The sequence below is a fragment of the Tardiphaga sp. 172_B4_N1_3 genome (assembly GCF_052076035.1).
GTDB lineage: Bacteria > Pseudomonadota > Alphaproteobacteria > Rhizobiales > Xanthobacteraceae > Tardiphaga > Tardiphaga robiniae.
In genome coordinates this window covers 57005-113454 of sequence record NZ_CP197238.1, presented here as the reverse complement: position 1 = coordinate 113454, position 56450 = coordinate 57005, and the positions used below count along the sequence as shown (strand labels likewise).

At 61.3% G+C, this 56450-nt stretch carries 57 protein-coding genes and 1 pseudogene (2 of these 58 running past the window's edge); 32 read left to right on the top strand and 26 right to left on the bottom strand.

What is annotated here, in order from left to right:
* The 4 genes from AB7783_RS00550 to AB7783_RS00535 form a co-directional block, all read left to right on the top strand.
* On the top strand, positions 1–598 hold the 3' portion of the coding sequence (locus tag AB7783_RS00550; RefSeq protein ID WP_089261600.1) for a branched-chain amino acid ABC transporter permease. Its footprint begins 281 nt before the window's first position; only the last 598 of its 879 coding nucleotides appear in the window; its start codon lies off the left edge, out of view; it ends in the stop codon at positions 596–598.
* 2 nt (positions 599–600) lie between these two features.
* On the top strand, positions 601–1629 hold the full coding sequence (locus AB7783_RS00545) for a branched-chain amino acid ABC transporter permease (RefSeq protein ID WP_093759247.1): 1029 nt from the start codon (positions 601–603) through the stop codon (positions 1627–1629).
* 6 nt (positions 1630–1635) lie between these two features.
* Positions 1636–2865, top strand: a complete 1230-nt coding sequence (locus AB7783_RS00540) for an ABC transporter substrate-binding protein (protein WP_441276489.1) — start codon at positions 1636–1638, stop codon at positions 2863–2865.
* A 315-nt stretch (positions 2866–3180) separates the two neighbouring features.
* Positions 3181–4386: an ABC transporter substrate-binding protein gene (locus AB7783_RS00535; protein WP_231081190.1), complete on the top strand. Its 1206-nt coding sequence runs from the start codon at positions 3181–3183 to the stop codon at positions 4384–4386.
* Between the two features lie 59 nt (positions 4387–4445).
* Here the strand turns inward: AB7783_RS00535 and AB7783_RS00530 are convergent, their stop codons facing one another.
* The 8 genes from AB7783_RS00530 to AB7783_RS00495 all read right to left on the bottom strand — a co-directional run bounded on the left by AB7783_RS00530 (position 4446) and on the right by AB7783_RS00495 (position 14767).
* Positions 4446–4814 carry a hypothetical protein gene (locus AB7783_RS00530; RefSeq protein ID WP_441276488.1) on the bottom strand — a complete coding sequence of 123 codons (369 nt, stop codon included), beginning with the start codon at positions 4812–4814 and terminating at the stop codon, positions 4446–4448.
* A 239-nt stretch (positions 4815–5053) separates the two neighbouring features.
* Positions 5054–5371, bottom strand: coding sequence for a hypothetical protein (locus tag AB7783_RS00525; protein ID WP_441276487.1), 318 nt, complete (start codon positions 5369–5371; stop codon positions 5054–5056).
* A gap of 619 nt (positions 5372–5990) precedes the next feature.
* Positions 5991–6989, bottom strand: a complete 999-nt coding sequence (locus AB7783_RS00520; RefSeq protein ID WP_120288674.1) for a M23 family metallopeptidase — start codon at positions 6987–6989, stop codon at positions 5991–5993.
* 37 nt (positions 6990–7026) lie between these two features.
* A complete protein-coding gene (locus AB7783_RS00515) occupies positions 7027–8172 on the bottom strand; it encodes a helix-turn-helix transcriptional regulator (protein WP_441276486.1) in 1146 nt (381 codons plus the stop codon).
* A gap of 45 nt (positions 8173–8217) precedes the next feature.
* Positions 8218–9564, bottom strand: coding sequence for an HlyD family type I secretion periplasmic adaptor subunit (locus tag AB7783_RS00510; protein WP_231077868.1), 1347 nt, complete (start codon positions 9562–9564; stop codon positions 8218–8220).
* Between the two features lie 11 nt (positions 9565–9575).
* A complete protein-coding gene (locus tag AB7783_RS00505) occupies positions 9576–11246 on the bottom strand; it encodes a type I secretion system permease/ATPase (protein WP_199712027.1) in 1671 nt (556 codons plus the stop codon).
* Positions 11247–11374: 128 nt separating this feature from the next.
* Entirely contained in the window at positions 11375–12784 is a 1410-nt protein-coding gene (locus tag AB7783_RS00500) for a calcium-binding protein (RefSeq protein ID WP_120288671.1), read from the bottom strand.
* Between the two features lie 921 nt (positions 12785–13705).
* Positions 13706–14767, bottom strand: a complete 1062-nt coding sequence (locus AB7783_RS00495; protein WP_116663750.1) for a class I SAM-dependent methyltransferase — start codon at positions 14765–14767, stop codon at positions 13706–13708.
* 213 nt (positions 14768–14980) lie between these two features.
* Between AB7783_RS00495 and AB7783_RS00490 the strand changes: the two genes are divergently transcribed.
* Positions 14981–15898: an alpha/beta hydrolase gene (locus AB7783_RS00490; RefSeq protein WP_120288670.1), complete on the top strand. Its 918-nt coding sequence runs from the start codon at positions 14981–14983 to the stop codon at positions 15896–15898.
* Positions 15899–16017: 119 nt separating this feature from the next.
* Here the strand turns inward: AB7783_RS00490 and AB7783_RS00485 are convergent, their stop codons facing one another.
* A complete protein-coding gene (locus AB7783_RS00485) occupies positions 16018–16203 on the bottom strand; it encodes a hypothetical protein (protein WP_170849737.1) in 186 nt (61 codons plus the stop codon).
* A 296-nt stretch (positions 16204–16499) separates the two neighbouring features.
* On the opposite strand from AB7783_RS00485, the gene AB7783_RS00480 reads away from it, so the two are divergent.
* The 8 genes from AB7783_RS00480 (at position 16500) to AB7783_RS00445 (ending at position 22443) form a co-directional block, all read left to right on the top strand.
* Entirely contained in the window at positions 16500–17297 is a 798-nt protein-coding gene (locus AB7783_RS00480; RefSeq protein ID WP_441276485.1) for a FadR/GntR family transcriptional regulator, read from the top strand.
* A complete protein-coding gene (locus tag AB7783_RS00475) occupies positions 17287–17784 on the top strand; it encodes a 2,4'-dihydroxyacetophenone dioxygenase family protein (protein ID WP_231077871.1) in 498 nt (165 codons plus the stop codon). The genes AB7783_RS00480 and AB7783_RS00475 overlap by 11 nt, the downstream gene beginning before the upstream one ends.
* A gap of 17 nt (positions 17785–17801) precedes the next feature.
* Entirely contained in the window at positions 17802–18560 is a 759-nt protein-coding gene (locus tag AB7783_RS00470) for an SDR family NAD(P)-dependent oxidoreductase (protein ID WP_441276484.1), read from the top strand.
* A gap of 116 nt (positions 18561–18676) precedes the next feature.
* Positions 18677–19498 (top strand): ABC transporter permease, encoded by an 822-nt coding sequence (locus tag AB7783_RS00465; RefSeq protein WP_244528345.1) that lies wholly within the window; start codon positions 18677–18679, stop codon positions 19496–19498.
* Positions 19495–20301: an ABC transporter permease gene (locus AB7783_RS00460; RefSeq protein ID WP_441276483.1), complete on the top strand. Its 807-nt coding sequence runs from the start codon at positions 19495–19497 to the stop codon at positions 20299–20301. Before AB7783_RS00465 ends, AB7783_RS00460 begins: the two co-directional genes overlap by 4 nt.
* A complete protein-coding gene (locus AB7783_RS00455) occupies positions 20298–21056 on the top strand; it encodes an ABC transporter ATP-binding protein (protein WP_092138834.1) in 759 nt (252 codons plus the stop codon). Before AB7783_RS00460 ends, AB7783_RS00455 begins: the two co-directional genes overlap by 4 nt.
* On the top strand, positions 21053–21385 hold the full coding sequence (locus AB7783_RS00450; RefSeq protein ID WP_092138836.1) for a hypothetical protein: 333 nt from the start codon (positions 21053–21055) through the stop codon (positions 21383–21385). The genes AB7783_RS00455 and AB7783_RS00450 overlap by 4 nt, the downstream gene beginning before the upstream one ends.
* 2 nt (positions 21386–21387) lie before the next feature.
* Complete coding sequence (locus AB7783_RS00445) at positions 21388–22443, top strand: ABC transporter substrate-binding protein (RefSeq protein WP_093759258.1); 1056 nt, start codon at positions 21388–21390, stop codon at positions 22441–22443.
* Positions 22444–22567: 124 nt separating this feature from the next.
* Here AB7783_RS00445 and AB7783_RS00440 read toward each other — a convergent pair whose 3' ends face one another.
* The 5 genes from AB7783_RS00440 to AB7783_RS00420 form a co-directional block, all read right to left on the bottom strand.
* On the bottom strand, positions 22568–23314 hold the full coding sequence (locus tag AB7783_RS00440; RefSeq protein WP_441276482.1) for an SDR family NAD(P)-dependent oxidoreductase: 747 nt from the start codon (positions 23312–23314) through the stop codon (positions 22568–22570).
* Between the two features lie 136 nt (positions 23315–23450).
* A complete protein-coding gene (locus AB7783_RS00435; protein ID WP_441279620.1) occupies positions 23451–24368 on the bottom strand; it encodes an MBL fold metallo-hydrolase in 918 nt (305 codons plus the stop codon).
* 142 nt (positions 24369–24510) lie between these two features.
* A complete protein-coding gene (locus AB7783_RS00430; RefSeq protein ID WP_439079617.1) occupies positions 24511–25716 on the bottom strand; it encodes an NAD(P)/FAD-dependent oxidoreductase in 1206 nt (401 codons plus the stop codon).
* 122 nt (positions 25717–25838) lie between these two features.
* Complete coding sequence (locus AB7783_RS00425) at positions 25839–26168, bottom strand: hypothetical protein (RefSeq protein ID WP_441276481.1); 330 nt, start codon at positions 26166–26168, stop codon at positions 25839–25841.
* 101 nt (positions 26169–26269) lie between these two features.
* On the bottom strand, positions 26270–27214 hold the full coding sequence (locus AB7783_RS00420) for a helix-turn-helix domain-containing protein (protein ID WP_093759263.1): 945 nt from the start codon (positions 27212–27214) through the stop codon (positions 26270–26272).
* A 479-nt stretch (positions 27215–27693) separates the two neighbouring features.
* On the opposite strand from AB7783_RS00420, the gene AB7783_RS00415 reads away from it, so the two are divergent.
* Positions 27694–28539 (top strand): tetratricopeptide repeat protein, encoded by an 846-nt coding sequence (locus AB7783_RS00415; RefSeq protein ID WP_441276480.1) that lies wholly within the window; start codon positions 27694–27696, stop codon positions 28537–28539.
* An 85-nt stretch (positions 28540–28624) separates the two neighbouring features.
* Positions 28625–29056: a hypothetical protein gene (locus tag AB7783_RS00410; protein WP_184513928.1), complete on the top strand. Its 432-nt coding sequence runs from the start codon at positions 28625–28627 to the stop codon at positions 29054–29056.
* 116 nt (positions 29057–29172) lie between these two features.
* Here AB7783_RS00410 and AB7783_RS00405 read toward each other — a convergent pair whose 3' ends face one another.
* On the bottom strand, positions 29173–29547 hold the full coding sequence (locus AB7783_RS00405) for an Imm63 family immunity protein (protein ID WP_309947340.1): 375 nt from the start codon (positions 29545–29547) through the stop codon (positions 29173–29175).
* Between the two features lie 186 nt (positions 29548–29733).
* Between AB7783_RS00405 and AB7783_RS00400 the strand changes: the two genes are divergently transcribed.
* Positions 29734–29967 carry a hypothetical protein gene (locus AB7783_RS00400; RefSeq protein WP_441276479.1) on the top strand — a complete coding sequence of 78 codons (234 nt, stop codon included), beginning with the start codon at positions 29734–29736 and terminating at the stop codon, positions 29965–29967.
* Here AB7783_RS00400 and AB7783_RS00395 read toward each other — a convergent pair.
* Positions 29964–30431 carry an arsenate reductase/protein-tyrosine-phosphatase family protein gene (locus tag AB7783_RS00395; RefSeq protein WP_441276478.1) on the bottom strand — a complete coding sequence of 156 codons (468 nt, stop codon included), beginning with the start codon at positions 30429–30431 and terminating at the stop codon, positions 29964–29966. The two genes, AB7783_RS00400 and AB7783_RS00395, sit on opposite strands and share 4 nt — an antisense overlap.
* A 140-nt stretch (positions 30432–30571) precedes the next feature.
* On the opposite strand from AB7783_RS00395, the gene AB7783_RS00390 reads away from it, so the two are divergent.
* The 3 genes from AB7783_RS00390 (at position 30572) to AB7783_RS00380 (ending at position 31927) form a co-directional block, all read left to right on the top strand.
* The gene (locus AB7783_RS00390; protein WP_068731288.1) at positions 30572–31009 is read left to right on the top strand and encodes a hypothetical protein; all 438 of its coding nucleotides are present in this window, start codon (positions 30572–30574) and stop codon (positions 31007–31009) included.
* 388 nt (positions 31010–31397) lie between these two features.
* Positions 31398–31616, top strand: a complete 219-nt coding sequence (locus AB7783_RS00385; protein WP_068731389.1) for a hypothetical protein — start codon at positions 31398–31400, stop codon at positions 31614–31616.
* A 122-nt stretch (positions 31617–31738) separates the two neighbouring features.
* Entirely contained in the window at positions 31739–31927 is a 189-nt protein-coding gene (locus tag AB7783_RS00380) for a hypothetical protein (RefSeq protein ID WP_068731284.1), read from the top strand.
* A 72-nt stretch (positions 31928–31999) separates the two neighbouring features.
* On the opposite strand, the gene AB7783_RS00375 is transcribed toward AB7783_RS00380, so the two are convergent.
* Positions 32000–32974 carry a VOC family protein gene (locus AB7783_RS00375; protein ID WP_441276477.1) on the bottom strand — a complete coding sequence of 325 codons (975 nt, stop codon included), beginning with the start codon at positions 32972–32974 and terminating at the stop codon, positions 32000–32002.
* 196 nt (positions 32975–33170) lie between these two features.
* Here AB7783_RS00375 and AB7783_RS00370 point away from each other — a divergent pair, with 196 nt between their 5' ends.
* On the top strand, positions 33171–35033 hold the full coding sequence (locus AB7783_RS00370) for a tannase/feruloyl esterase family alpha/beta hydrolase (RefSeq protein ID WP_441276476.1): 1863 nt from the start codon (positions 33171–33173) through the stop codon (positions 35031–35033).
* Between the two features lie 243 nt (positions 35034–35276).
* The gene (locus AB7783_RS00365) at positions 35277–37496 is read left to right on the top strand and encodes a TonB-dependent siderophore receptor (protein ID WP_441276475.1); all 2220 of its coding nucleotides are present in this window, start codon (positions 35277–35279) and stop codon (positions 37494–37496) included.
* Between the two features lie 281 nt (positions 37497–37777).
* On the opposite strand, the gene AB7783_RS00360 is transcribed toward AB7783_RS00365, so the two are convergent.
* Together AB7783_RS00360 and AB7783_RS00355 are read right to left on the bottom strand one after the other, a co-directional pair.
* A complete protein-coding gene (locus AB7783_RS00360) occupies positions 37778–39397 on the bottom strand; it encodes a hypothetical protein (protein WP_441276474.1) in 1620 nt (539 codons plus the stop codon).
* Between the two features lie 53 nt (positions 39398–39450).
* Complete coding sequence (locus AB7783_RS00355) at positions 39451–40743, bottom strand: adenylosuccinate synthase (RefSeq protein ID WP_089261652.1); 1293 nt, start codon at positions 40741–40743, stop codon at positions 39451–39453.
* Positions 40744–41216: 473 nt separating this feature from the next.
* On the opposite strand from AB7783_RS00355, the gene AB7783_RS00350 reads away from it, so the two are divergent.
* From AB7783_RS00350 to AB7783_RS00335, 4 genes are all read left to right on the top strand, one after another.
* Positions 41217–41738 (top strand): FecR domain-containing protein, encoded by a 522-nt coding sequence (locus AB7783_RS00350; protein WP_441276473.1) that lies wholly within the window; start codon positions 41217–41219, stop codon positions 41736–41738.
* 18 nt (positions 41739–41756) lie between these two features.
* Positions 41757–43646 (top strand): CHASE2 domain-containing protein, encoded by a 1890-nt coding sequence (locus AB7783_RS00345; RefSeq protein WP_441276472.1) that lies wholly within the window; start codon positions 41757–41759, stop codon positions 43644–43646.
* A gap of 201 nt (positions 43647–43847) precedes the next feature.
* Positions 43848–45200 carry a sensor histidine kinase gene (locus AB7783_RS00340; protein ID WP_441276471.1) on the top strand — a complete coding sequence of 451 codons (1353 nt, stop codon included), beginning with the start codon at positions 43848–43850 and terminating at the stop codon, positions 45198–45200.
* A 44-nt stretch (positions 45201–45244) separates the two neighbouring features.
* Entirely contained in the window at positions 45245–45604 is a 360-nt protein-coding gene (locus tag AB7783_RS00335) for a response regulator (protein ID WP_089263577.1), read from the top strand.
* A gap of 8 nt (positions 45605–45612) precedes the next feature.
* Here AB7783_RS00335 and AB7783_RS00330 read toward each other — a convergent pair whose 3' ends face one another.
* The gene (locus tag AB7783_RS00330) at positions 45613–45804 is read right to left on the bottom strand and encodes a hypothetical protein (protein ID WP_315840903.1); all 192 of its coding nucleotides are present in this window, start codon (positions 45802–45804) and stop codon (positions 45613–45615) included.
* Between the two features lie 174 nt (positions 45805–45978).
* Positions 45979–46188, bottom strand: a complete 210-nt coding sequence (locus AB7783_RS00325; protein WP_068731259.1) for a cold-shock protein — start codon at positions 46186–46188, stop codon at positions 45979–45981.
* A 268-nt stretch (positions 46189–46456) separates the two neighbouring features.
* Between AB7783_RS00325 and AB7783_RS00320 the strand changes: the two genes are divergently transcribed.
* Complete coding sequence (locus AB7783_RS00320) at positions 46457–47158, top strand: class I SAM-dependent methyltransferase (RefSeq protein WP_441276470.1); 702 nt, start codon at positions 46457–46459, stop codon at positions 47156–47158.
* 28 nt (positions 47159–47186) lie between these two features.
* Positions 47187–47588, top strand: coding sequence for a hypothetical protein (locus tag AB7783_RS00315; protein ID WP_210269199.1), 402 nt, complete (start codon positions 47187–47189; stop codon positions 47586–47588).
* 11 nt (positions 47589–47599) lie between these two features.
* Here AB7783_RS00315 and AB7783_RS00310 read toward each other — a convergent pair whose 3' ends face one another.
* Complete coding sequence (locus tag AB7783_RS00310; protein ID WP_441276469.1) at positions 47600–48511, bottom strand: PhzF family phenazine biosynthesis protein; 912 nt, start codon at positions 48509–48511, stop codon at positions 47600–47602.
* Between the two features lie 288 nt (positions 48512–48799).
* Here AB7783_RS00310 and AB7783_RS00305 point away from each other — a divergent pair, with 288 nt between their 5' ends.
* Together AB7783_RS00305 and AB7783_RS00300 are read left to right on the top strand one after the other, a co-directional pair.
* Entirely contained in the window at positions 48800–49561 is a 762-nt protein-coding gene (locus AB7783_RS00305; RefSeq protein WP_439062716.1) for an alpha/beta fold hydrolase, read from the top strand.
* 109 nt (positions 49562–49670) lie between these two features.
* Positions 49671–50918 carry a cupin domain-containing protein gene (locus AB7783_RS00300; protein WP_441276468.1) on the top strand — a complete coding sequence of 416 codons (1248 nt, stop codon included), beginning with the start codon at positions 49671–49673 and terminating at the stop codon, positions 50916–50918.
* Positions 50919–50968: 50 nt separating this feature from the next.
* On the opposite strand, the gene AB7783_RS00295 is transcribed toward AB7783_RS00300, so the two are convergent.
* Complete coding sequence (locus AB7783_RS00295) at positions 50969–52531, bottom strand: serine hydrolase domain-containing protein (protein WP_441276467.1); 1563 nt, start codon at positions 52529–52531, stop codon at positions 50969–50971.
* A 111-nt stretch (positions 52532–52642) separates the two neighbouring features.
* Positions 52643–53764 (bottom strand): annotated as a pseudogene (locus tag AB7783_RS00290) (HPP family protein).
* Positions 53765–53967: 203 nt separating this feature from the next.
* Here AB7783_RS00290 and AB7783_RS00285 point away from each other — a divergent pair.
* From AB7783_RS00285 to AB7783_RS00275, 3 genes are all read left to right on the top strand, one after another.
* A complete protein-coding gene (locus tag AB7783_RS00285; RefSeq protein WP_441276466.1) occupies positions 53968–54492 on the top strand; it encodes a carboxymuconolactone decarboxylase family protein in 525 nt (174 codons plus the stop codon).
* 42 nt (positions 54493–54534) lie between these two features.
* Positions 54535–55008 carry a Cys-tRNA(Pro) deacylase gene (gene ybaK / locus AB7783_RS00280; protein ID WP_441276465.1) on the top strand — a complete coding sequence of 158 codons (474 nt, stop codon included), beginning with the start codon at positions 54535–54537 and terminating at the stop codon, positions 55006–55008.
* 118 nt (positions 55009–55126) lie between these two features.
* Entirely contained in the window at positions 55127–55429 is a 303-nt protein-coding gene (locus AB7783_RS00275) for a DUF3551 domain-containing protein (RefSeq protein ID WP_184513891.1), read from the top strand.
* 104 nt (positions 55430–55533) lie between these two features.
* On the opposite strand, the gene AB7783_RS00270 is transcribed toward AB7783_RS00275, so the two are convergent.
* Positions 55534–55719: a hypothetical protein gene (locus AB7783_RS00270; protein ID WP_441228797.1), complete on the bottom strand. Its 186-nt coding sequence runs from the start codon at positions 55717–55719 to the stop codon at positions 55534–55536.
* On the bottom strand, positions 55716–56450 hold the 3' portion of the coding sequence (locus tag AB7783_RS00265) for a PepSY-associated TM helix domain-containing protein (RefSeq protein ID WP_441279619.1). 378 nt of this gene lie beyond the right edge of the window; the window shows 735 of its 1113 coding nt (coding positions 379–1113); the start codon falls outside the window, past its right edge — the gene reads right to left on this strand; its stop codon occupies positions 55716–55718. Before AB7783_RS00265 ends, AB7783_RS00270 begins: the two co-directional genes overlap by 4 nt.

The following is a 56450-nucleotide window of genomic DNA, read 5'->3' as shown; positions in this document are numbered from 1 at the left end:
CGTCGCCGGTTTCATCGCGCTGTTCGCCATCATCAACAGCGTCGCGGGCCTGACCTGGGACTTCACCATCAAGCAGTTTCCCTCGCCGTTCGGCTCGTCGCCCTTCCTGGGCAGCCAGCTGATCTCGACGCATCAGGCCGGCATGATCGGCGTGACGATCATCCTGCTCGTCCTGCTGTTCATCTTCTTCCGCTACACCCGCGTGGGCCTTGCGATGCGGGCAGCGGCGTCGATGCCTGAATCGGCGCGGCTGGTCGGCATCAACACGTCATGGATGATTGCACTCGGCTGGGGCATGGCGGCCGCGATCGGTTCGATCGCCGGCATGCTGATTGCCCCCGTCGTGTTCCTCGAGCCCAACATGATGGGCGGCGTGCTGATCTACGGATTTGCCGCGGCCGTCGTCGGCGGGCTCACGAGCCCACTGGGTGCTGTCATTGGCGGGTTCCTTGTCGGCGTCTTCGAGAACCTCGTCGGCACCTATATCCCGGGTGTCGGCAATGAGCTGAAACTGCCCATCGCCCTGGCGCTGATCATCACCGTGCTGGTCGTCAAACCCAATGGCCTGTTCGGCCGTGCCATCGTGAAGCGAGTTTGATCATGAGCACCGTTCAAGACGTCTCCGCCGCTCCCGCGGTCGCTGCCGTTCCCAAAAAGGCAATGGCGCTCGGCCCGCTGGCATCGCTGATCATCCTGGCGCTGCTCATCGTCACACCACTGTTCGTGAAGAACTTCATCATCTTCCAGATGACGATGTGGCTGATCTACGCCATCGCGGTTCTCGCACTGAACATCCTGACCGGCGCCAGCGGCCAGTTCTCGCTCGGCCAGAGCGCGTTCTACGCCCTCGGCGCCTATACGTCGGCAATCCTCATGGAACATGTCGGCGTCAACTACGCGCTGACGCTTCCTGTGGCTGGCCTGGTCTGCTTCATCGCCGGCTTCCTGTTCGGCCTGCCGGCGCTTCGGCTCTCCGGCATCTACCTCGCGCTGGCGACCTTCGCCCTCGCGGTGGCGATGCCGCAGCTCCTGAAGCTCGGCGTGTTCGAACACTGGACCGGCGGCGTGCAGGGCCTTGTCGTCACCAAGCCTGATGCACCGGAAATCCTGGCCTCGCTGGGTCTGAAAGTGTCGCAGGACATGTGGCTGTACTTCTTCACCCTCGCGGTCACGATCCTGATCTACATCCTCTCGGTCAACCTGCTGAAGTCGCGGTCGGGCCGAGCCATGATGGCGATCCGTGACAACGAAATCGCCGCCTCGGCGATGGGCGTGGACGTCTCGCTCTACAAGACGCTGGCTTTCGGCGTCAGCGCCGGCATCACCGGCGTTGCTGGCGGTCTCGGTGCCATCGCCGTGCAGTTCGTCGCGCCGGATGGCTACACCATCCAGCTCGCTATTGCGCTGTTCCTGGGCATGGTCGTCGGCGGCGTCGGCTGGCTTCCCGGCTCGCTCGCCGGTGCGGCATTCATCGTCTTCGTTCCGAATATTGCGGAACACGTCTCGAAGGGTCTGTCTGGCGCCGTGTTCGGCGTCATCCTGATCATCATCATCTTCCTGCTCCCGAATGGGGCCAGGCAACTCGCCTATTTGGCACAGGGCTTGATAGGCAAACTACGTAAACACTGAGGACCTATGAACTGCAGAAACTTTCTGCGCACCGCCGCGCTTTCGAGCGCGGCGTTTGCGTTTCTCGCCTTCTCAACTTCCGCGAATGCCCAGAAGAAATACGATACCGGGGCGAGCGATACCGAGATCAAGATCGGCAACATCATTCCCTATAGCGGCCCGGCTTCGGCCTACGGCATCATCGGGAAGATGGAAGAAGCCTACTTCAAGATGATCAACGATCAGGGCGGCATCAACGGCCGCAAGATCACCTTCGTCAGCTATGACGATGCCTACAGCCCGGCCAAGGCCGTGGAACAGACCCGCAAGCTGGTCGAATCCGACGAAGTTCTGTTCGTGTTCGGTCCGCTCGGCACGCCGTCGAACACCGCGATCCTGAAATACCTGAACGCCAAGAAGATCCCGCAGCTGTTCGTCGCCACCGGCGCGACCAAGTTCGGCGAATACAAGACCGCGCCATGGACGATGGGCTGGCAGCCGGCCTATCAGAGCGAAGGCCGCATCTTCGCGCAATACGCGATCACCGAGAAGCCGAACGGCAAGATCGCCGTGTTCTACCAGAACGACGACCTCGGCAAGGACATGCTGAAGGGCCTCAAGGACGGTCTCGGCGAGAAGGCCTCGATGATCGTGGCTGAAGACAGCTATGAAGTGTCCGAGCCGACCATCGACTCGCACATCGTCAAGATGAAGGCCTCGGGCGCCGACATCTTCGTCTCGATCTCGACGCCGAAATTCGCCGCGCAGGCGATCAAGAAGGTGGCCGAAATCGGCTGGAAGCCGATGTTCTTCCAGAGCAATGTCGGCTCCTCGGTCGGCGCAGTGATGCGTCCGGCGGGTATCGACAACGCGCAGGGCGTGCTGTCGCTGGCCTATGCCAAGGATGCCATCGACCCGCAGTGGAAGGACGATGAGGGCATGAAGAAGTATCTCGACTTCCTCGCAAAATACGCCCCCTTCGCCAATCCGGCCGAAAGCTCGGCTGCTTATGGATACGGCCAGGCACAGACCGTGGTTCAAGTTCTGAAGCAGGCCGGCGACGATCTGACCCGCGCCAATATCATGAAACAGGCCGCCAGCCTGAAGGACTTCGCACCCGACACGCTGCTGCCGGGCGTCAAGATCAACACCTCGGCGACCGACTTCTACCCGATCGAGCAGCTGCGCATGATGCGCTTCACCGGCGAGAAGTGGGACGTGTTCGGCCCGCCGATCGACAGCAAGCTCGGCGGGTAAACTCAACCGTCATTCCGGGATGCCCGAAAGGCGACGAAGTCGACTGAAGGGTAGACCCGGAATCTCGACATGAGTGATGAACAATACGAGGTTCCGGGTTCGCACGCGCGAAGGCGCGCGTACGCCCCGGAACGACAGCGATAATGCCCAATAAAACAGCCCCTTACGACGAAAGTCGTGAGGGGCTTTTTCTTGCTAGTTGCAGCGGAAAAGTATTCAATCCGACGCGCCGCAGCATTCAACAAAAACAAGAATACGCGCGGTTTTATCCAGAGATCAGGGAGATCAGAAATGCCTTCGTTCAGCTCGCGTGCAATGACGTTCACGGTTGCCGCAGCCCTCAGTGCGGCCCTTGGCGGTACTGCCTTCGCCCAGAAAAAATACGACACCGGCGCCAGCGATACCGAGATCAAGATCGGCAACATCATGCCCTATAGCGGGCCCGCATCCGCCTATGGCGTGATCGGCAAGATGGAAGAAGCCTATTTCAAGATGATCAACGATCAGGGTGGCATCAACGGCCGCAAGATCAATTACATCACCTATGACGACGGCTACTCGCCGCCGAAGGCCGTTGAGCAGGCCCGCAAGCTCGTCGAGTCGGACGAAGTATTGTTCATCGCCAGCTCGCTCGGCACCCCGTCGAATTCCGCGATTCAGAAATACATGAATGCCAAGAAAGTGCCACAGCTGTTCGTGGCCACCGGCGCCACCAAGTTCGGCGACTACAAGGACTTCCCCTGGACCATGGGCTGGCAGCCTGCCTATCAGAGCGAGTCCAGGATCTATGCGGCCTATCTGCTGAGGGAAAAGCCCGACGCCAAGATCGCGGTCATGTACCAGAACGACGATTTCGGCAAAGACATGCTGAAGGGTCTGAAGGATGGTCTCGGCGCCAAGGCGGCATCGATGATTGTCGCCGAGGAAAGCTATGAAGTGTCGGAGCCGACCATCGAGTCCCACATCGTCAAGCTGAAGTCGACCAATGCCGACACCTTCGTCAGCTTCACCACGCCGAAATTCGCTGCGCAGGCGATCAAGAAAGTGGCGGAGCTCAGCTGGAAACCAACCTTCATCCAGAGCAATGTCGGCTCCTCGGTCGGCGGCGTGATGAAGCCGGCGGGTTATGAGATCGCCCAGGGCATCCTGTCGGCGAACTACGCCAAGGACGGCGCCGATTCCAGCTGGGACAATGACGAGGGCATGAAGAAATTCTACGCCTTCCTCGCCAAATATGCGCCCACCATGGACAGGAGCGACGGCTCGGTCGTCTATGGCTATGGCCAGGCGCAGACCATCGTTCAGGTGCTCAAGCAGGCCGGTGACAACCTGACCCGCGCGAATATCATGAAGGAAGCGGCCAACCTCAAGGAATTCGCGCCCGACACATTGCTGCCCGGCGTGACCATCTCGACCTCGGCCACCGACTTCTACCCGATCGAGCAGCTGCAGATGCAGCGCTTCAAGGGCGAGAAGTGGGAGCTGTTCGGCCCGATCATCGCGGGCAAGATCGACGGCTGATGTTCTGATCTCTCCCCGCCGATCGAAGCCAAGCTTCGCCAGGCGGGGAGAGATCGAGATCAGTAATAATCCCGGAACGCATCCGCGAGACTGTCGGGCTGCCAGTCGATCTGGTCCGACGCGATCGGATCGTCCGATAGCAGCGCACTCGCCTGCGTCTTGTAATCCGGCGCTACGTAATCCGCCTGCGGCAGGCCACGGCGCAGGATATCCTGATAGTTGAGATAGTTGTCGCGATTGCCGACGAAGGTGCACATGCATTTGGCGGGGTCGGCATAGAGATAGCGCGGCCCGTTCGGCGTATTGTGGACGACGAAGCGATAGGCCGGCAATTTGCTTAAGGCCGCCTTCCCTGCGGCATCGTTGGCGAAGCGCGCCTTGAAGCCGGCGGACTCCATGTCGAAGCCGACCTTCTGCAGCACGGGCACGCTCGGCAATTCCGCGCCACCAGCAGCGTGATATCGAGCAGCGCCAGCACCGCGATGACAGCGAGCGCGATGCCGCGCGGGCGCAAGGCAGGAAGCGTCGTGATCGTCAGTGCGCGCATGTCGCAAAACCCCGGCTATGAGCGCGCATCGCCGCGCTCTGTTGCGGGCGACACTAACGGACCCCGCAAGCGGTGTCACGGTAGCGCCGCCGCAGCGCGCGATGCCGGTTAACAAATCCATCACGCCGCCTCGCTGGCGACGAGCGCCTCCAGGACGCGCCAATACATTTCGTCCAGCATCGCTTGCTGTTGCTCTGCATTCAAAACGCGCCGTCGTTGAAACAGCAGACAGATCGGCCGACTGCCTGTGCAATGGTGCGCACGACGACAGGCCTTGATGACGCAAGTGCGATAGGTGCGAAGGATGTTCGCATTGCCGCGCTCGATCTCCTCGATGCAGGCGGCGACGATCATATCCGACAGCCGCTTGGCCGCCAGGTCGCTCTTGTCCCTGGCGCGCTGCGCGAGATGCCAGGCGTCGTGTTGCGAGATGATCATGTGAACTCCCGTTGTGACGATGATGACTGGATATGAGTGACTTGGGTGACGGCCACGCGCCGTCCTTGCCCGCGCCTGAGCGCGTGCGTGGCAGTCCCGGGGGTCTCCCTCAAGAATGAGGGAGATGAAGCGCCGAAAGGCGCGACTTGGGTACAGTGCCGCAGCGTAGTGTCCGGATCGCCGGACAGCAGAGGCCGCGGAAACGCCTTTCGACGCTCCATCGTGGCGATTTCTGTCCCCGGGACCGTTCTTCCGGGCAAAGGCGCAGAGCTCCGCACTCCGCTGATCCCGACGGTTTCCCGCCGTTCACCAATGCCACGTCCAGCCAGCATGAGTGGCAGACCCCCGTAGTGGGGCCGGACGGTGACCCAAGGCCTCCCGAGTGCGTGAGGGAACGTCTCCCTCCCGCCCGCAGGCGCCACATCCCGCCCCGCGCTAACAAGCGTCCCTGGCAACGCCCCTCAAAGTGGGACGGGATGCAATGGAATATAATCTCCTCGAAAACAGCGTCAAGGATTATTTTCAGAAATCTTCGGAGGCACCCGCCAGAGAGCCCACCTCCTGAGAGAGCGACGCAGGTGTACAGATGAATGTCGAGGCGTGATAGAAAACGGACCCGCTAACGCAGATCATGACGAAATACCTGGTTCAACATCGGCGCGCCGTTACGCCCGACGATATATGTCGCGGAATATACTCCGCCTGGCCAAGGTTCGGTGGACCGCTTTTTTCCGATGAAGAGAAGCGTCTGGGCCTGATTTTGCGCAACTGCAACTGGACCCTTCTCGGCGATGATCCTGCCGTCGGGATCGCGCAGCGTCAGTGACTGTTCGTCGCCCGTCTTCAAGCCAATTGTCCGAACATAAACGACAAGGGCTTCAGATTTCGTAGTTGGCTTGCGCTGAGAGACAGCGTCAACCTCGATCATATCGTTCGTGACTGCTTCGGTAGCGAATCCGAAGTTCAAGACTGCGCGCGGTGAATAGGCCAGACGAACCCGAGCATCGTCCGTCCATTCACTTTCAGTATGACTGCCGCAAGCGCCAGGCATCAAGCCTGCTCCAAAGGGATCGATGACCTTCCCTTCTCGCCGCACAATAAAGTGTAGATGCGGATACTCAGTTAGCCCCGACATGCCGACGGCACCGAGAACTTGGCCGGCGCGGACTGTATCTCCAGCTCTTACCAAGATGCTGTCTTTGGCCATATGGCAGTACTGGGTTTCGCGATCTCCGGAATGTCTGACAACAACGCCATTGCCGCATTCATTTCCTTTGGCTGCATCGCGCCTGTCGCCTTTCACAGGGCTGTCCGCAAGGCCATCGCGAGTTCGCAGCACCGTGCCCTCGGCGGCTACGACGACGTGAACCGGCTTCTGCTGTCCGCCATGTGACGTTAATCGAAAATCGACGCCGTTATGGCCGTCATAGGTCAATGTCCCGCACATGTAGTCCTTGGCCGAGGGACTATCGTCGATGTCTACGTAATTCTGGATGAAACACGTGCGACCAATGTCGCACGATAACGGTATGATCAAATCTCCAGCAGTCGCCGCGTGCGATATTCCTATAACGAGGGGCAGCGCTAACAATATCCCAATCTGTTGCCGATGCGCCATCTGATCACGTCTGGATGCCCGCGGGAACTCCACGATTTTACATGGATGAAGATGTGGTGATGTAGGGTGCCCCGGGCTGTCGCAACTTGAACGGTGAGAATGTTCGACTATGCAGAACGAAAAATTCCGATTGGCGATTGATTCCAACTTTCAGCATGACGCGTTTGATGTAAGTCCGTACGGTTTCTTCCGTGAAACCAAGTTCCAATCCGATGGCGCGTGGACAGCGCCCGCGGAGAATACAGCGAACAATCCGCGCCTCCACCCAACTCAAGCCAAACGCGAGAGCAATGCGCTGGGCACCGGCCTCCTCATTGAATTGAGGAACGTAGATGAGAGCAAGATTGGGATCGGTATTTCCAGGGATTGAACCGATCACAGCAAACAAAAATCGCTGCTCCTCTTGCGAGATGAGCACGGTCGATCCGACGTTCTTTTGGTTTGGATCCGAAATGATAGCGGCTCGAACAGCGTCCCTGAGCTGGGTGGTGATGAGGGGGGTCGATCCCGAGAGCGTACCACCGTCGAGAGTGATGACACCTTCGCCGACAAGTCGCCGAAACCCGCTGTTCATGCTCCGAACGATCAGATTTTCGTCAATGGTCAGGGCGGGTGACTCAATGTCATCCAGCCACATTTGATGAAACTGCAGTGTGGTCTTTGTCAGATCAGCGACCGCATCCCATAGGAGCTCGATCGCGCGCCTAGCGGTAGCGAATTCTGCGTCAGGAATCTGCACCTGCCACCATCCCGCAATAAAGATGGCAGTATCCCCAGAGACCGTACATACACGTCCAATGACCGAGTGGTGCCCGTAGACCGGGCGCGTTCCGATCAGCCGGCGTGCAAATCCGTTTGGCGACGTAGACGACTGATATATGAAATTGCCGTCTCCGTTGAAAGTCTCCGAGATGGATCTCGCCAACGCATCCGATGCGGGACTGGGCGCGGGTAATCCAACTGAAGTCTGATCGAGTAGATCTCCTTCTGGAGACAAGAACGCAGCGTAGCAGCGTTTGCATTCGAGCAGTCGGGCTAAGGATCGCGCAAACCACAGGTTTTGTGGCGCACTGGAATTGCGGCTGGGGCGGGGCAATGGATTCGCCGGAGTAGCTCGAAGTCTGAAGGCCAGTGAGCCGATGGTGTCAGAGCGGTCGTTTTCCTGTTGGTATCCTTGCTGCATAAATGCCTCCCAAAGAATTTGTGTGTTCAATATTCCGCCAAGGCGTCAACTCTCCCGGAAGGCACGGTGGACGCGTAGGCGCAGCGGCTGAATTAAGTACTCCGCAAATGTTCTTATGCCTGTTTCAACAAAGACTTCGACCGGAAGGCCGGGCTTCAAAGTCGTGAGATGAGGTTCGACCTCCGGTGATCGCTGCAAATCAATTTCTGCCATGTAGGATGTGACGCCGCTCTTCGTGTCAGTGAACGCATCCGCCGCGACAGCAGTCACCTGGCCTTCCAGCATGGGTCGGCGGCGAATGTTGAGGGCAATGATGCGGATACGAGCGTTCTGCCCCGCCATGACTTCCTCGCGATCCTGCGGCCGCAGCGATGCCTCGATGACGAGGCGATCCTCGATGGGCACGATCTCCATGAGTGTCTCTCGAGGCGCTAACACAGTGTTCAATTCCCTGCTGTTGAGGCGAACAACCCGTCCCGACTCCGGTGCGCGTAAATCAGTCCGCGCCAGTTGTTCACGCAATGCGCCAATCCGATGTCTGAGATCGCCGATCGATTCTCGCGTTGCGTGACTCTGTTTTGCGATATCCTGACTTTGGTTGAGACCCAGCTGTTTTCCACGATCGACGAGTTCTGCGATTTTCCCGCGTGTTTCTGCTTGCTGGGTCAGATTGCGCGTGAGTTGGGCCTGCATGTCCGCTTCCGCCCTCTTCAACGCAAGTACGCGTGGCTTTCGTGCGAGCCCTTTTTCCAATAGCGATGCTGTATCTCGTATTTCTTCCTGAAGAAACTGAAGTTGCTCTTGCAGGCTTGTCCTGCTGTTTTCGAGGCCATGGGCCGTTTCCATGAGTTGTCGGGTCTGCTGATCGATCAATTTCCGCTCGCCGGTCAATGCACTTGATCGCGTCGCGAACTCCGTCTCCTGGGTCTGAATTGCCGTCTTTGCTTCGGGGCGAGGAGAATTCCGTAATTCGTCAGGAAATGAAATAGCGGTGGACTGCATTTGTTCAGCGAGTAACCGTGCATCCAGCGAGAGATCAGCAAACAATTTTGTCTCTAATACGCCAAGGCTTCCCTCAACCTGGGTCGTATCGAGTTTTGCAACGATCTGACCGGCCTCGACTTGCTCGTTCTCGCGGACATAAATGGTCTTCAATATCCCACCGTCGAAATGTTGCACCGCCTTCCGCTTGGATTGGACCTTTATGATACCGGGAGCGATGACGGCGCTGCGCAGCGGGACGAATGTAGCCCAAAGGCCGAATCCGCCGAATTGAATCGCTAAAAGGAAGGCTCCCCATTTTATGAGTCGTCGGGCATCGGACCTGGGTTTCTCCAGGATTTCGTGGCTGCTCGTTGCACCGAGTAAAAGTTCGTGGACGTGAGTTGTCACAATTCCTGCTCCTAGCCAGATAGCAGTTGCGGGCGGTCGGGCTGACGCGGACCCCGGCGTAAAGGGAGCCCCGCTGTGTTGCTGGGTAGAACTTCCGAAACGGGACCGAAGGCGACCTGCGTGCCGTCGCGGAGCAGCAATACGTGATCCGCAATCGTCAGGAGGCGTGGCCGGTGGGTCACGATCAGGAAGGTTGCGCCCTGCGATCGTGCGCTCAATATCGCAGTGCACAGCGCTGCCTCCCCATCCGGATCGAGATTTGCGTTGGGCTCGTCGAGCAGTATCAGTTTACGGTTGCCGAAGAAGGCTCGTGCCAAGCCGATGCGCTGTCGCTGGCCACCAGAGAGGCGATGACCGTCCCGACCGATCTGCGTTTGATACCCGGCCGGCAGTGCCAGAATCATCTGATGCGCGCCAGCCAGAGTTGCCGCCATGACGATATCTTCGTCGCGCGGACTCTCCTCAAATCCCGAGATCGCTTCAGCAACGGTACCGGCGAGCAATTCGACATCCTGAGGAAGATAGCCGATGTAGCTTCCGAGCTGATCGGGGTGCCAGCTCTCCAGCAACGCGTTGTCGAGCCGGATTTCACCGACGCTGGGCTTCTCCAAGGCGGCCGCCATCCGCAAGAGAGTGGACTTGCCCGCGCCGGTCGGACCAACGACCACGACGATCTCGCTGGGCCTGCATCGGAAGGCAATACCTCTCAGGATCGAACGTCTCGCCTGCGGAATGGTGAAGCCGACACCATTGAGTTCCAGTAAGCCATTTGGGGCAGTGAGGCGGGTCCGATGAGGTTGCTTCAACACCCATGTCGCCGCGGCGCTGACGCGTTTCCATGCCTCCTGCGCCGCGGTCACCCCGCGCCAGGCAGAGATAAGGCTCTCCATCGGTTGCAGGGTTCGGCTGACCATGATCGAGCTCGCGATCAGGCTGCCGGCGAGTACCTCGTTTTGCAGTACAAGCCAGGCACCACATCCGATAGATAGTACTTGCAGGGTAGACCTCACCATGCGTGCCGCCGATGCGATCGCGGCGACCCGTTCACTGGCGCGAACGACAGGAGATAACGCCTCATCATTGGCGCGCATGAAGGCGCGGATGGCGCCTCCAGTCCAGCCCATGGCCCTGATGAAGTTGCCGTGTCGTACGATGCCATCCATTAGCATCTGACAACGTGCGGCTGCACCGCTCGCTTCATTGACCTCCGCCCGGGCAATACAGCTACTCACATATCCCATGATCGACAGAACGACCGCGCCAGTCAGCGCAATAGCACCGTAGTAGGGATGGATGAGAAAGAGGATAAGTATGAAGACGGGAAGAAACGGGGCATCGACCAACGTAATGACAGCGCCGCCTGAAAAGAAGTTCCGTAGCTCCCGAACTTTCACCAGATCATGCGTCGAGCCTTCGCGGCGTCGCGCCGGATCGGCAATGGTTGCCTCCAGGATTAGCGGTGCGATGCGCTGTTCGAAGGTGACGGCGAACCGGCTGAGCAATCGAAATCGAATGACGTCGAAGAAGGCGCTGAAGATCAACGCCGCAATTCCGAGGGAGGTCAGGCCGATGAGAGTCTCGATGCTTCCGCTGCTGATGACCCGGTCGAAGACCTCGATGGAGTAGAAGGGTAACACAAGCAGAAGGATGTTGGCCGACACGCTGAAGACGACGACCCACACGAGCGTGGTTCGCCCTGGAACGGCGCTGACAACAGATTCTGCTCGGGCCGATTGAGCCAGACGCATAGTGACTGCCTAATTGCGCAAAATGCGTAGGGCGGCAACGTGCCGCCCTACGTCGTCAATAATCAGACAACTTCGATAGCGGTGTAACCCGCTGCGTTATTTATGTCCTCGATCGAGGCATAGGGGGTTCCTCCGCCCGTAATGCCATCGAGGGTGATGGTTCCGAAGCCGAAATCCAGCGTGGTATTGGTACCATCGTCGTCGACGACCACCGTTGTCGGGTCATAGCCAGGCGCCGCATCGATGCTGATGGTGTCACCGTCAGCGAAACTAAGATCGGTAACTTCGTCATCACCGAAGTCCGCGCCCGTACCATCGCCAGCGTTGATCGCGTCGGTTCCGGCGCCTCCTGTAAGCACGTCATCACCGATACCGCCGTTCATCGCGTCAGCGCCGTTACCGCCGCTCAGCTCATCGTCGCCCGCTGCGCCGTTGAGCGTGTCATTTCCTGCACCGCCGGCCAGCGTATCGTCACCGTCGCCGCCTTCAAGCGCATCCGCTCCATTGCCGCCGGCAAGCGTATCGTCGCCTGCATCGCCGTTTAACGTATCGACGCCGGTGCCACCGGACAGTTCGTCTGCCCCGTCGCCACCATTAGCGACGTCATCGCCAGCGCCGCCTTCGATTGTGTCGTCACCGGCGTCACCTGCCAGCAGGTCGTTACCCGCACCGCCATCCATGACGTCGTCGCCCGCTCCACCATTAAGTGTGTCGTTTCCGGCGTCGCCGTTCATGATATCGTTCCCGTCATCGCCATTGAGGGTGTCGATACCATCGCCTCCGTTCATGGTGTCGTTACCGGCACCGCCATTCAGCGTGTCATCACCGAGACCGCCATTCACCGTATCATCACCCAGGCCGCCACTGGCGGTATCATTGCCGTCGCCGCCTTCCAGCGTGTCATTGCCGAGCCCGCCGGTCAGGGTATCGTCGCCGGCATCACCATTGATGGTATCATCACCCACCCCGCCAGACAGGACGTCAGCACCATCACCACCATTCAATGTGTCATCGCCAGCAGCGCCTGCGAGTGTATCATCGCCTGCGCCCCCCGAGAGAACGTCATTTCCAGCACCGCCGTCGACGTTGTCATTTCCGTCGCCGCCATCGATCGTATCCGCCCCGGCGTTGCCGGAGAGATCATCATTCCCTGAGCCGCCATTGATCGTATCGTCCCCCGCGTCGCCGCTAGCCGTATCATCTCCAGCGCCACCGTCGATCGTATCAATGCCAGCGCCGCCACTGATCTGGTCGTTTCCGTCTCCTCCGAGAATGGAGTCGTCTCCCGCGTTGCCGTTCAAGGTGTCGTTGTCGACGCCACCATCGATCGAGTCGTTACCGGCTCCACCGTTGATCGTGTCATCACCGCCGAGGCCTGAGAGAGTGTCATTACCCGGGAGCCCATTGATCGTATCCGCAACTGGGGTTCCGTCCAGAATGTCGTCACCTGGTGTACCATTGATCAGTGCCATGATTGCCACTCCATGATGATGTCGCGCTTCTAACGCGACTACGCTTCGCGCTGAACATAGATGCATGATCCTAGCTATCCCCTCGACAACCGAGATCGCTGACACCGAGCGTGTCGATCGAGCGAATTTTGCGCAATCCCCATGTGGGGACAAAATGCAGCGCGTGATAGGGAAAGCTATTGCGTAAATGTTCGCTCAGGATTCATCTGAAGGACAGCCCTGCTGCCGTAACTCAAGTTCGACAATAATGCTCTGAGGCCATGATTAAGCGCGTCGAGCGTGCAATCTGAAGATGAAGGGCAGAGCAAAACTCTAACTATCCGGTATTCTTACGGATTACAGAGTGCTCTCGCGCGTGGCTCGTGACGACTGCTCCATCTAGCCGAGTGCCTTCGTCTACTTCAGCCATAATCTCGTTAGTCGTCTCAATAGGTCTTGCAGAAAGGAAGAATGACGCGAAGCTCATGTGCGTGAAACTGGCTTAACGCCAACAATGTGCAACGCCCGTCCCAAGTATATTATCCTGGAATCGATCTATCCTACGAGTGTCACATGTAATCGGCATCGTGTCGCACATCGACGAGCTGCTCGACCGCAACATCGGTGCCGGGTATCCAATTGGTCGATTTGAAGCCGCTCACGCATGCGGCAATCCCTTGCGACATTAAGATAGCTCACGTCCGCTTCTGGTGCCAAACCGACAATCGGTAACGGACGATGTCGGCCGCTTGCCATGAGCGAGACAAGACCTTTGTGGCGGTCAACTTACTCTGAACTACACTTTCGAGAGATTTTTGCAGCGGCTCCTTTTCGAATCTGCAGCGCTCCTGTCGACAGGCGACATCAATCCAGAGCGACGCAGCCCCTAGAAGCCGCATTTCCCGCGGCATCCGGGTCGCTCCGCACCGTTGATCCGAGAGATCAAGCGCGTACCTCGAAGATCATGTTGAAAGGCGTCTCAGTCGCGCGGCGGAAGCGCTTGAAGCCTGCCTCAGTCGCGACCTGACGCAATTTGCTTTCCCCTGCCTGGGCACCGAGCCCCAAGCCCACCTCCTGAGAGAGCGACGCAGGTGTACAAATGAATGTCGAGGCGTGATAGAAAATGGACCCGATCGGGTTGAGATTATCCTTGAGATTGTCATGAGCAAATGGCTCGACGATCATCCACGACCCGTCTTTGGCCAGTGTTTCCTTGACATGCTTGCCCGCACCAACGGGGTCGCCCATGTCATGCAGGCAATCGAAGAAAGCGACGAGATCGTAGTCTTTTGCCGGAAAATCCTTGGCACTGGCCTGCGCGAATTCAATTCGGTCTCCGACCCCAGCTTCCTGCGCCAGGACCTTCGCGCGATCGATCGAAGGTTTGTGGTAATCAAACCCGAAGAACCTGGATTTGGGGTACGCCTGCGCCATCACGATGGTAGAGGCGCCGTGGCCGCATCCGACATCGGCCACCTTGGCGCCAGCTTTCAGTTTGGCTTCGACGCCTTCGAGCGTCGGAATCCAGTTCGAAACCAGATTGGCGTTATAGCCAGGCCTGAAGAACCGTTCGGTGCCCGAGAAAAGGCACTTCGAATGCTCATGCCAGCCGACGCCCTTCCCTGTTCGAAATGCTTCGGCGACCTTGGGTTCGTCGAGATAGGTGGACTGCACGACATCGAATGCACCGGCGAAGAAAGCTGGCGACCCCTCCTCGGCAAACGCCATCGCTTGTTCGGCCGAGAGCGAGAACGCGTTTTTCTCAGGGTGATAATCGATGTAACCAGAGGCGGCCTGGCCGGACAGCCACTCGCGGACATAACGCTCATGCAGGCCGGTCTTCTTGGCAAGCTCCGAAGGTGTAAAGATATCTCCATCCGCCATTGCCTTGTAGAGGCCGAGGCGATCGCCGAGCAGTATACTGGCACCGCCGAGTGAAATGCCGAGGTCGTTGACCAGCTTTCCTACGAGTGCGTTCAGCTTTTCAGGATTTGGTTCACGCATTGCAGCATCCTCCACTTTGTGAAGAACAGCCCTCGTTCTAGTTAAGCACGACTGGCGAATTACAAGTAGGCGCCGAGCGCCACGCGACGTCAGATTCAGGATTATGCGGAATTGTCCGCTGCTGGCGCAATCCCCGCGTTCCCTCTAGACTTGCTTCTGCGAAGTTTTGAAATTGCTGCTCGATTTTCACGAGTTTTCGGGGGAAATTATCCTTTGGCCGAAAGTGGGATTGCGAATATTCGCGCAGTACTGTTGTCAAAGCCCCGCCCGGTCGGGTGGGATCAGCGCCGGCAGCGACTTGATGAAGTCGGGTCGATCTGGCCGGTGGCCGACGATGTCGCGTTGCGGACTGTCGATTGCGGAAATGTCGCGGGGGAATGGTCCTTCTCACCGGGGGCAGATACGACGCGCGTGCTTCTGTATTTTCATGGCGGCGGTTTTTGTTCGGGATCAATCCTCAGTCATCGACGCCTGGTGACAGAAGCGGGGCGGGCTGCTGGCATAAGCACCCTGGCGATTGACTATCGGCTCGCGCCGGAAAATCCGTTTCCTGCCGCTCACGACGACGCGATGAGCGCTTGGCGATATCTGCGCCAGCAGGGCATAGACGCCAGCAATATCGTAGTTGGCGGTGACAGCGCTGGCGGCAATCTCACAATTACCCTCATCAACGCCTTGCGCGGAGCCAATGAAGAGCCGCCGGCATGCGCTTGGCTTATTTCGCCCTGGACCGATCTTTCAATGTCCGGGACGACGCTACAAAGCAAGGATCAGATCGATCCGATCATCCACCGTGGCTACCTCGAGGAACTGGCTGACGCCTTTGCTCCGGCATCGCTCGACCGCAGGAGCCCGTTTCTGTCTCCGCTATTCTCGAACCTCATCGGATTTCCACCAACACTCATTCAGGTCGGGTCAGCCGAAACTTTGCTCGCAGACTCGACGCGTTTCGCGGAGGCTGCCGCAATAGCCAACGTCGCGACGACGTTGGAGGTATGGCCCGACATGATCCATGCATGGCCTCTGTGGAATGGCGGTCTTACAGACGCAAGGTTGGCGCTCAGGTCAGCTGGACAATTCATCAAGCATCAATTGTCTGATCTGGTTCAAATCAGTTCCAAGTCTTCGTGATTCATGATTCTTCACTCTGACATCGGAGGGAGTTCGCCGCATCGCAGGACATCAAGGCGCCATTGCCGCCACGACACTACGGACGGCACTGCGCGCATTCGGAAGGCGGCATCGCAACCTCAGCTCTGATGCGGGCCTTGCATGATCTTCATGGCATCCTTCACGTGGCGCCACTCGTTGGCTTCTTCCACCTGCCCCTTTTGCTCGCATGTCAGTGCATTCTGAGCGGCATGAGCGATGGCCACGGCGCCGTGCCGATCAAGCATCTGCCGGGCGATGGTGTGGACTTGAGTTTCGGACATCATTTGCTCTCTCCTGATTTACCCGAGCCAAGGAGAACCGGTGCTGCTGGAACAGAACCGGCCCGGTGTCTCTGAAAACGGTGGAACAGCCAATCTCGTTCCCGGAAAAAACAACCGGCCGCGCGCCGGCGGCCGGCCATCTATCGCGACCGCTTTGCCATGAATTTCAAACTCGAATTGCGATCGGGCAAAGCATTGTGCACCGCAAATCAATCATCCGATGTTAAACATCGGATGATTGCATTCGCTCTGAAAACGTGAGATAGGCCACTGAGCAAACAAGCGGGGAAAGAACACTCGTGGCACGAAGTCCTACAAAATCGCTGGAGCGGGGAAGCAAGCCAGGTCGTATCAATTCGGTCTTGACCACGCTCGGCTGCGAAATCGCGCAGGACATTATCCCGATTGGCGCGACCCTCCCCCCGGAGCCGGAATTGGAGGCGCGCTTCGGTGTTGGGCGCGGCGTCATCCGGGAAGCGATCAAAACCCTTGCTGCGAAAGGAATGGTCAGCGTCCGTCCGCGTTACGGTACGCACATCTTGCCGCGCCGCGACTGGAGCCTGCTCGATCGCGATGTGCTGGGATGGCTGGTCGGCGGCGGCGAACCGGACCGCGATCTTCTGATGGCGATTCAGGAAGTCCGACTGATCATCGAGCCGGCAGCGGCCGCGCTCGCGGCAACGCGGAGCACCAAGCAGGACAGGTTGCGCATCGAAGCCGCGCTGATCGGCATGGAAACCTCGCACGATCAGGAAAGCGCTATCAAGGCCGACAAGGCATTCCACCTTGCCATTCTCGATGCGACGCATAACCCTGTGTTGCAGGGTTTTCGCGGCGCCATCGATACCATTCTGAGCGCGGTGTTTCTTGTCGCGGTCGGCAGCCCCGGCTGGTTCGAAGACAACCTGCCAAACCACGCGGCCGCGGCGCGCGCGATTGCCGCGGGTGATGCAAAGAAGGCCAAGACCGCCATGGAGCAGGTGCTCGGCTACACGCAATTCAAGCTCTCGAAGCGTCGCACGACTGCGACGCCTGAAGGCATAACGCGGGTCTCAACCGCGACGACGAAAAGAAAGAGGAAGCCCCATGTATCGTGACATGATCGGATCGACGCACGTTCTTGCATCGCCGGAAATCGCCGTCGTCGCTATTCCCGAGGACGAGCGCGTCTGGGTGCCGCAGGCGCCGGATGTCTGGTTTCGTCCGCTGATGCTGAACACACGACAGGGGCAGTGGTGCAATCTGCTGCGCGTGCGACGTGCCGGCGTGCTGTCGCGGCATCTGCATCCCAATCCGGTGCATGGCTTCGTGTTGCGCGGCAAATGGTTCTACCGCGAACACCAGTGGGTGGCGACGGAGGGCTCCTACGTGTTCGAGCCTCCGGGCGAGATCCACACGCTGGTCGTCCCAGAGGACGTTTCCGAGATGATCACCTTCTTCAACATCCAGGGATCGATGCTGTATCTCGATGAGAACAACAAGCACGTCGGTTATGAGGACGTCTTCACCAAGATCGATATGTGCCGCGCCCACTACGAGTCCGTCGGCCTTGGCCGTGACTACGTCGACCAGTTTGTGCGCTGATGGCAGACGGAGCCAACATGATCGAGGAGATTCCGTCGGCCGCATGGGCGTCGATCTGGTATGCGGGAAAACGCGTGCTGGTGACGGGCGGAACGTCAGGGATCGGCGCGGGCCTCGCACGCGCCTTCGTTGAGGCCGGCGCGGAGGTCATCGCGACCGGCGTGAATGCTGCGGAGATCGAGCGGGCGCGTTCGGATTCGGTGCTGCGCGAAGCTCAGGCGCATCAGCTCGACGTCCGCGACGACAGCGCGATCAAGTCCCTTGTCGGTTCGCTCGGCGAACTCGACGTGATCATCAATTGCGCCGGCGTCATTCGTCGCAACGAGGAACTCGACCCCGCGGTTTTCCAGTCGGTGGTCGATATCAATCTCAACGGCACCATGCGGATGTGCGCAGCCGCGCGGCCGCTGCTGGCACGCTCCAAGGGTGCGATCGTCAATCTGGCATCCATGCTGTCGTTCTTCGGCGGCGGTCTCGTTCCCGGTTATGCCGCCAGCAAGGGCGGTATTGCACAACTGACGAAATCGCTGGCGATCGCCTATGCGAATGACGGCATTCGCGTCAACGCGATCGCGCCAGGCTGGATCGCCACGCCGCTGACGACCGATCTGCAGGCCAGCCCGGAACGTAGCCAGGTCATTTTGGGGCGCACGCCGTTGGGCCGTTGGGGCAAGCCATCGGACCTTCTGGGTGGCGTGCTCTATCTGTGTTCGCCGACGGCGTCCTTCGTGACGGGGACGATCCTCGTCATCGACGGCGGATATGCCGTGACGTGACCAGGACGGCGGCGAAGTGCCGCCGTTCGCAGACGAGATTTGAGTACTAAACTGCGTAGCCGAGAGCCTCGCAGATAAAAACAAAGCGGCCAGAACGCTGGTCAAAGGGAGGTCGCGTGCTCGTTGCGCCCGGTCAAAAAGTGCGGTCCCGCGTCGCCTGGCGCGGCATGAACTCGCTGGTGGGCGCAGCCTTGTTCGTGGCGCCCTTGCTGGTGCTCGTCGCCATCTGGGCGATCGTGGTCCCGCTGTTCAATGTCAATCCGCGGATTTTTCCGTCGGTCGGCTCGGTGGCCGAAGCAGCGGTTGCCGCGATCGGCGATGGCTCGCTCATCCGCCATATCGGCGCGAGCATGCTACGTGTCGGACTGGGCACGTTTCTCGGCGTGCTCGTCGCTGTTCCGCTTGGCGTCGCCATGGGCGTGAGCCCTGCGGTCTCGGCATTTCTGACGCCGCTGTTTCGCTTCTTCTCTGTGCTTGCCGGCATCGCCTGGATACCGATCGCGACATTGTGGTTCGGCTACGGCTTCGGCGCCATCATCTTCGTGATCTTCAACGCCGTCTTCTTTGTGGTCGCCTACAACACGCTGCTTGGTGTCTCCACCATTCCGATGACGATCCGCAATGCAGCCGCGTCGCTCGGTGCCGGACGATGGGCCTTGCTCACCGAAGTGCTGCTGCCGGGTGCGCTCCCCAATATCGTGACAGGCGTGCGCACCGGGCTCGGCTTCGCGTGGCGCGGCCTGATCGCGGCGGAGATGATCGCGACCAATGTTGGGCTTGGCTACATGCTGTTCGTCGCCCGTGACTTCTATCGCACCGAAGTGATCGTGCTCGGCATGATCGTCATTGGCGTGCTGTGGCTATTCATCGACCGGTTGCTGCTCGTTCCGCTGGAGCGCGCGACGATCGAGCGATGGGGACTGGTGAGGCGCACATGAACATTGCACTGAGATTCTGGAGCGGCTACGTGCGCGCGACGCATCGGTGGCCGATTATTGCGACCATCGTGCCGTTCATTCCCGTGGTGGCGATCTGGAGCATTGTCGCCAATTCAGGCATGTTTCCGCGCGCCTTCTTCCCGTGGCCGGTGGATGTGATGCGGTCGTTCATCTCCCTCACCTACAAGGGAATTCTGCCCGACTATCTGCAGGACAGTCTGATCCGGCTGCTGTTCGGTGCATCCATCGGCGTCGCGCTGGGCATTCCGCTCGGCATCCTGATCGGCTCCAGCCGCCTCGCGCATCGCATCTGCTGGCCAGTGCTGCTGTTCTTTCAGGCCATCGGCGACATTGCATGGCTGCCGATCCTGCTGATCTGGTTCGGCTTCGGCCTCACCACCATGACCTTTGTCATCGTTTACACCGTGCTGTTCCCGATCGTGCTGAGCACCGTGCTCGGCGTGCAGTCGGTGCACCGCGATCTGGCCCGTGCAGCGCAGAGCCTCGGCGCGTCGCCGATGCGAGTATTGTGGGAAGTGACGCTGCCCGGTGCGTTGCCGAACATCATTACCGGCCTGCGCAACGGCCTCGGCTATGGCTGGCGCGCGCTGATCGCGGTGGAGATCATCGTCGGCACCAGCGGCATCGGATTCATGATGTTCGATGCGCGTCGTGCCGGCTCAACGGTCGAGATCCTGCTCGGCATGATCGTTCTCGGCACTCTTTGGTACATCGTCGATGCCTGGATCCTTGCGCCGATCGAGCGCGCAACGGGCCAGCGGTGGGGATTGGTTACGTCATGAAAACACTGTCGCTCAAGAATCTTCGCAAGACCTATTTCGATCCCTATGCGGGATCGCAGGTCACCGCCGTCCAGGACGTCTCGCTCGACGTCGAGCAGGGCGAATTCGTCTCCGTCGTCGGTCCCTCCGGCTGCGGCAAAACGACGATCCTGAACATGATCGCGGGCTTCATCCCCTATACGGGCGGCGAGATCCTGATTGACGGCAATCTCGTCAAGGGACCGGGTCCGGATCGCGGCGTCGTTTTCCAGTCTTTTGCCCTCTTCCCGTGGAAGACGGTGCTGGAGAATGTCGGCTTCGGCCCGAAAATGCGCGGCGTGCCGAAGGACGAGCGCGACCGCACCGCACGAGAATATCTCGCGCTCGCCGGCCTTTCGCATGCCGCGGATAGGTACCCGAACGAACTGTCCGGCGGCATGCAGCAGCGCGTCGGCGTCGTCCGCGCGCTGGCCAACAATCCGGCCGTGCTGCTGATGGACGAGCCGTTCGCCAGCGTCGATGCGCAGACCCGCATGACACTGCAGGAGGAGCTGACGCGGATCTGGCAGGAGCGCAAGCCGACCGTCATTTTCATCACACATGATGTGGCGGAGGCCGTGTTTCTTGCGAACCGCGTCGTCGTGCTGTCCAAGGGCCGTGTGCTCGATCAGATCAAGGTCGATCTTCCGCGTCCGCGCGTCTGGGATCAACTGATCGAAGATGAAACGTTCAAGCGTCTGTCGGCGCAGGTGCTGCAAATGGTGCGGGCCGCATGAGCATCGCGCGAGATGTCATTCGTTCGACCCGCGGGCGTGTGGTGCTCGCTGTCATCGCCGTGTGGGCCGCGTTTCAGGGCTGGCTGAGCATCGAGGCGCCGGGCAAGATTTCCAAGGAGCTCGCCGGCGCGTCCGACAAGGTCAATATCCAGATCGATATGCCGTTTACGCCCGAGCGTTTTCACGTTCTGGCGTTTCAGAAGTATGGGCGGATCGCCGGAGCCGACGATCATTCCATCGGACTAAGGGGTGTGAAACGAACGGACCTCAACGCGGTTGCCCGGCCTTACTGGGTCACGAGCGTGGGGCCAATCAAGGAGGAGGACTGATTTTGAAACGCATATTATGGGCTTTAACTGCCGTGATGCTGGCTTGCGTGCCGGCACAATCGCAGACATTGACGAAACTGAATGTCGGTATGGTCAGCGCCATCGACATGCTGGCGATCCCGGTGGCACTGGAGCGTGGTTACTTCGAGAAGCAGGGTCTCGATGTCACCATTGCGCGCCCCTACGCGACCGGCGTTGATGCGCTGAACGCGCTGCAGGCTGGCGAGACGGAGATCCTGCAGGTCGGCGTTCCGATGATCGGCGCCGTGCTGCGCGGCATGGATCTCGTGGCACTCGGCAATTACAGCGGCAGCGCCACCAAGTCCGGTTCGGATGCGACCATGGCGATCATTGCCCGTGAGGGATCGGGCATCGTCAAGGGCGACCTCAAGAGCCTCAAGGGCAAGAAGATCGCGACCTCCTTCGGCACCATCAACCATCTCTATATCCTGGCACTGCTGGAGAAGGCCGGGCTCAAGCCCGACGACGTCCAGCTGGTCAACACGCCGCCGCCGGATATGACAGTCGCGCTGCTCGCCAAGGGCATCGATGCGTTTTCCGGCTGGGATCCGTGGCCGATCATCGCGCAGAAGGACGTCCCCGGTGCCTTCGAAGTGATCCGCGGCGGCGATGTCATCGCCTATCTCGGCTATGTCGTCTCGCTTCGGTCCTGGGTCGAGAAGAATCCGGAATCGACTGAGAAATTCCTGGCCGCGACCTCACAGGCCGACCAGTGGATGCGCAAAAATCCCAAGGCCGCCGCTCAGATCGGCACCCGCTGGATTCCCGGCCTGAAGCCGGAGATCGCCGAAGCCGCCATGGAATTCAATGTCCAGCAACTTGACCGACGTCTTTCGGCAAATAGCTACAAGGCACTCTGGAGCGCGCAGGACCGGCTTCAGCGGCTGGGCGTTCTGAAGGCGACATTCGATGTCAATAAAAACATCGACGCCAAGCCGATGCTGAACGTCATGAAGAAGCATCCCGAACTATTCGCCGATCTGCCACCCATTCCGGCGGACGTCGCGCTCGGACCGGACTTCACGTTCAAGCCCTGAATAAAGGAGGCGGTCTGCCCAATTGCGGACCGCCTTTTTTCTGATCGATACATCAATCGAAAACACTAGCTAGCAGCATCGTGCTTTGCGACTGGCTCACGTTTATCCGCAACGCCAATTGCAACTAAGCCAGTCCCAGGCCGCCATCAATCGCAACAACCTGGCCCGTCATCCATTCCGAAGCGGGACTCGAAAGCCTCACGATCCATTCCGCCAGGTCGTCAGGAACGCCGCGCCGCCCGAGCGGTATGCGCGCACGCTCCTGCTCCTTGATTGCCGCAGCCTGTTCCGGGGAGAGCCCCATCATGCCCGTCAGCGCGCCCGATTCCGTAGGTCCTGCCGCCACGGCGTTCACGCGTATGCCGAGCGGTGCAAGCTCCAGCGCCCAGCAGCGGGTCAAGTGCTCCAAAGCCGCCTTGCTGGCGGCGTAATGAGACAGTCCAGCCACCGGCTTGTGACCGAAAGTGCTCGAGACATTAACGATCGTGCCCCGTGTTGCACTTAGGTGAGGAAGAGCAGCAGAGGCGAGGAGACTTGGGCCGAGCACATTGACGGAGAAAATGTCCCTGATCCGATCGGCTGTCGCATCTGCCAGCGGAAGGATGGCACCTGCGCCCGCGTTGTTGACCAAGGCATCAACCCTGCCCCAAAGATCGACCGTCTTGGCGATTGTGCGCTTAGCATCTTCGGCGGAGGCTGCATCCGCCACCATGCCGGCTATGTTCGCATGCTCGGCAATCGTTTCTTCAATTGGGCCTGGGCGACGACCCGTTACGAACACCTTGTTGCCTTCCCTAGCGAAGCACAGCGCCGCCGCCTTCCCTATGCCGGAGCTGCCGCCCGTCACAATCACGACCTTTTCACTCTGCATTTTCAATCTCCTTCTTGCCAAGATGACGCGGCTTGGCCTCACGACTCTGCAGTCCATCTGAAACGACGCTGCTAAAACCGGGGCGCGCACGCATGAACGCCAAGAGGGCGCGCCCCGGTCCTAACCCGGCAAACGATCAGTAGTCCCAGGAGATCGGAACCCAGCGAAACGCGTCGCCATCGATCGCCACGTGGCCGGCGGACGGGAATGGCAGATGGGTCGCGACCAACAATTCGCCGCTTGCCGCCAGCTCCCGCAACAGACGGGTCCGCACGCGCGCTGCTTCTTCGGGGTCGTGCTCGAAACCGTTGTGCCAATCGGGTTGGTCAAACCCGACCGTGAACACGGCGTCGCCGGCGAAGGTCAGCGCGTCACCGCCGGATGCCAGGCGGACGACACTGTGTCCGGGCGTGTGGCCGCCGGTCCGACGCACGATGACTCCCGGTGCCAGTTCGTGCTCGTCCGTGAATGTCCGAAAATGCTTTCCATATTCGGCCATGAACCGCTTGGCGGTCGCCCGTAGCGCGTCCGGGAATCCCGGCGGCATTTGGGTGTGAGAGAAATCGGGCGCTTTCCAGAATTCGACCTCGGCGGCAGCCACGTGAATCCGCAGATCCGAACGTAGTTGATCCTTCACCCCTTCGACGAGAAGTCCGCCGATATGGTCCATATGCAAGTGCGTCAGCACGATATCGGTGACGCATGCAAGATCGATCTCGGCAGCGGCCAATCGCTGGATCAGTTGTCCGGCCCGCGGCAAATGCAGGTCCGGGTCCAATCCCAGCCCGGCGTCGACAAGAATGGTCTGCTCGCCACTCTGCACGACGACCACGTTCAGCGGCCAGTCAAAAGCGTCCGGCGGCAGGAACATGTCGCGCATCCAGGCGGCCCGGACGGCGGGGTCTGCGTTATGTCCCAACATGGAGGTTGGGAGTGGCAGCACGCCATCGCTAACCACCAGCACGTCGATGTCGCCGATCTTCACTGCATAGCGCGACGGAACGAGTTCGCTACGCCCCGACTTGGCGGGGGCTGATGTCGTATCAAGGTTCATGTGTTTCTCCTTCTGGGTATTTTGCTGAATTTCTTTCCGAGTGGCTTGAATCGTCTGTGTCATCTGTGGGTCCTCCTGGTTGATCGGTTGCGAGAGCTGGCCGCGCTCCTGCATGGAGCACGGTCCTTTCTTGTGTGAGGGGCTAGACTTCGGTCACATGCTCCGGATCGGCCGAGGCGAGAGCGGCAGCACGCTCGGGCTTCGGCGGATAAATCCAGACGGTGTTGATTTCCTTCTTGGTTTTCTTGGCGACGTCGCCAACCATCTCGACCTTGCGGTCCCAGCCGCGCGTGAACAGTGCGCCGGCTTCGCCGAGGTCGAGACAGGTGACGTAGCCCTTCTGGTGATATGGCCTGGTCGCCATGCGCAACAATTCGGCGGCGGCATTGTTGCCGGCAAAGGCGCCCATCCGCGTCGCATGCTGGCACGACATCAGCGCGTAGTTGCCGACATCGTCGCTGGCTGCTCTGGCGGCGTCACCGGTGGCAAAGACGCCAGGTACCGAGGGTACGCGTAAATCGCGGTCGACCAGCAGCCGGCCGAAATTGTCGCGCTCGGCGGGGATCTGCGTGGTCAGCGGCGCGGCGCGAATGCCTGCTGCCCAGATCACGGTCTCGGTTTCGATACGTTCGCCGTCGGACAGTGTGATCCCGGATGCATCCAGCGAGGCAACACCGGCACCGAGTCTTGTCTCCACACCGAGCTTGCGCAGCGCTTCCTCGATGATGGGACGTGGACCCTCGCCCATATCGGGGGCGATCGCACTGTTTCGTTCGACAATGATGACGCGCGGCCGGGCGTCCTTGCCGAGGATCGCGCGAAGGCGGGCCGGGATTTCGGTCGCGGCTTCGATTCCCGTGAAGCCGCCGCCGGCTACGACGATGGTGTCGCGTCCGTTCGATGCCGGCCGATCGGCCAGGCCATGCAGATGCTTGTCGAGCGCGATCGCATCGTCGAGATTGTCGACGCTGAAACCATGCTCCGCGAGGCCGGGAATATTCGGACGGAACAACCGGCTTCCGGTCGCCACGACCAGCCGATCGTAGGACAGCGACTGTCGCTTATTGTTGGCGGTCGCGACCTGCACGATGCGGGATGCGGTGTCGATCGTCTCGGCGCTGCCTTTGATATAGACGACGTCGACGGCCTTGAGGACATCCAGCAAAGGCGCCGTCAAGGTTTCGGGCTTCGGCTCATAGAGCCGCGGGCGAATGACCAGTGTCGGCTCGGGTGCGACCAGCGCGATCTCGAGCTCTTCGGGCGAAACACCCTTGATGTCGCGCAGGCGTGCTGCGGACAATGCGGCGTACATGCCGGCGAAGCCGGCGCCTATGATGACTATTCGCATGTGATTTTCTCCTTGGGTTTAAGTTGCTCGGCAGTACGCGCGTCACCGCCGCGGCTTCTCACCTGCGGCAAATTTGTTGCGATCAACGATGACGCGAAGACGGGAAACGACGAGGTGAGCCCCTATGGAGGGGTACAGTCCAGCATCGACGCCAGTTGCATGGGACGTTCACATTCGGCGCGGCAGATTCGCGGAACCAGCGGCCGGTCACGGTGAAAGATGATCGGCTGTGCGAACGTCAGCGGCCGGTCGTTCAACGCCTGGATGTCATCGCTCACGATGATGGACAACGAAGGGGTGCTGTCTTGCGCGGTCTGCGCTGGCTTCTCGGCCTCTTCGCCCGTCGATGTCGTCAGTCGAATGGTCAGTGAAAGTCCATATATCAGAGAGCTCGTGACGCCCCTCCGTCGCGGTATCATTGCAAGTGGGTCGACGAAGGTCTTCCAGGCCATTGTTTGTCTCCGTCCGTTATCGGCGTGGGCACGGTGATGATCTAGCTGATCGGATCTGCAACTGCCCCAGAGCGATTGACGTACCTGTCGAGAGATTGCGGCTAACGCGTCCGTCGGCGCCAATCGCTTGGACTTTCGCCGGTCAGCTTCCTGAACGCCGCTGCGAAGGCTGTCTGCGAGGCATAGCCAAGCGCCGCTGCCACCGACACGACCGATGCGTCGGTGTCGCGCAGCATGTTCATGGCCTGCTCAAGCCGGTGTTGGCGCAACCAGGCATGTGGCGAAAGCCCGGTGCTTTCCTTGAAAGCGCGGCAGAAGTGAAAGCGCGACAGGCCGGCATCCGAGGCAAGGGCGGAAAGAGAGACGTCCGTATCGCTGTCCGAGCGCAAACGTTCGATGGCACGTAGCAGCGTCTTCGGCGCCAGCCCGCCCATGGTCTGCTGGAACGTGGTTGGCGCGCCGGTGTGCGCAGCCAGCAGGCGCGTCGCCAGAAGATCCGTCACTTGCTGCCTGAACAGGGCATCCAGGGCCGCATTGCCCTCCAGGACGTCCGCCGCACTTATGAGCAACCGCGATGTGATGGGATCGGGATGCGCCGTTCGCTCCAGAAGGTCGCCAGGAGCGGCGATGTCGGCTTCGTGGGCAACGCGCTCGAGTATTTTGTGCGGAAGATAGAGCTGAACGACATCGACAGGTTTCGGAATATCCCATCGGGAGCTTGATCCTTCTGGAATGATGATCACAACCCCGGGACGAAACGTTCCAATCGCAACCGATCTTCCTGACCGCCGCTCCATGCGCTGCATCGAACCGTTGTAAGCCATGATGACGTGATGGGTCATCGGCTCGACGACGTCGTGCAATGGCTCATGTTTCCAGTGGGTGATTCCGGCACCGGAGGAATCCAAAGCCATATGAAATGGTGTGGTCCCGAGCACGCGCGACATCTCCGCACCGGCAGAACGCCGCTCGGCATGGGACGGAGTGTCCTGGGGCGCCTCAGATGCGGCTGCCGGGTCATTCGAACGATCGTGAGGCTTGGTCATGGACGTGCACCCGCATCAGGCACGCGCGTGCGTCCTACGAGACCCGTACCGCCCATGACGATAATCCTCATGACTTTCCTCCGATTGTTCGGGCCATCCGTGGCCTTGCTCCTGAAAGCACTGCCAGAATGCGCGCGGACGGGCCGGAAAGCCTTGTAGGCACCTTGAATTGCCGTTGAGTTTTCCTTGGCTTCTTGTGCAATCGACACGCGGACGTGCAGTTTTCATTCAAAAATGATTGCCTGGACGCCGATCAGCCCGAGCTCAAGCGAGGCGCCCGAACTCGTCGCTGCTGGACCGAACCCGTTCGATCTGCTGCTCTTTCCGGCCCCGAACAATGACCCGAAGCGGAAACCGAGGATCCAATCATCGCTGATGAACTATTTGATCTGCGACCCCGACCAAGGGACAAATGAGCGTCCGAGGAATGGCGGTCGGGTATCCCGGCTGCTCCGGACAACGTGCGGAGACCACATGCGATGCAGATGCGCTTCTCAACATACCGGTTGTTCGCATGCATGGCCGTGGTGCTTCTCGCCGGGTTGCCGGGAGTGGCCGCCGCAGACGAGTCGGATTCCTGCATAAAGCTGTCGGATGACCTCGCGGTCGCGGGGTGCACGCGCACCATCGACTCGCACCAATACACGGGTCGAAGCCTCGCGCGGGTCTATGCGCGTCGCGGCGGGGCGTACCGGGCACAGGGCGACCTCACCCGCGCCATGGCGGATTACAACGAGTCGATGCGGATCGATCCGACCTATCCGTCTGCCTACAACAGTCGCGGCAACGCTTGGTACCACAGCGGAAAATTCGATCGGGCCATCGCGGACTATAACCAGGCGATCCGGCTCGATCCGAAATCAGGGCTCGCCTACGCCAACCGTGGCAGCGCCTGGGGCGCCAAGGGCGACTTCAACCGGGCCATCGAGGACTTCGACCGGGCGATCCAGCTCGATCCGAAAGATGCTGACGCCTACTACAACCGCGGCAGCGCCTGGAGGGGCAGGGGTGATCTCGATCGGGCCATCGCGGACTACGATCAGGCGATCCAGCTCGATCCGAAACATGGGGCTGCCTACGTCAACCGCGGCAACGCCTGGGGCGCCAAAGGCGATTTCGACCGGGCCATCGCGGACTTCAACCAGGCGATCCAGCTCGATCCGAAAGATACCAAAGCCTATTACAACCGCGGCATGGCGCGGGAGATGAAACCCAGTCTGAAAGAGGCATTGGCTGACTTCAAGATGCACGCTCAACTCACTCCGTCCGATCCGGACGGCCAGAAGGCTCTGAAGCGCGTATCGAAAGAATTGAACGCAATATGACGGGGCGGCGCTGACATGGCTTGATGTCTGGAAGCGGCACATTCCAAGCGTCATGCCTCCGACGTCTCCCATTCCCGCACCACCGATGTCCCGCGTCTCGCGATGCCTGATCGACATCGGGCGCATGATCGTCGGCCTGATCGCAGCGATTATCATCGCGCCTTTGGCCATGGGAATTCTGCTGCAGCTCAGCCTTCGGCCCACCGGCGGACTCGCCGCGCATCTCGGCGCGGTCGTCACGACGGCTCTGCTGACTCTCGTTTTCGGCGTGGCGGGTTCATTCAAGGCCGCCGTTTTCATCGCCCTGCCCGGAATCCTCTTTGCGCGATGGGTCGGGATCATGTCGCCCGCGATGTGCATGATCGGCGGCGCCATCACCGGCGGCGGCTTCTTCGGCATCAGCGCCTCCGTTGGCTCCTCACTGCCGACCGAATGGGGGCTGATCGGCGCAGCGGCCTGCGGCGGAAGCGTTGCCGCGCTCGCTTACTGGTGGCTGGCGGAGCGTCACATCCGGTGACCCTCGCGGCACCGCCAATGAGAACAATTGGCCTGTTTTGGGATCAACCGACATAGCGAAGCCTGTCGCGCCGCCCATTGCTCACATCACGCCTGCTTCCGAGCGATGCATGCCGATCAACGCCCGTCGACATAAGGATGACGCGAGAGGATATCATCGAGTCCGGCGCGGCAGCGATCCGCCCATGCAGGATCAAGCCGGCCCAGTAATGCGAGCTGATGCGCAAAACGCAGGCGCCTGATATCGCCGGCGTTGGAATTGCGGTGCATGAGTTCATAGGTTCCGGCCATCGCCGAGGTGATGGTCTCGAAAGTCCAGTACATCAGCTCATCTAGATCGTCGGTGGTCCGCATGTCGTATCGCTCGCCGCGTTCGACGAACATGTAGTGGAAGTGCCCGTCATGCTCGATCAGCGCACGGCCGGAATCGACATGCCGATACCCCGGCAGCAGCTCCTCGGGCGCATGGATGCGTGCGGCAAGCACACGCATGCGGTGATCGACTTGTTCAAGGGGTGTCACGGCAGCGGCCTCGTGATTAGCCAATGCGGCCGTGGGACGGTGGCGATAAGTCGGGATAACTGCGCACCAGGTTCACGCAACAAGGCGCCAAGCGGCCGCAATACGGCTGAACCCGATCGTCGCACGCGCCGACATATTGGACCAGGAGCCACATCGATGTCCGAGCCAAGTCCCCTTCTGGAATTCATCATGCAGGCGCTGGCATCGAAGCCGGAAGAGCGTGGCGGCCTGTTCTACGCCGTGCTGACACTCACCGTCGGCATCGCCATTGCCGCGGTATGGCCGTTTGGCGGCACGCCGGCCGACGTCCTGACCGGCTACGGGATCGTGGTTGTGGCGATCGGCAGCGGCGTGTTGCTGGTGAAGTGGTTCTTTCACAGCATCAATTAAGTAGTATCGGCACAACTGCCCTCTCGCACGTTCGCAAGCCGTTGCACCAATGCCTCTACGAGCGCTTTCAGCTCGCCCAGCGCGACGTCGGGAGGCGCCACGTCGATGTCATGGACGTGCCAATAGGTCACGCGATCTTCCCAGCCCGGAAAGCGCTCCGCCAGCAAGGTGCGGTGCTCGGCTTCCTTCACGGCCACAACCATATCGGACGCTGCAAGCGCATCATGCGTACAGACCTCCGGCATTCGCGATACGCCGAGGGGCGAGATGCCATCGACAGTCAGTGCGTCGATGGTCTGCCGCGCCATCGGGCCGACATTGTCCTTGCCCCGCTCGATAGCCAGGGCGTGCGACGTCGCCTCCCAGTCCAGACCGGCGCGACGCGCCAGGTGATTGAAGAGTTCTTCCGCATAGCGGCTGCGATAGTAGTTGCCGGTGTAGAGGAAGAGGACGGTCCTGGCCATGGCCGAGTGTGTTTGGTCGGGCCTGCATTTGTCAATTGCAGCGCCCTCGCCGCTCGCGAGCCCATGGACCCCGCAACCATTTTACTGGATTGTGCCGGCCTCGCCTTGCGCCAACGAATCATCCCTCGGAGGACACCCCCATGTCGCGCTCGCTTTTCCGCACCACCCTCGTCGCCGCCCTCGCGCTGATCGGCGCAAGCCTGTCCTCCGCGGCTTTCGCCGATAGCGGCACGATCCGCATCAATGTGCTGAAGGGCGGCTGGTTCATCGGCGCGTCGGGCGGTTCGGGCACGCTGACCTTTCGCGGGCGGACCTATCCGCTGTCGATCGGCGGCTTGAGCGCGGGCCTCGTCTTCGGCGCGTCGCAGACCTATCTGTCCGGCCGCGTCAGCCGCATCAACAGCCCGGGCGATGTGGCCGGCGTCTATGGCGCAGGCGGCGCGGGTGCTGCCGTCGGCCGCGGCGTCAGCGCCATCGTGCTCACCAACGAAAAGGGCGCGCTGCTGGAATTGAGCGGCCGCCAGACCGGATTGATGGTCAATGCCGATCTCTCGGGCCTCGCCATCTCGCTGAGGTAAGCGGCGCGCCCATAAGCGGAGCACGGACGCCTTGCTGCAAGGCGCCCGTGCAAACATCCGCGAACCGACGCCTCGACGCGCGATAGGCCGCATTCGGGAATGGCGCTTGATCAAGCCCCATTCAACAAAATGGCAGGGGTCATCAATCGCGCGAATGTGCACGCGACGTCATCGTGGCTTCACACTTGCTAAAGATTTTATCGATCCCTTTTTGCGCTCTGGTGTGCAGCGCAATGCGCGCGACGCGATGTCGCGCAACACCGCGTGAAGGTTCACGCCCACACTTCAAAACAATGTCACCAGCCGTCATCGACGTTTCATCGCACGGGCCAAGATACGCCCCAATGCGCCAGCATGGTCCGCGCAGCTCGAGACGACGGAGTGTATCATGACAACCGACCCGACACCGAAGTTCGACGCAAACTATGTGGCCACGCTGCGCCAGGTGCTGGATATCGCTGTGCAGCAGATCGCCGTGCAGCATCGTACGCCGGCGACGAAGGCGATGATGGCGGAGACCATCGTGCGCCATGCGGCCGGCGGCATCACCGACGCCCATGCGCTCGTGTCGCATGCCGTGACCGCAGGCGCCAACGGCGCGCCGTAACGTTGCTGCGCAATCTTTCGCAACGCGAAAAGCGGGAACTGCCACGTATTTGATGGCATGCCGCCACGTCTTCGCCAAACCGGGCGGCGAAGTTCCATCGAAGCCGATGGAAAACGATACCGATGATTATGTCAGAAAATTATTTCAGAGACCGCGCGGACGATTGCAACCGCCTCGCCCGCGAGGAGAGCGATCTGGAGATGCGCGGCATGCTCTGCGATCTCGAACTGGATTATCGCGCCAAGGCGCTCCATGCTGCGGCCCACGGCTGGCGTGACGCGCCGCGGTATTTCGAATTGGCTGAGGCGTGAGGTTAGCTGTCATTTCGGGCGCGAAGCGGCGCCGTCAGGCGACGGTCGCGAACCCGGAATGACCGCCAGGGGTTACGCTTTCACGAGCCGCACCTGGGTGCCCCAGGGATCGGCGATCGCAATGCCATCTGCGATCGACTCGCCTGACAGGCCCGCCGCCGCAAGGCGGCGCTTGCGGTCAGTTATGACAGCATCATCGGCAATACGGAGCGAAAACCAGGCCAGCCCGGTCTCCTGCGCATTGCGCGGGCCGCTGCCGGCGCTCTGCCATGTGTTGATGCCGATGTGATGGTGATAGCGACCTGACGACAGGAATGCGACACCCGGCCGGCCAAGCCGCGTCGGCTCCATCCCGATCAGCCCCTCATAAAAACTGCGCCCGCGCGCGACATCGCCGACGCGTAGATGCATGTGGCCGATACGCAGCGCCTTCGGCGCGGTGTGATACTGATCGCGGGTTGTGTCCGTCTGCGCCACGATGTTGTTGATGTCGAGCTGGTCGGTCCCCATGGTGACCATGTCGCCGGTCCATGTCCACGCCGACGGCGGCCGGTCCGAATAGACCTCGATGCCGTTGCCCTCGGGATCGGTGAGATAGGAGGCTTCGCTGACGTGATGATCGGCAAAGCCATCGAACGGCGTGCGCGCCAGCGCGGCATGGACCAGCCACCGCGCGAAGTCGGCACGGCTCGGCATCAGGAACGCGGTGTGAAACAGCCCGGCGGTGGTCTGCGCTTCCAGCGGCGCATCGTGCCGATGGATCAGATGCAACAGCGCCACGCCATCGACGCCGAGCACGACCTCGGTTTTGTCCGCGCTGATGGTGTCGAACTTCAGCAGGTCTGTGTAATAGGTCCGCATCTTGCCGAGGTCGCGGACACGCAGCGCCGCGGCGCCGATACGCATCGGCGTCTGTTGCGCGAAGGGGAGCGGTGACGACGCGGCCGCGCCGAGATCGACACCACCCTCGGCACGCACCGCGCCCATCAGCGCTGTTTGGCTGGCGGCGAAGGCGGCCAATTTCATGACTTGTCGGCGCGTGGTCATGCGGGGGTCCATGGCGGGAGAATGGATCATTGTGGATAGCAGGCGACCATACGGGGTCAAATCACTTCGCTGTAGGCCCAATCCGCGGGCATTTTTTAACATAATGTTACGTTCCGACATCGTTTTGGTAGTTGATCGCAGGGGCGAAGTGAGGAGAACTCACCCCAACTCAAAAATAAAACAGACGGGAAACGCCATGTCGACAGCCCCCCACATCATCCATGATGACAACCGCGCGCGTGCCGTCGTGACGGCGATAGCCTTGTTTGCCGCGCTATGCGGCACCACGGCCCCCGCTTCCGCACAACAGCTCGCCTGCGACGACGGTATCAAGACTGCATTTCATCCCGATGAGGCCACCATAGTGGTGGCGGTGCGGGCGATCAAAAAGGGCGAGGAACTGGTCGCGCAGGATTCGCCTCGCCCGATCACCATGGCGGCGGACATGTGCCTTGTGAAGCTTCTGGTGGGGCCAGGCTTCACGGCGGAAAAGGACAAGGCTGCGCGCTCCTGGTCCGAGGGCATCGGCATCGAGATCTGGCTGCCGACACCGGCGAACTGGAACACGCGCATCCGCAATTACGGCGGCGGCGGCTGGGTCGGCGGTGGCCATCGCACTGTCGACAAGATCGGCAGCAAGGTGCCCGCCCTCGTCAACGCCAATATGGGTTATGCCTCGGGCACCACCGATGCAGGACAACCCTGGTATCAGGACGGCTCCTTCACATTCCTCTCCGACGGCAAGGTCAATGCCGAGGCGTTCCGCGACTTCTCGGTCCGCGCCATGGTGGAGCAGGCCGTCAAGACCAGAGCGCTCGTCACGCTCTATTACGGCAAGGCGCCGGCTTACGCTTATTACGATGGCCATTCGCAGGGCGGCCGGCAGGGCATGAAGATCGCCCAGGACTATCCCGAGCTCTATGACGGCTACATGATCGCGCAGCCGGCGCTCAACATCCCGCAATTCGGCACGGCTGCGCTGTATCCGCAGATCGTGATGAAGACCGAGCTCGGCTTCACAGCGTTCGACAAGCCGAAAGCCACCGCCTTCGCCGCCAAGATCGACGCCGCCAACAAACGTGCCCTCGCCGCCTGCGACAAGGCCGGGATCGGCTTCCTGCTCGATCCGTTCGCCTGCGACTACGATCCCGCACGCGATGCCGCGGCCCTCTGCAGCGGCGAGGCTGGCCAGGGCGTCACCGGCAGCAATGCCGATGCGGCAACCTGTATGAGCATCAAGGAAGCGATGGCACTCGACAGGATCTGGTTCGGCGCAACGCCCGATGGCAGCTATGACGCCGCGCAAAGCTCCCACAGCCGTAGTGGCAAGGTGCTCGGCACGAAACAGGTGTGGTGGGCCTTCACCAGGACCACGGCGATCGGCAGCCAGATCACCGGTACAGCCGCCGGCAGCGTGGCCCTGGCCCTGCAGGACGTCCGCTACGCCGCCGCTGCCAGCGCCACCACCCCGTCGGACATTCCGTTCAACAACGGCTCGACCACCGAACGCAACAAGTGGCAGGAGCTCAGCTATGCCGACCTGGCCGATACGGTGAACAAGAACCTTGCCTTGCAGCCAACCCTGTTCAGCAATCTCGGCACCGACAAGGCGGATCTCGGCAAGTTGCGCGATCTCGGTCGCAAGATCATCGTCTATAGCGGCCTTGTCGACGACGCGATCCCGCCCGCCGGTAACGTCAACTATCACGAGCGCGTCGCCGCACAGATGGGCGGTCATACCGAGGTGCAGAAGTTCATGCGGATGTATCTGCTGCCCGGTTCGGCCCACAGCTCGCAGGGCCGCGCCTATACCGTGGGCGGCCAGAACGACTCCGTGCCGCTGCCGAAACTACCCGGCAATGCCAACCAGACGCCGACGCGCGAGCAGGATCAGTTCTTCACCGCGCTGACGGACTGGGTCGAGAAGGGTGTGGCTCCCGGCGAGATCGCACTGACGTCGCGCGACAGCAAGTTGAGCTATCCGGCTTGCGTCTATCCGCTGCGCACGGTGTGGAACGGCGGCGCGGTGACGCAGGCGAGGAGCTTTAGCTGCCGGTAGACGAGAATTTGAGTACCGCTTTATCTGTCAAGGCTACGCTCCTGAAATTCTAGAGATTCCAGTCTTGAGAAGTTCTAACATGGCAGTGATGCCACGTGCGAAGCGATGCCCTAAGCACGCGCAAGGAATCGGACCCAGTTGGTCCGAACGACATGCGGGGCGTTATCGGTGGGGATCGTCGAAAGAAAAGTCACCAAGGCAATGTGTCTTGGTGCAGCGAGTTCTATTGTCTTGTTGATAGGCATGTCAGCGCAAGCAAGCGCACAAATGCTGGCGCAAGCCACCGGCACGGAGCTGCCTTCAGCGCGCGCCACGCAGCTGGATCCGGTCATCGTTCAAGGCAGCGCCGACCGGCGCGCCAAACCCAAGAACACTGCGCGCAGCAGCGCGTCGCGCACCGCCACACGGGCGGCGCGCACAGCCACGCGTCAGGGAACAGTCACGCCGAGCAATGTGCCGGGCGCCCGCGCGGTGGAATCCGCATGGGGCCCCGTTCAGGGCTATGTGGCCACGCGAAGCGCCACGGGCACCAAAACGGATACGCCTCTGATCGAGACGCCGCAGTCAATTTCAGTGGTGACGCCGGAGCAGATGCGCGACCAGGGCGCGCGGACCGTCGGTGAGGCGCTAGCCTATACGGCGGGCGTGCAAACCCAGCCCTATGGCTACGATGCCCGCTACGACCAGTTCCTGATCCGCGGATTTGCAGCTAACCAATACGGCAACTACCGCGACGGCCTGCGGCAGGGTAACGGCTCCTTCGCCTATTTCCGCAACGAACCCTACGGTGCCGAGCGTCTCGAAGTGATGCGCGGTCCGTCCTCGGTGCTGTACGGCGCCAATGAAGCCGGCGGCATGGTGAACTATGTCAGCAAGATGCCGCTAGAGAAGCGGCTCAACGAAGCCGGGCTCGATATCGGCAATTTCAATCGCTATCAGGGCCGTTTCGATTTCAGCGGGCCAACGCTCGACAACGACAAGCTGCTCTATCGCTTCACCGGCCTGGTGCGTGACAGCGGCACACAGATTCCCGGCACCTGGGACGATCGCGTGTTTCTGGCGCCGAGCTTCACCGCGAAGCTGGGCGAAGACACGACGCTCACGGTACTGGCCGAATACGAGCGCAGCAAGACGTCGATGTGGCCGTATTATTTGCGCAACCCGGCGACGGGCGTGGTGACCAATATTCGTCTCGGCGATCCGTCATTCGATGCGCTCACGCAGTCGCAGGCCTCGGTCGGCTACAGGCTCGAACATCGCTTCAATGAGGCTGTGACGTTCCGGCAGAACGTCCGGCTCGGGCACGTGTCGTTCGAAGGCAACATGATCGATGCACTCAGTCTCTCTCCCGACGGCCGCACGCTGAACCGTTACGCGTCGACCTATAAGGAAAGCCTGAACACCTTCAATATCGACAATCAGGTCGAAGCCAGATTAGCAACCGGCCCGATCAAGCATACGGTCCTGGCCGGAGTCGATTACTTCCGGCAGGGAACGACTTTTGGCTACTATGCAGGCGCCGGTCCGTCGCTCGACCTGACAAATCCTGTTTATAGCACTTCGGTGCCGACATTGCCTTTGTCGATTATGAGCGCCAACAGCCAGACGCTCGGCCAGCTCGGACTTTACGCACAGGACCAGATGGCACTGGGCGGCTGGCGGCTGACCATCGGCGGCCGGCAGGACTTTGCCGAACTCTCGAACCACGACGACCTGTCAGGCGTGACCACCACGAGCGACCCAAGCAAGTTCACAGGCCGCGCAGGATTGCTGTATCTGTTCGACAACGGGCTCGCGCCTTACGTCAACTACGCGACGTCATTTCTGCCGCAGAGTGGCACGACGGCGCCCGGGCGCGGCGCGACGCCCTTCGCGCCGACGACCGGTGAATCGTTCGAAGCCGGTATCAAATATCAACCGCTCGGCTGGAACAGTTACTTCACGGCAACCTGGTTCAACCTGACCAAGGACAACGTGCTGACCACCGATCCGGTCTTCGGTTCGCTGTACTCGGTGCAGACCGGCCAGATCCGCTCACGCGGAACCGAACTGGAGGCGGTGATGGCGCTGATGCCGGGGCTGAAGGGCATCGCCTCCTACAGCTACACCGACGCGACCGTGACCCGCAGCAATGGCTTCGATCTCGGCAAGGTGCCGATCGGCGTGCCCACTCAGCAGGCGGCGATCTTCCTCGACTACACCTGGCAATCCGGCCCGCTCGCGGGCTTCGGTGTCGGCGCTGGCGCACGCTGGATCGGACAGACCTGGGCTGACGACATTAATACGCTCAGAAATCCTGCGATCACGGCGTTCGATGCGGGTGCGCATTACGATTATCGCGGCATGCGCCTGGCCGTGAATGCGCGCAATCTGTCGGACGAGCGTGTTCCGATCTGCAACGGTGGGACCTGCACCTTCACGCAGGGGCGCACCGTTCTCGGCAGCGTGACAGCGCGATGGTGAGAGCGGGCCTGCAAACCTCTGCTGAAGCAGTTCTGGCTGCAGGAATGACGTGAAACGACGGAGCGGTGACGCAGGCGGGTAGCTTTGAGGGCAAGTAACCGTAGCCTCAACATCGATTTGTTGGTCCAGGCAATGCACTCTCATTCGTCATGGCCGGGCTTGTCCCGGCCATCCACGCCTTCCTTTGGCACGGCTCAAGACGTGGATGCCCGGCTCAAGGCCGGGCATGACGTGGAGAGATCGGTGCAGATCACGAGCGGCTGACCAGCGCGCTTGATCTGCTACTCGCCCCAGGCCGCGAAGGCGTCGTTGAAGGCACGCTCGCCGGGCGAGCCCTTCTCGATAGCGATGATGGCGCGGCGCTGGTTGGCATAGACCAGCGGAATATCGAACCATGACCGCTCCTTCAGGAGCTGCAGGTTGCGCGCGCGATCGCTTTCGACATTGCTGAGACCGACCAGGAAGAAGCCGTCGGTGACCTTGACTGCGAGGCCCGCCAGTGGCGTGCCCCTTGCCTGCTCGTTCGACTTCATCAGCACGCCCGGAACGTTCGCGATACCGCCACCGGCGAAATCGGGCGGCAGCACGAAAGTGAGTTCGGCCGTGTGGCTGGCAGGCAGCGACGTGTCGGTGTTGCGGCGGAACGACATGGTCATCTTGAACTTGCGTTCCGGAATCTCGATGTCCGCGCGCACGGCGATGTCACCAGGCTTGCCGCCGGTGCCCTTGATCTGCTCGGTGCGCCAGACCACCGTGCCGACATATTGCCGGCCCTTCGGCTCAGCCGGATCCTCGTCATACAGAACGACGCGCTGCGCGACCGGCGCGATCTGATCCGACGACGACGGCTGACCGACGCGATCAGCGATTTTCGGCCGCGGCGCCAGCGGCGCATCCTTGTTGTCGGTGACGACGGGCGCCGAACCGCCAGCGAAACCGCGCACCATCTTGTTGATCGTCGGCCATCCCAGAATCACGGCGCCGATCAGGATCATCACGATGCCGATGAGAAGCGCGGTCTTGAACGGGAAACCGCCGCTGACGCGCTTCGGCTTCGGAGGCTTGGGCGGCTTCGCCTTCTTGCCCTTGGAATCCTTGATGCGCGACGGCGGCACCTGCGACTCGTCGCCGTCCTGGTCGTCGTAAGCCGTTTCGTCGTAGCCGAAAGCTTCGCTCCGCGCTTCCATGCTGGGTTCGAGACGATCGAATTCCGGCGTCGGCGACGGCACGTTGGCGTAAGTTTTCCGCGCCGCGCGGTTGGCCTGCGCGGCGGCGCGGCCGAGATCGTCGACATCGGCGGTGACGTCACGGAAGCCGCGCATGGCGGCATCGCCCTGATCGCCGCGGTCGTTGCGGGCCGGCGGGGGGGCCGCCGGATTGTTTTCGAAGCGGCGCGGCGTGCCTGATCGTTCGCGGGTTGGCGGACCGTTCGGATCCTGCGGGCCGGCATTGGGCGACTGCTGCTTCGGAATCGGTGGCGGATCGACGCGCAAGGTGCGCGGCGGGCGCGGCTCTTCCGGCCCGCGGGGAGACGCCGGCGTCGGCGTAATCGGCTGGCGGCCGCGCGGCGACGGCTCGGCCGGCGTGGCACCGGCACGCGGCCCGGCATTGCGGAAAGCATCGCCGGCGCGCGGCTTGCCGTCGCCCGTCGTTCCAGCCCCCGCAGGCCGCGACGCATCGCGAGCGCGCTGGGCAGCTTCGGATTCGACCTTGCGGACGGCCTCTTCGAGCGACAGCCGCTCCCTAGTGATCTCTGACTCGCTGAGCGGCGGCTCGACACTGCGCAACTGGGCAATCAGAGCCGTGCGGGCACGCTCATAGAGCGCGCGCCGCTGCTCACCGGGAGCACTGGGGTCCAGTCCGGCGATGGCACGGGCGATCAACGGGTAGTAATCAGCCATCTCGACTCAATGTTGCGGGTGCATCAATTTGGAGGCTATCCGGTAACAGTCCGTTAAGCCTCGAACGGGTTTTGCACCAGAATAGTATCTTCGCGTTCCGGGCTCGTGGAAAGCAAAGCAATCGGACAGCCAACCAGTTCCTCGATCCGGCGCACGTATTTGATCGCCTGCGCCGGCAGATCGGCCCAGGAGCGGGCGTTGGCGGTCGGCTCTTTCCAACCCTCGATGGTCTCGTAGATCGGCTCGATCCGGGCCTGGGCGCCTTCACCGGCCGGCAGATAGTCGATTTCCTTGCCGTCGAGCTTGTAGCCGACGCAAACCTCGATGGTGTCGAAGCCGTCGAGGATGTCGAGCTTGGTCAGCGCGAGGCCGTTGATGCCGCAGGTGCGGACAGTCTGTCGCACCAGCACGGCATCGAACCAGCCGCAGCGACGCTTGCGCCCGGTATTGACGCCGAATTCCTTGCCGCGACGGCCGATCTCTTCGCCGATCTCGTTGAGCAGTTCGGTCGGGAACGGACCCTGGCCGACGCGCGTGGTGTAGGCCTTGCAGATGCCGAGCACATAGCCGACCGCGCCCGGGCCCATGCCGGTGCCCGTCGCCGCCTGCGCAGCAACCGTGTTGGACGAGGTGACATAGGGATAGGTGCCGTGATCGACATCGAGCAGCGCGCCCTGCGCGCCCTCGAACAGGATGCGCTTGCCTTCGCGGCGCTTGCTGTCCAGCAGCCGCCAGACGGCCTCAGCGTAGGGCAGCAGCACCGGCGCGAATGCGGAGAGCTCCTTCACGATGTCAGCCGTGTTGAATTCTGCGAGGCCGAGGCCGCGGCGCAGCGCATTGTGATGCGTCAGCAGGCGATCGACCTTGTGCGGCAGCGTGGCGAGATCGGCGAGATCCATCAGACGGATCGCACGGCGGCCGACCTTGTCTTCATAGGCCGGGCCGATACCACGCTGGGTGGTGCCAATGGCGGTGGCCTTGTTGGCATTCTCGCGCAGTGCATCGAGTTCGCGGTGCAGCGGCAGGATCAGCGTGACGTTTTCGGCAACGCGCAGATTGTGCGGGCCGACATCGACGCCCTGGCCGCGGAGCTTGGCAACTTCGTCGACGAAGGCCTGCGGGTCGAACACCACGCCATTGCCGATCACCGAGAGCTTGGACTGGCGCACGACGCCGGACGGCAGCAGCGCCAGCTTGTAGGTCTGGCCATTGATGACCAGCGTATGACCGGCATTGTGGCCGCCCTGATAGCGGGCGACGACATCCGCCTGATCCGACAACCAGTCAACGATCTTGCCCTTACCCTCGTCGCCCCACTGGGCGCCGACGACGACAACATTGGCCATTTGGCGCTAGTCCTCTGAAAATACACGCGTCGAAGCGTGATCAGCGCGGAAAACGGTCTGCCGTTTGCCGGATCACGCCCAGGCATCCGCCTAAACGCGGCCAATGATCTTGGTTACCCAAGTCTTCCAGGACGCTGTCTGCGATGCAAAACGGGAATAAAGGAAGCGCGGGGGGAAAACAAGCACGAACGCCCCGAAAATGGCTTCGTTAGCCTCATGCAAACCTTTGATATCCCCTGAAAATCCGGGGCGATGTGGCGAGATTGCGGCAGCGCTCGCGGCCCAATTACTGAGAATGCCTCTCAATCTCACATGGTCGTGAGATCGGCAATCCCGGTTGGATCTGCCCTCGTTGTGCCGCGGCGTCGCCCTATATGGGTACCTCCGAGCGTTAATCACGCCGCTCGCCCGCTGACGTTGAACGGAATCGGCCGCCGCCCGCCTTACCGATGTGGCGTTCAGGAGTAACCAACATGACCCATTCAATCAGGCTGGCGGCGGCCATCGTCGCTGCGGCGTGCCTGTATGGCAGCGCTGCATCGGCGCAGCAGGCCGGCCCCGGCTGCACATCGAGCCAACCGGTCAGCGGTCCGCAAACCCTGCACTGCGGCGGCGTGACGATCGTTGCTGAAAACGGAGCGCGTTTCACGCTGCTCGACCGCGACCGCAACGGCCGTGTCGACGGCGTCGACCTGCAAAGCAAGGCCATTTTCATCGAGGCCCCCAAACAGAAGGCCGGCAAAACCTTCGAGGTGATGACACCGCAAGCAATCGCCGCCGTGCGTGGCACCAGGTGGGCGGTGGACGCCGAGGGCAGCAAGACCTCCGTCTTCGTCGAGACCGGTCGTGTCGGCGTCAGGCGCGTGACCGGCCCCGGCAGTGTAACCCTCGGCCCCGGTGAAGGCGTCGATGTCGATACCTCGGCGACGCCACTCGACATCAAGCGTTGGCCCGCGCCGCGCGTCGCCGCATTGATGGCAAGGCTTGGGCGTTAGGCGGCCCGGATACAAACGATGATGAAGGCCAGCAGCTTGCAGACACCGCTCGCCATGATCCTGGCGGGCATGTGGGCGGCAGCGCTGGCCTTTGGTCACAACCGCGGCGATGTCGGCTTTCTCGACCGGTTAGAGGCGACGCTGACCGACCTGCGCATCCAGATCCGCGGCGTGAAGAAACCGCCCGATCTCGTCACCATCGTCGCGATCGACGATCGGATCGCCCGCGAACAAGGCAGCTATCCGCTGCCCCGCGCCACGCTGACGACGATCATCGAGGAGATCGCACGCTACAAACCGAAAGTGCTCGCTCTCGATCTGCTGCTGGTCGATGCCGGCGCAGCAGAGAGCGATGCCGCACTGGCGCAGGCGCTCGGCAAGACCAACACCGTCATCGCCGCGGCGGCGCTGTTCAGCGAGTCCAAACAGACCGTGGCCACCAAGGAGTCCGGTCCGCTTGCGGATCTGCCGGTGGCGTCGGGATTTCTGCTGCCGCTGAAAATCTTCGCCGATCAGGCCACGGTCGGCGCGGTCAATCTCAACACCGACAGCAGCGGCGTGCCGCGCTCGATGCCGATGCTGATGCGCTCGGCTGACCGCGTAATGGTGTCGATGCCACTGCGCGTCGCATCCGCCGCCTCTCGCGACGATGCCCAGATTGGCGAGTATAATTTCTCCCTCGCCGGCACCCATGTCCCGACCGATGTCGGCCATTTGTTGCCGATGTCTTTCTATGGGCCGCGCGGCACGATCCGGACGATCAGCGCATCGGAGGTTCTGGCGGGCAAACTGCGCCGCGCCGATGTCGAGGATCGCGTCGTCGCCATCGGCGTCACCGTCAGCGGCGGCGGCGATTTCTTCTCGACGCCGTTCGATCCGGTGATGCCCGGCGTCGAAGTCGTGTCCACCGCAATCACGCATCTGCTCGCCAAGGACACCTTGCTGCGCAATACATCCATCCGGCTGTTCGATGCCGGCTTTGCGATCGTCCTGGCGATGCTGTGCATCGCCCTGCTCGCCTGGCGGCGCAATGCTGTCGGCCTCATTGCGATTGTCGCCGTCGTCGCATTGTGGGCCGTGATCAACACCGTCGCCTATGCCCATGGCATCTGGATGAGCGCTGCATTGCCGCTGGCCGCGGCTGTGCCGCCGGCCATGGCGTTTGGCGCGCTGCAGATCTGGAGCAGCCGGCGCAGCGTGCAGCATTTCGCCGCCCGCAGCGATCTGCTGCGCCAGTTCCAGGCGCCGGGCCTGCGCGACTGGCTGATCAAGGATCCGGACTATCTGTTGCAGCCGGTGCATCAGCATGCCGCCGTCATCTTCATCGATATCTCGCGCTTCACCGCGCTCAGTGAGACACTCGACGCAGATGCGGTGCGCGAATTGCTGAAGTCCTTCCACGCCATGATCGATCAGGTGACCCTCGCCCATGGTGGTGTGGTGACAACCTTCATGGGCGACGGCGCGATGATCCTGTTCGGATTGCCTGTGGTCGCCGATGACGATGCCGCCCGTGCCGTGCGCTGCTGTATCGAACTGACGACGCGCACCGGCACATGGATCGCCGGTCTTCCGCCTGAGATCGCCAGCCAGATCGGATTCAAGATCGGCGCACATTTCGGCGATATCGTCGCATCGCGTCTCGGCGGCGCCAGCTACCAGCACATCACCGCGACCGGCGATACCGTCAATGTCGCCAGCCGGCTCATGGAGGTCGCCGCGAGCCACGGCGCCAAGGTGGCCCTGAGCGACGACCTGCTGCGCGCCGCGGGAGCGGACTGTGCGGTGCGCGCGACGGGGGCGCTGAGCGGCCCGACCGAAGTCCAGATCCGCGGCCGCAGTGGCGCGGTCAGCGCGTGGCTGTGGCACGACGGCAGCGCGGCGGAGGCTATATCGACCTCAGCGTAAATCGACGCACGCGGCATCGCCGCGATTGAGCCGGAACCCGGTCTGGTCTGGCACGTTTGCTCGAAGACCTGTTAGCGTACATCCGCAACCGTATCTGTTTGCGGTCGTATTTCGTTGCAGCGTATTTTTGCGATCGGAGCCGCAGCTCCCGGGGTATTCGTGGATCAATCGTTAGGACCCATTCAGGACGCCAATTCATTCTTGCGAAGTTTGCTCGCAGCATCGGGCGACTGCATCAAGGTTCTCGATTTCGACGGCAACCTCATCTTCATGACCGAGGGCGGCCAGCGCATCATGGAGGTCACGGATTTCGGCGCGATCGAGGGCCGTTCATGGCCGGACTTCTGGCAGGATCAGGGCAATATCGACGCCAAGGCGGCTGTAAGAGCCGCTCAGCTTGGGCGTACCGGACACTTCCAGGGTTTCGCCACCACAATGGCCGGCACGCCGAAATGGTGGGATGTCACCGTCACCGCCATTCCCGGCCCCGATGGAAAACCGCATCAGCTGCTTTCGGTGTCGCGCGATATCACTGCATCGCGTGCCGTGGATGTGGCGCTGCAGGCCAGCGAAAGCCAGCTACGACTTGCACTCGACGCCGCCGACACTGGAACCTGGGATCTCGACCCGCGTACCGGCGTGCTGCAATGGGACCGGCGCTGCTACGAATTGTTCGGCCTCACCTTCGGCAAGCCGATCTCGTTCGACGTCTTCCTGCAAGGGCTTCATCCCGACGATCGCGACGTCACGGAGAAGGCGTGCCTGGACGCCATGAAGCTGGACGGACCGCAGGCCTATGACATCGAATACCGCACCATCGGCCTCGATGACGGCATCGAGCGCTGGTGCTCGGCCAAGGGCCGTGCGGAATTCGAGAACGGCGAAGTCAGTCGCTTCATTGGAACCATTCGCGATATCGGCAAGCTGAAGCGCGCCGAAGCGCAACAGCAATTGCTGACGCGCGAACTCGAGCACCGCATGAAGAATACCATGGCCATGGTCGGCGCCATCGCCAGTCAGACGTTCCGGACTGCCGCGACCAAGGAAGATGCGCGCACGATCTTCGATGCGCGTCTGGCCGCGCTCAACCAGGCGCATGACATCCTCACGCAATCGAGCTGGACCAGCGCGTCGATGCCCACGGTGATCGCTGGCGCGCTCGCGCCGCATCGAACGGGCGAAAAGCGCATTCGCGTCTCGGGCCCCGAGGTGGAACTGACGGCCAAGCAGGCGCTGTCGCTGGCGCTCGCGCTGCATGAACTCGCAACCAATGCCACAAAGTATGGTGCATTGTCCGTTCCGGACGGAACGATCACTATCGACTGGGCTTGTCACACCGGCAGCGACGGGCCGGCGTTAGGTTTCGTGTGGCGCGAATCCGGCGGCCCCGTCGTGGCGCCGCCGACGCGACGTGGATTTGGCTCACGACTGATCGAAGGTACGCTGTCTGCCGACTTCGGCAGTTCCGTCAAAATCGAATTCTTGCCCGAAGGGCTCACATGTCGGTTCGAAACCAGATTGAGCGATCTGGCTTCGGTGCCCGACGAAAGGTGACACCAATTTTGATGGCATCACTCCAAGAACTCAATGCACGTGACATGCAGCGGCCCGCCGTCCTCATCGTCGAGGACGAGCCTCTGCTCCGTATTCACGCGGCCGACATCGTCGAGGAAGCCGGGTTCTTCGCCATCGAGGCCAACAATGCCGACGAGGCCGTGCGAATTCTGGAAACGCGCGACGACATCGTTCTGCTGTTCACCGACGTACAGATGCCTGGAAGCATGGACGGGTTGAAACTGGCCCACGCGGTACGCAACCGCTGGCCACCGATCAAGATCGTGATCGTTTCCGGCCATTTGCAGGTCGCCAAGAACGATCTGCCCGACGACAGCCGCTTCTTCGGCAAGCCGTTTGAGACGACGAAGATGATTGCGGAACTGCGGGCGTTGATCGGCTAGAGCCGGCACTATTGGACGGGTTGCTCACCCAGGATGGCGCGATCGATGGCGTCGATCACGTTCTGAATCTCGACAAACTTCATGCGAGCCCGTTCCGCATTATCGCGGTTGAAGGGTGCCGCCAGCACTTTCGCGTGCGCATCACGTTCCTCGATCATGCGCATATGCGCCGCCTTGAGCGTATCCAGACGTTCAATCATCTTGATCGATCCTCATATGGGACGCTGAAATCGGGCGTATGATCATGCGTATAGCATGAAGCCCGCCGGTGATGATCACCGACGGGCTTCAGTCATTCAAAATCTATCAGACGACGCAAAACTTGTTGGTCGAGAAATCCCAGTACATCCGTGGAAATTTCAGGACCTTCAAGCTCAGATCGCGCGGAGATCTTCCGCGCTGGTCTTGCCGCGCATCTTGTCAGCCTTGGCTTCGAAAGAAACCTTCTGGCCTTCATTGAGCGAACCCAATCCAGCGCGCTCGACTGCACTGATGTGAACGAACACATCCTGGCCGCCGTCATCAGGCTGAATGAAACCGAAACCCTTGGTCGCGTTGAACCACTTAACTGTACCGACTGCCATAACTATTCTCCAAGATGTGCGAATGCGCGAGCCCTACGCGACATCGCGTGAGCCCGATCCGATTTCAACGATGTCTTGGGGAATGGAGCCGATTACGGCGCGGTCAACAAGCCAGAGCATATATTCGAATAACTGCAATATAGATGATTTCAGCCGAATTACAAGAACAATGATTCCAGAGCGTGTTTAACGAGCATTTACAACGCTGAACTTCAGATCGAAGCTGGCTACGGAACTCTGATTTACCGTTGCTGCAGCGGGCACGCGAATGGACAGATCGAGGCGACGCACACCGGTTCTGGCCGAAATTCGCTTCGCCGAGCGGCGCTGCGAATTCGACGGGCTCGATCTCACCACGCGTTTCGAGCTGATCTATCGCACCAATCTGTGGGGCGCTGAAAAATCGCAATCCGGCCTCGGCTCCGAACTCGACGCAACAACGTCACTCCGCCGCGACCTCACGCAATTGCTGCGGCGATTGCGGGTGCAATCGATCCTCGATCTGCCCTGCGGCGATTTCACCTGGATGGCGCAGATGGACCTCGGTGGTATCCGCTATCTCGGCGCCGATATCGTTCCGGATATCGTGGCAGCTAATGCCGCGCACTATGGCAATGCAGGCCATATCGATTTTGCCCGCCTCGATCTCGTCAGCGATCCCCTGCCCGCTGTGGATCTGGTGTTGTGCCGCGACTGCTTTGTGCATCTGTCATTCGCCAACATCCACCGCGCCATCGCCAATCTGAAACGCTCCGGCACCCACTGGCTGCTGACCACGACATTTCCCGACGCATCAGCCAATCGCGATATCGAGGACGGTGACTGGCGCGTGCTCAATCTGCAGCACGCACCATTCCTGTTTCCTGCTCCCCTAGCCGTGATCAACGAAGGCTGTACGGAAGCTGCCGGCGACTATGCCGACAAGTCGCTGGCCCTGTGGCGCGTGAGAGATCTGCCGGACGGGGCGTGAAGTTATGTCAACAGATAGCGAGGTGCGCATGGATAACAACAGTTCCGATGAAACCGCAAAGACGCTCGTCGAACAATTGGACGGACGCAGCTTTGTCACGACCGGCAATGCGGAAGGCCTGTCGACTGCCGCAACGACGTTCCAATACTCAAGCGATGGAGCAACTGTAACCGGCGGCTATAAAGGCGGTCACATCTCTGTCGGACAGATCGCAGGGAAAAGTACCAGCCCGGACACGATCGAATTGCTGTTTCAATGTCTGACCACCGACGGCCAGCTTCTCAGCGGCCAATCGTCCGGGCGGATAGCCCGAAATCATGATGGCCTTCTGACCATTGATTTCAATTGGTCCTGGCTGACGGGCGATCGATCTGGCGGCACATCACACTACATCGAGGTCACCGGCAACGAAGCAGGCAACATGCCGTAGTGGCCCTCACGCTACACGTCGATACGGCCCTGCATCACCGGCACGCAACGGCCGGAAATGCGAACGCTCTCGACATGTCCATCACGCTTCCGCACCTCGACCTCAATGAGGCTGCGTCGCCCCATCTCAACGCCCTGCTCGATGGTGATGCCACAGACCGCATCGCGGCGCGGGTCGAGCGTGACGAGATAGGCCGCGAGCGCCGCGGAGGCGCTGCCGGTGGCCGGATCTTCGGGCACGTTGTCGAGCGGCGCGAACATCCGCGCGCGCAGGCGATCGAAACCATCGCCAATCCGGACATAGATGAAGGCCGAAAAACGATCGTCGTGATGCCGGTGTTTCCGTTCGGCCTGCTCGAAGGCCGTTGTGTTTGGCCGTGCGGACGCCAACGCATCGAGACTGGCGAGTTCGGTCACCGCGAAAGGCAGACCGACGGACACCATGCGCGGCCCGTGCGTTGACGTGACGATGGCATCGGGCGCGAGTGATACGCAGGCGGCCATCATGCCACGGTCAATCTCACCATGCATCGTGAGTGGCTGCGGCGCGACAAAGCCGGCGCCGATGACCTCCCCACCATCGCGCAACAGATCGAGATGGACGAGGCCCGCCTTCTCTTCGAACACCATGCGATCGCCGACAGGCTTGCCGAAGGCCGTGCCCTGACGGCCGAGCACGAAGGCAGTGCCGACATTGGGATGACCGGCGAACGGAATCTCATCGGTCGGCGTGAAGATGCGAACGCGTGCGGTATGCGCGGGATCACCCGGGGGAAACACGAAGGTCGTTTCTGAATAGTTGAACTCGGCGGCGATCTTCTGCAGCAGCGCATCGTCGATGCCACGCGCATCCGGAACGACCGCCAGCGGGTTGCCGCCGAAACGCTGGTCCGTGAACACATCCACGGTGACATAGTCGATCATCCTGTAGCCCTCACCATTCCGTTACCGCTGGGGTCGCCGACGTAACAGTCGGCGCGGGCCCTGCGTATTCGTAGCCATAAACCTAGGTATGCCGGCTGCACACCACCGTCCGATTCACCGCGGCCTCGCCATCCCATAGACCAGATAATGTCATGCCGATCCGCTCCCGTTCGAGCTGACCGGCGCGAGCCCGTCAAGTGCAACATCCATGCTTCCCTTGTCCCTCCGGCCGAAACAATCGCCGGGCAACCGAATGGTGATACCATGCTGATGAACTCCCTCTCCAAGATGACGCTGCGTGCGATGCTGATGGCGACCATGTGCCTGCTGACGGCGCCGATGGCGCAGGCTGCAACCGCAGCGCCCGTGAAAGCCAAGAACGTGGTTCTGGTGCACGGCGCCTGGGCCGACGGATCGAGCTGGGCCGGAGTCATTCCGCTGTTGCAGAAGGCAGGCCTCCATGTGACGGCCGTGCAAAATCCGCTGAGCTCGCTGGACGACTCCAATGCCGCGACGCGCCGCGCATTGGCGCTGCAGGACGGCCCGACCGTGCTGGTCGCCCACTCCTGGGGCGGCACGGTGATCAGCGACGTCGGCACCGACCCGAAGGTCTCGGCGCTGGTTTATGTCGCAGCCCGCGCGCCGGACGCCAATGAGGACTTCGTGGCGCTGTCCGGCAAATTCCCGACGGGCGAGGTGCGCGCCGGCATCCAGACCCATGATGGCTACACCCAGCTCTCCGAAGACTCGTTCCTGAAATATTTCGCCAATGGCGTTCCGCGCAAGCAAGCCGAAGTGCTCTATGCTGTGCAGGGCTCGACCGCCGCATCGATCTTCGCAGGCCGCACCACCGCAGCTGCGTGGCATGACAAGCCATCATTCTATGCGGTGTCGAAAGAGGACAAGACGATCAATCCAGATCTCGAGCGTTTCCTCGCCAAGCGCATGAATGCGACGACGATCGAACTCAATGCCGGCCACCTCTCGCTGGTGTCGCACCCGAAGGAAGTCGCCGACCTGATCCTCGCAGCCGCAGGCGTCAAGAAGTAGAGCTGTTTCTTTCCCCTTAACAGCGCGCGTCGGGCGTACCCGGCGCGCATCGCTTTCATCGATCCGACAATCATGACGCATGATCTGCGTCGCAACAGGAGGACGTCCCATGTTCTCACGGAGAGATCTCATGGCAGCAACAGCATCGGGCATCGTGATGAGCGCCGCAGCATCGGCACAGGCCGCGACATTCGGCAATCCGGATCCGCCGCCGCAGGGTGCGATCAACGCCAAGGGGCCGAACAATCTGAGCGATCCCGGCCCGCAAAATCCCGTCATCGCCGGCCAGTTTCCATCCTCGCAATTGCCGCCGGCGACCGATATCGGCGGCATGGCACTGCCCTGGGCCACGTTCAACAATGCGCCGCGGCGCATCCAGAATGGCGGTTGGGCCCGGCAGGTGACGCAAGCAGACTTTGCGATCTCGACCACGATCTCCGGCGTCAATATGCGGCTTACCGCCGGTGGCATCCGCGAGATGCATTGGCACCAGGCGGGCGAATGGGCGATCATGACTTACGGCTCGTGCCGGGTGACCGTGCTCGACAATCAGGGCCGGCCCTATGTTGCCGACGTCAATGCGGGCGATCTCTGGTACTTCCCCTCCGGCGCGCCGCATTCGCTGCAGGGCCTGGGCCCCGATGGCTGCGAATTCGTGATCTGCTTCGATGACGGTCAGGCCAACGAGTTCAATACGCTGCTGCTGTCGGACTGGATCGCGCATACGCCGCCGGAAATCCTCGCCAAGAATTTCGGCGTGCCGGTCGAAAGCTTCGCGAAAATCCCGCTGCAAAATCTCTGGATCTTCCAGGGCACGGTTCCCGGTTCGCTCGCGGCCGACCAGGCCTCGTCCTATCGCGATGCGGATGTTGCGCTCTATCCGTTCACCTATGCGCTTGGATCGTCCAAGCCGGTCAAATCGACACGCAACGGCGAGATCCGGATTGCCGACACCAGCAACTTCACCGCTTCGGCGACGATCGCGGTGGCGCTGGTGACGGTGAAGCCCGGCGGCATGCGCGAGATGCACTGGCACCCGAACGCCGACGAGTGGCAGTATTATCTCGCAGGCCGCGCGCGGATGACCCTGTTCAATTCCGGCCCGAACGCCACCACCATCGACTTCACAGCGGGCGATGTCGGCTACGTCAAACGCAACTTCGGCCACTATATCGAGAACACCGGCGACACCGACCTGCAATTCATCGAGGTGTTCCGTACGGCGCATTACGAGGAAGTGTCGCTGTCCGACTGGTTGACGCACACGCCCCCGGCTCTCGTCGCACAACATCTCAACGTGGCACCGGAAGTCATCGCCAAATGGCCGCGCCGGGCGCCGGGCATCATGCCGGTCTGACGCTGCAAGACCGCACGGGAGGTCTCAGGACTTCCCGTGCCTTTCGGCGATCAACCACCCGACTTACCGTCGATCGCAACATCGACACCTTCAAAATTCTTGCCGCGAAGGCTGACCTTGTCGCCATCGAATGACAGCGTCCATGTCCGTATGCGGCCGTCCTCGCCGAGGGTCCTGCGCTCGATTTCGAACGCATGTTCGTCGAGCCACTTCCCCTTTACGACAATAATACCAAATGCCGTTGGCACCCCTCTGCGATACAGCCCGTCGAGCCCAAGAGGGCCACTGATTTTCTCAGCCCCTCTCGTGGGATCGCGACTATAGATTTCGAAATCATAGTGCGGATGGGAGCCCACGAATGTCAGCGACAGCGACTTCACACCGAGAGGATTGGGCGAAAAGGTGTAGGTCTTGCCTGATACCGCCGAGGCGATCGGAGGCGTTTCCTTAACTTCCACCTGTGCCTCGGTTGAAATGGCGCGAACAACGCTTGCGAGTCGCGCAGTGCCTGCAGGGTCCGGCTGTATTGCCGTCTCGGACCTGACAGCCTTTGGGATGGCGTCCACGATGTCGGTCACCGGGCAATTGTCTCGGCCGGTCGTCACGGCAACGAGGTCCAGTGCTGGATAGACCATCACAAGCTGACAGTGCAGCCCGCTCGCCCAATAGACATTGCGGTCAGGTCGCGCCCAGAAGAAGTTCGAATAGCGAAACTCCGGCGCAAAGGAGAGCTTCATGTCCACCGTGGCGTGGCTCACTCTGTCGATCCAGGCGGGCGACACCAGCGGTTTGCCCTCCCACGTCCCGTTGTGCAGATATAGATAGCCGAATTTCGCCATGTCGCGCGGATGCAGCGCCAGGCCGTATCCGCCGGTCGAGATGCCCTGCGGATCGCGCCGCCATTTCCACGCCGTGATGCCCAACGGACCGAACAGCTTCGCTTTCGCGTAGTCCTCCGCGCTCATGTCGGTCACTTTGGCAAGGATGGCCGATAGCAGATGTGCATTTCCACTATCGTAATTGAAGCCGTCTCCCGGCGAAGCAGCCATCGGACGATCGAGAATGTACTGGATCCAATCCCGGCTCCGCTCCATGCCGGCCGTCGACTCCAATGAGCGGTTGACACCGGCCCGGCCGTCCCGCGCAAGTCCGGACGTCATGTCCAACAGACTTTGAAGCGTGATCGCCTTCTTGTTGTCATCAAGGTTAGCAGCACTGCGCTCGCCGAAGAATGCCAGCATCCGCTGGTCCGTGCCCTTCAGGAGACCATCCTGCAACGCCATCGATGTCAGCGTGCCGATGACGGCCTTGGTGACGGAATTGACCACGTGCGGCAGATCGGCAGTGTAAGGCGCGTAATAGGCATCCAGAACGATCTTGCCATGACGCACGATCAGCAGGCTGTCGAAATCGTTGCGGCTTCCGAGCTCCAGCAGCGCGGCGAGCGCTGCCGAATCGACGCCCTGCTCTTCCGGCGTCGATGTCTGCCAGCCCTGGGTCGGCCACACGACGGCCCGTCCCTCCTCTGCGATGACGCCCTCACTGCAAAACGCGGCGGCGAACATGCCCAGGCCGAGCACAAACTTCAGAACGGGAATTCGTGAAGATCGCATGACAGCCTCGCTGTGAGTTTTAACGCTGCGCGAGGACCATATCTCCAGCTACAGATTGTTCAACCGAATTGCAGCTTCATTCCGCCCGCGGACTTGCAGGTGCACAATCGCCTACACGGCAACAGGAACAAGCTTCGCGACGGCGCTGAGCAAATCGGTCTGGGTGATCAGCCCCTGAATCATGCGGTCCTGATCGACGATGATGACGGCGTGTGTTCGTCCATCGGTCAGCGTCGGCAGCAAGGTCACCGCGGGCGTCTGCATCGTCGCCGTCGCTGCGGGCGACATGGATTTTCCGACATCGCCCGATTCTTTCATCAGCTCGCGGAGGCCGACCGTTCCGACGAGCTGTCCCTGCTTGCCCAGGACGGGAAGCGTGCGGACATTGTGCAGGAGCAGCCGCTAGCGGGCCAGCTCGGCACTATCCCGCAATCCGACCGTGACGACATCGCGCGACATGATGTCTCCGCACAGGATTGTGCCGTGCGAGCGCAACATGGCTTGCAGTTCGACCTGCCGCAGCAGCGTTTCGAGATCGTCGGGACTGATATCAAAAGTCTCGCTGAGCGCTTCCAGCGCCTTGTCGATATCCTCGGCGCGAAAGCCAACCCGAAGCTCCGGGCTGATGTCCGATGTCTGATGCGGATTTGCTAATGGCACCGGCGCCCTGTGAGGATAGGTCCGCCGCGAGATCTTGTGGAACAGATAGCCGAGCCCGACCAGAAGCACCGAGTTCAGGCCAACGGGCACGAATGGAAACAGATATCCCGACGCGGTCACGACAGGCCCGCCGATGATCGCCGTCAGCGCCGTGGCGCCGCCGGGCGGATGCAGGCAGCGCGCAAAGGACATCGCGGCGATGGCGAGTGATACGCCGAAGCCGATCGCCAGAATCTGGTCGGGAATGAGATGCGCGACAGCAACGCCGATCAGAGCCGAGATGGTGTTACCGCCGATGATCGCCCATGGCTGGGCTAGCGGACTCGTGGGAACCGCAAACAGGAGCACAGCGGAAGCGCCCAGCGGCGCCACGATCAGCGGCAGGCTGGAGCTGTCGCCCAGCACAGATCGGCAGATCAGTCCCGTGAGCACGATGCCCAGCAGTGCACCCAGGCAAGCAATCATGCGCTCGCCAAGCCGTGCCCCCGCCAGGATGGGGACGAACAGTCGAATACCTGTCTTGCGAGGTGCAACGTCGCTCGAAACGTTCCTTGGGTCTTCTCTTTTTGTCATTGAATCGAGACCGGCGCATGGCCCCGCCAGAATGACGGGCCCCCCTTTGACCACTATGCGCAAGCGCCTGCAATGTTGAATACGACACGCCGGCCTGACGATCGCGATCTGGCAGAGCTATCCCTGCTCGGCTACAACGGCACGGCCATTCGCCCGAACGCGCCCCATCAGGAGGGCGCGACGGCGATCTCAAGGGAGGACCCATGGCCCGCATCGACTACAGCGATCCCGCCGCAGCCAGCGAACGCACCCGCGAGATCCTCGGCAAGAACCGTAATGCCAACATCTTCCGCATGATGGCGCATTCGCCCAGCTATCTCGAACAATATTGCCGGCTCGGCGGTGCCATCCGCAACAAGGGCGAGCTCGATCCCGTCATCCGCGAACTGGCGATCACCCGCACCGGCATTCTTTGCGAGGCGCCTTATGAAATCGCCGCGCACAAGCGCATCGGTGGCTATGTGGGCGTCACCGAGGAGCAGAACGCCGCGCTGGAGAACTGGCAGGCGGCGACATGTTTCGATGACACGCAACGCGCAGCGCTGGCCTTCACCGATGAGATCGTCGCGCTGCATCGCCCAACCGACGCGACCTTCAAGGCGATCGCAGCCAAGCTGACGCCGGGCGCGCTGGTGGAATTGCAGCTCTCGGTCGGCTTCTACATCATGACCTCGAAATTCCTCGAAAGTTTTGCTATCGACATGCAGCCCGTGTCCGAGGTCGTCTGAGTTCACCATTCTCTCGAGCGTTCCAATTTCCTTGAGTCTCACATGTCGAAAACCACCCGCGCCACGCAGACACTGAGCAGGCTCGGCGCCGCGTTCACCCTGCATACCTACGATTACGATCCCGACGCCGAGAGCATCGGCCTGCAGGCAGCGGAGGCGCTCGGCATTGCACCGCAGCGCATGCTGAAAACATTGATAGCCGAGGTGGATGGCAAGCCGGTTTGCGTGGTCGTGCCCTCCGACAAGGAGGTCAGCATGAAGAAGCTGGCCGCGGCCTTTCGCGGCAAGAGCGCAAAGATGATGCGCCCGGCCGATGCCGAACGCATGACCGGTTATCACGTCGGTGGCATCAGCCCGTTCGGACAGAAGAAGCGCGTGCCCGTCGCCATGGAACAGGCGGCATTGTCGGAAAATACGGTCTATCTCAATGGCGGCCAGCGCGGGCTGCAAATCGAGATCGCGCCGGAGGCCGCACGGGCAGCGCTCGATGCGATGGCAGCCACACTGACGGACTGATGCGCATCACCGCGGTTTGAAGTCCCGGCAGGACGGAGTGATCACGACGCGCTGTCGCAGGCGGGAACGGCGATGTAAGCTGCGCATTATCGATTTCAGACCTCAAGGGAGAATCGACATGCGCTCAATCCTGGCAGCAACTGCACTTCTGGTCGTGATGGGCGCCACGCCCTCCATGGCCCGCGAATATCCATGGTGCTCGCGCACCTCGGCCACCGGCTTCAATCCGAGCTGTACATTCACCTCCTATAACCAGTGCATGGCCACCGTGAGCGGCCAGCGCGGCGACTGCATGCAGAACCCGATGCTGGCCTATGGCGACCAGCGCCGCGGCCAGAGCCGCGCGATGCGCGGTCAGCCCAACGACTGGGACAATGGATGGAACAACGGCTGGAACAATAACTGGGATCGGCGCTGGTAGCCTCGTATACTAGGGCGGATTAGCCGAATGCGTATCCGTCGTTGGCGCTAGGATGCCGGAGACGTGGCGGAAGATGCTTCACTCATCCGCCGTGCTTCCTCATGTCACTTCCGGCAATACGCCCACACCACGATCGCGATCGGCAGCCCGACGCCGAACCACGCAAAATATCGGCCGGGATCGCCGGCGAGCAGCGCCGACAGCAAGCCTGCCAGCGATAAGACGCCAATGACGATCGGCGCGCCGAACACGCGCCACCAGCTAGCTCTGTGCTGCGGCACCTCGCTCATGACGATGGCCCGATCGCTGCCGTCACGCCGGCAGACAGCCGCGCGCCGCGCCTGACCTTGCTGCGCTTCACCGTCCACAGATACAGCCCGCTGCCGAGCACGATGATCGTGAAGACTGTGAGCAGCGCCCAGATGATCTTCAGCGGCATGCCGCCATAGTCGCCGAAATGCAGCGGCTGCGAGACCAGCACGGCTTTCAGATAGGTCGGCAGCTCGCTGGTGTCGGACACCTCGCCGGTCTCGCCATCGAGCAGCACCGGCTTCACCAGCCGCGACGTCAAAGGCGTGTCGCCGCGCAGGAAGACCGCGAAATGATGCGTCGATGTGAACGGCGTGCCGGGGAATGCGATGAAGGCTGGATCCATGCCGGGCGTCGTCCCCATGGCATTGCCGACGACCTTGTCCAGCGAGGCGAGCTGCGTCGGCGTGGGCTTGCCGGCATAGGGTGCGGCCATGGCAGCCAGTTCATTACGCTGCCAGATGCCGAGCATGACTTCGGCATAGGCGTTGATGACACCGGTGCCGCCGACCACCAGCGCCCACACGATGGTGACCACGCCAAGTAGATTGTGCCAGTCGAGCCACAAGACCCGGTGCGATTTCTGTTTGCGGATCGCCGCGAAATTCAGCCGGCGGGTGAACGGCCAGTACAGCACCACGCCGGAGACGATGGCGATCATGAAGAGGAAGCCCATAACGCCCATGAACCACTTGCCGGGAAGCCCGAGATA

Excerpts from the sequence above, each read along its gene's own strand:
- AB7783_RS00485 (WP_170849737.1), bottom strand. The coding sequence starts at position 16,203 with ATGATGTCCGAAACTCAAGTCCACACCATCGCCCGGCAGATGCTTGAT.
- AB7783_RS00275 (WP_184513891.1), top strand. The coding sequence starts at position 55,127 with ATGCGCTCAATCCTGGCAGCAACTGCACTTCTGGTCGTGATGGGCGCC.
- AB7783_RS00380 (WP_068731284.1), top strand. The coding sequence starts at position 31,739 with ATGATTATGTCAGAAAATTATTTCAGAGACCGCGCGGACGATTGCAAC.
- AB7783_RS00300 (WP_441276468.1), top strand. The coding sequence starts at position 49,671 with ATGTTCTCACGGAGAGATCTCATGGCAGCAACAGCATCGGGCATCGTG.
- AB7783_RS00410 (WP_184513928.1), top strand. The coding sequence starts at position 28,625 with ATGTCCCGCGTCTCGCGATGCCTGATCGACATCGGGCGCATGATCGTC.
- AB7783_RS00420 (WP_093759263.1), bottom strand. The coding sequence starts at position 27,214 with ATGACCAAGCCTCACGATCGTTCGAATGACCCGGCAGCCGCATCTGAG.
- AB7783_RS00360 (WP_441276474.1), bottom strand. The coding sequence starts at position 39,397 with ATGGCTGATTACTACCCGTTGATCGCCCGTGCCATCGCCGGACTGGAC.
- AB7783_RS00325 (WP_068731259.1), bottom strand. The coding sequence starts at position 46,188 with ATGGCAGTCGGTACAGTTAAGTGGTTCAACGCGACCAAGGGTTTCGGT.
- AB7783_RS00455 (WP_092138834.1), top strand. The coding sequence starts at position 20,298 with ATGAAAACACTGTCGCTCAAGAATCTTCGCAAGACCTATTTCGATCCC.
- AB7783_RS00390 (WP_068731288.1), top strand. The coding sequence starts at position 30,572 with ATGTCGCGCTCGCTTTTCCGCACCACCCTCGTCGCCGCCCTCGCGCTG.
- AB7783_RS00500 (WP_120288671.1), bottom strand. The coding sequence starts at position 12,784 with ATGGCACTGATCAATGGTACACCAGGTGACGACATTCTGGACGGAACC.
- AB7783_RS00400 (WP_441276479.1), top strand. The coding sequence starts at position 29,734 with ATGTCCGAGCCAAGTCCCCTTCTGGAATTCATCATGCAGGCGCTGGCA.
- AB7783_RS00535 (WP_231081190.1), top strand. The coding sequence starts at position 3,181 with ATGACGTTCACGGTTGCCGCAGCCCTCAGTGCGGCCCTTGGCGGTACT.
- AB7783_RS00415 (WP_441276480.1), top strand. The coding sequence starts at position 27,694 with ATGCAGATGCGCTTCTCAACATACCGGTTGTTCGCATGCATGGCCGTG.
- AB7783_RS00450 (WP_092138836.1), top strand. The coding sequence starts at position 21,053 with ATGAGCATCGCGCGAGATGTCATTCGTTCGACCCGCGGGCGTGTGGTG.
- AB7783_RS00345 (WP_441276472.1), top strand. The coding sequence starts at position 41,757 with ATGATGAAGGCCAGCAGCTTGCAGACACCGCTCGCCATGATCCTGGCG.
- AB7783_RS00475 (WP_231077871.1), top strand. The coding sequence starts at position 17,287 with ATGTATCGTGACATGATCGGATCGACGCACGTTCTTGCATCGCCGGAA.
- AB7783_RS00440 (WP_441276482.1), bottom strand. The coding sequence starts at position 23,314 with ATGCAGAGTGAAAAGGTCGTGATTGTGACGGGCGGCAGCTCCGGCATA.
- AB7783_RS00460 (WP_441276483.1), top strand. The coding sequence starts at position 19,495 with ATGAACATTGCACTGAGATTCTGGAGCGGCTACGTGCGCGCGACGCAT.
- AB7783_RS00365 (WP_441276475.1), top strand. The coding sequence starts at position 35,277 with ATGTCAGCGCAAGCAAGCGCACAAATGCTGGCGCAAGCCACCGGCACG.
- AB7783_RS00520 (WP_120288674.1), bottom strand. The coding sequence starts at position 6,989 with ATGGCGCATCGGCAACAGATTGGGATATTGTTAGCGCTGCCCCTCGTT.
- AB7783_RS00305 (WP_439062716.1), top strand. The coding sequence starts at position 48,800 with ATGACGCTGCGTGCGATGCTGATGGCGACCATGTGCCTGCTGACGGCG.
- AB7783_RS00315 (WP_210269199.1), top strand. The coding sequence starts at position 47,187 with ATGGATAACAACAGTTCCGATGAAACCGCAAAGACGCTCGTCGAACAA.
- AB7783_RS00385 (WP_068731389.1), top strand. The coding sequence starts at position 31,398 with ATGACAACCGACCCGACACCGAAGTTCGACGCAAACTATGTGGCCACG.
- AB7783_RS00435 (WP_441279620.1), bottom strand. The coding sequence starts at position 24,368 with ATGAACCTTGATACGACATCAGCCCCCGCCAAGTCGGGGCGTAGCGAA.
- AB7783_RS00375 (WP_441276477.1), bottom strand. The coding sequence starts at position 32,974 with ATGACCACGCGCCGACAAGTCATGAAATTGGCCGCCTTCGCCGCCAGC.
- AB7783_RS00310 (WP_441276469.1), bottom strand. The coding sequence starts at position 48,511 with ATGATCGACTATGTCACCGTGGATGTGTTCACGGACCAGCGTTTCGGC.
- AB7783_RS00395 (WP_441276478.1), bottom strand. The coding sequence starts at position 30,431 with ATGGCCAGGACCGTCCTCTTCCTCTACACCGGCAACTACTATCGCAGC.
- AB7783_RS00545 (WP_093759247.1), top strand. The coding sequence starts at position 601 with ATGAGCACCGTTCAAGACGTCTCCGCCGCTCCCGCGGTCGCTGCCGTT.
- AB7783_RS00295 (WP_441276467.1), bottom strand. The coding sequence starts at position 52,531 with ATGCGATCTTCACGAATTCCCGTTCTGAAGTTTGTGCTCGGCCTGGGC.
- AB7783_RS00285 (WP_441276466.1), top strand. The coding sequence starts at position 53,968 with ATGGCCCGCATCGACTACAGCGATCCCGCCGCAGCCAGCGAACGCACC.
- ybaK (WP_441276465.1), top strand. The coding sequence starts at position 54,535 with ATGTCGAAAACCACCCGCGCCACGCAGACACTGAGCAGGCTCGGCGCC.
- AB7783_RS00370 (WP_441276476.1), top strand. The coding sequence starts at position 33,171 with ATGTCGACAGCCCCCCACATCATCCATGATGACAACCGCGCGCGTGCC.
- AB7783_RS00430 (WP_439079617.1), bottom strand. The coding sequence starts at position 25,716 with ATGCGAATAGTCATCATAGGCGCCGGCTTCGCCGGCATGTACGCCGCA.
- AB7783_RS00540 (WP_441276489.1), top strand. The coding sequence starts at position 1,636 with ATGAACTGCAGAAACTTTCTGCGCACCGCCGCGCTTTCGAGCGCGGCG.
- AB7783_RS00350 (WP_441276473.1), top strand. The coding sequence starts at position 41,217 with ATGACCCATTCAATCAGGCTGGCGGCGGCCATCGTCGCTGCGGCGTGC.
- AB7783_RS00525 (WP_441276487.1), bottom strand. The coding sequence starts at position 5,371 with ATGATCATCTCGCAACACGACGCCTGGCATCTCGCGCAGCGCGCCAGG.
- AB7783_RS00470 (WP_441276484.1), top strand. The coding sequence starts at position 17,802 with ATGATCGAGGAGATTCCGTCGGCCGCATGGGCGTCGATCTGGTATGCG.
- AB7783_RS00270 (WP_441228797.1), bottom strand. The coding sequence starts at position 55,719 with ATGAGCGAGGTGCCGCAGCACAGAGCTAGCTGGTGGCGCGTGTTCGGC.
- AB7783_RS00320 (WP_441276470.1), top strand. The coding sequence starts at position 46,457 with ATGGACAGATCGAGGCGACGCACACCGGTTCTGGCCGAAATTCGCTTC.
- AB7783_RS00425 (WP_441276481.1), bottom strand. The coding sequence starts at position 26,168 with ATGGCCTGGAAGACCTTCGTCGACCCACTTGCAATGATACCGCGACGG.
- AB7783_RS00355 (WP_089261652.1), bottom strand. The coding sequence starts at position 40,743 with ATGGCCAATGTTGTCGTCGTCGGCGCCCAGTGGGGCGACGAGGGTAAG.
- AB7783_RS00335 (WP_089263577.1), top strand. The coding sequence starts at position 45,245 with ATGCAGCGGCCCGCCGTCCTCATCGTCGAGGACGAGCCTCTGCTCCGT.
- AB7783_RS00495 (WP_116663750.1), bottom strand. The coding sequence starts at position 14,767 with ATGCGTGAACCAAATCCTGAAAAGCTGAACGCACTCGTAGGAAAGCTG.
- AB7783_RS00515 (WP_441276486.1), bottom strand. The coding sequence starts at position 8,172 with ATGCAGCAAGGATACCAACAGGAAAACGACCGCTCTGACACCATCGGC.
- AB7783_RS00405 (WP_309947340.1), bottom strand. The coding sequence starts at position 29,547 with ATGCGTGTGCTTGCCGCACGCATCCATGCGCCCGAGGAGCTGCTGCCG.
- AB7783_RS00330 (WP_315840903.1), bottom strand. The coding sequence starts at position 45,804 with ATGATTGAACGTCTGGATACGCTCAAGGCGGCGCATATGCGCATGATC.